The 55,211-nt window shown below is 67.8% G+C and carries 54 protein-coding genes (2 of these 54 running past the window's edge); 26 read left to right on the top strand and 28 right to left on the bottom strand.

Annotated features, from left to right (window positions below):
• On the bottom strand, positions 1-530 hold the 5' portion of the coding sequence (locus BRO63_RS11135) for an AraC family transcriptional regulator (protein WP_256943283.1). Its footprint begins 373 nt before the window's first position; only the first 530 of its 903 coding nucleotides appear in the window; the start codon lies at positions 528-530; the stop codon falls past the left edge of the window.
• Between the two features lie 343 nt (positions 531-873).
• Between BRO63_RS11135 and BRO63_RS11140 the strand changes: the two genes are divergently transcribed.
• Together BRO63_RS11140 and BRO63_RS11145 are read left to right on the top strand one after the other, a co-directional pair.
• Complete coding sequence (locus tag BRO63_RS11140) at positions 874-1,341, top strand: MarR family winged helix-turn-helix transcriptional regulator (protein WP_088139858.1); 468 nt, start codon at positions 874-876, stop codon at positions 1,339-1,341.
• Positions 1,331-1,789: a hypothetical protein gene (locus tag BRO63_RS11145; RefSeq protein ID WP_256943284.1), complete on the top strand. Its 459-nt coding sequence runs from the start codon at positions 1,331-1,333 to the stop codon at positions 1,787-1,789. Before BRO63_RS11140 ends, BRO63_RS11145 begins: the two co-directional genes overlap by 11 nt.
• 47 nt (positions 1,790-1,836) lie before the next feature.
• On the opposite strand, the gene BRO63_RS11150 is transcribed toward BRO63_RS11145, so the two are convergent.
• Positions 1,837-2,700, bottom strand: a complete 864-nt coding sequence (locus tag BRO63_RS11150; protein ID WP_088139860.1) for a pirin family protein — start codon at positions 2,698-2,700, stop codon at positions 1,837-1,839.
• Between the two features lie 168 nt (positions 2,701-2,868).
• On the opposite strand from BRO63_RS11150, the gene BRO63_RS11155 reads away from it, so the two are divergent.
• From BRO63_RS11155 to BRO63_RS11170, 4 genes are all read left to right on the top strand, one after another.
• A complete protein-coding gene (locus BRO63_RS11155; RefSeq protein ID WP_088139927.1) occupies positions 2,869-3,399 on the top strand; it encodes a DNA-deoxyinosine glycosylase in 531 nt (176 codons plus the stop codon).
• A 149-nt stretch (positions 3,400-3,548) separates the two neighbouring features.
• Complete coding sequence (dsrO, locus tag BRO63_RS11160; protein ID WP_088139861.1) at positions 3,549-4,319, top strand: sulfate reduction electron transfer complex DsrMKJOP subunit DsrO; 771 nt, start codon at positions 3,549-3,551, stop codon at positions 4,317-4,319.
• A gap of 19 nt (positions 4,320-4,338) precedes the next feature.
• Positions 4,339-5,373 carry an NrfD/PsrC family molybdoenzyme membrane anchor subunit gene (gene nrfD / locus BRO63_RS11165; RefSeq protein WP_088139928.1) on the top strand — a complete coding sequence of 345 codons (1,035 nt, stop codon included), beginning with the start codon at positions 4,339-4,341 and terminating at the stop codon, positions 5,371-5,373.
• Positions 5,374-5,432: 59 nt separating this feature from the next.
• Positions 5,433-8,633: a tetrathionate reductase subunit A gene (locus tag BRO63_RS11170; RefSeq protein ID WP_179215073.1), complete on the top strand. Its 3,201-nt coding sequence runs from the start codon at positions 5,433-5,435 to the stop codon at positions 8,631-8,633.
• Positions 8,634-8,656: 23 nt separating this feature from the next.
• Here the strand turns inward: BRO63_RS11170 and ccmI are convergent, their stop codons facing one another.
• The 15 genes from ccmI to BRO63_RS11245 all read right to left on the bottom strand — a co-directional run bounded on the left by ccmI (position 8,657) and on the right by BRO63_RS11245 (position 20,831).
• Positions 8,657-9,931 (bottom strand): c-type cytochrome biogenesis protein CcmI, encoded by a 1,275-nt coding sequence (gene ccmI / locus BRO63_RS11175; RefSeq protein ID WP_088139862.1) that lies wholly within the window; start codon positions 9,929-9,931, stop codon positions 8,657-8,659.
• Positions 9,928-10,422, bottom strand: a complete 495-nt coding sequence (locus BRO63_RS11180) for a cytochrome c-type biogenesis protein (protein WP_088139863.1) — start codon at positions 10,420-10,422, stop codon at positions 9,928-9,930. The genes ccmI and BRO63_RS11180 overlap by 4 nt, the downstream gene beginning before the upstream one ends.
• On the bottom strand, positions 10,419-10,940 hold the full coding sequence (locus BRO63_RS11185; protein ID WP_088139864.1) for a DsbE family thiol:disulfide interchange protein: 522 nt from the start codon (positions 10,938-10,940) through the stop codon (positions 10,419-10,421). The genes BRO63_RS11180 and BRO63_RS11185 overlap by 4 nt, the downstream gene beginning before the upstream one ends.
• Positions 10,940-12,946 (bottom strand): heme lyase CcmF/NrfE family subunit, encoded by a 2,007-nt coding sequence (locus BRO63_RS11190; RefSeq protein ID WP_088139865.1) that lies wholly within the window; start codon positions 12,944-12,946, stop codon positions 10,940-10,942. The genes BRO63_RS11185 and BRO63_RS11190 overlap by 1 nt, the downstream gene beginning before the upstream one ends.
• Complete coding sequence (gene ccmE / locus BRO63_RS11195; RefSeq protein WP_088139866.1) at positions 12,943-13,398, bottom strand: cytochrome c maturation protein CcmE; 456 nt, start codon at positions 13,396-13,398, stop codon at positions 12,943-12,945. Before ccmE ends, BRO63_RS11190 begins: the two co-directional genes overlap by 4 nt.
• The gene (gene ccmD, locus BRO63_RS11200) at positions 13,395-13,562 is read right to left on the bottom strand and encodes a heme exporter protein CcmD (RefSeq protein WP_088139867.1); all 168 of its coding nucleotides are present in this window, start codon (positions 13,560-13,562) and stop codon (positions 13,395-13,397) included. The genes ccmE and ccmD overlap by 4 nt, the downstream gene beginning before the upstream one ends.
• On the bottom strand, positions 13,559-14,347 hold the full coding sequence (gene ccmC, locus BRO63_RS11205) for a heme ABC transporter permease CcmC (protein WP_088139868.1): 789 nt from the start codon (positions 14,345-14,347) through the stop codon (positions 13,559-13,561). Before ccmC ends, ccmD begins: the two co-directional genes overlap by 4 nt.
• Positions 14,348-14,354: 7 nt before the next feature.
• The gene (gene ccmB, locus BRO63_RS11210) at positions 14,355-15,020 is read right to left on the bottom strand and encodes a heme exporter protein CcmB (RefSeq protein ID WP_088139869.1); all 666 of its coding nucleotides are present in this window, start codon (positions 15,018-15,020) and stop codon (positions 14,355-14,357) included.
• Positions 14,986-15,660 carry a heme ABC exporter ATP-binding protein CcmA gene (ccmA, locus tag BRO63_RS11215; protein WP_088139870.1) on the bottom strand — a complete coding sequence of 225 codons (675 nt, stop codon included), beginning with the start codon at positions 15,658-15,660 and terminating at the stop codon, positions 14,986-14,988. The genes ccmB and ccmA overlap by 35 nt, the downstream gene beginning before the upstream one ends.
• Positions 15,647-16,285 carry a cytochrome c3 family protein gene (locus BRO63_RS11220; protein ID WP_013393091.1) on the bottom strand — a complete coding sequence of 213 codons (639 nt, stop codon included), beginning with the start codon at positions 16,283-16,285 and terminating at the stop codon, positions 15,647-15,649. Before BRO63_RS11220 ends, ccmA begins: the two co-directional genes overlap by 14 nt.
• A 16-nt stretch (positions 16,286-16,301) precedes the next feature.
• Positions 16,302-16,778, bottom strand: a complete 477-nt coding sequence (locus BRO63_RS11225) for a nitrate reductase cytochrome c-type subunit (RefSeq protein WP_088139871.1) — start codon at positions 16,776-16,778, stop codon at positions 16,302-16,304.
• A 20-nt stretch (positions 16,779-16,798) separates the two neighbouring features.
• The gene (napA, locus tag BRO63_RS11230) at positions 16,799-19,294 is read right to left on the bottom strand and encodes a periplasmic nitrate reductase subunit alpha (protein ID WP_088139872.1); all 2,496 of its coding nucleotides are present in this window, start codon (positions 19,292-19,294) and stop codon (positions 16,799-16,801) included.
• Complete coding sequence (locus tag BRO63_RS11235; protein WP_088139873.1) at positions 19,278-19,595, bottom strand: chaperone NapD; 318 nt, start codon at positions 19,593-19,595, stop codon at positions 19,278-19,280. Before BRO63_RS11235 ends, napA begins: the two co-directional genes overlap by 17 nt.
• A 23-nt stretch (positions 19,596-19,618) precedes the next feature.
• Complete coding sequence (napE, locus tag BRO63_RS11240; protein WP_088139874.1) at positions 19,619-19,777, bottom strand: periplasmic nitrate reductase, NapE protein; 159 nt, start codon at positions 19,775-19,777, stop codon at positions 19,619-19,621.
• Between the two features lie 145 nt (positions 19,778-19,922).
• On the bottom strand, positions 19,923-20,831 hold the full coding sequence (locus BRO63_RS11245; protein WP_088139875.1) for a LysR family transcriptional regulator: 909 nt from the start codon (positions 20,829-20,831) through the stop codon (positions 19,923-19,925).
• 457 nt (positions 20,832-21,288) lie between these two features.
• Between BRO63_RS11245 and BRO63_RS33940 the strand changes: the two genes are divergently transcribed.
• From BRO63_RS33940 to BRO63_RS11260, 3 genes are all read left to right on the top strand, one after another.
• Positions 21,289-23,130, top strand: a complete 1,842-nt coding sequence (locus BRO63_RS33940) for a hypothetical protein (protein WP_143219464.1) — start codon at positions 21,289-21,291, stop codon at positions 23,128-23,130.
• Positions 23,123-25,768, top strand: a complete 2,646-nt coding sequence (locus BRO63_RS11255) for a YadA family autotransporter adhesin (RefSeq protein ID WP_256943285.1) — start codon at positions 23,123-23,125, stop codon at positions 25,766-25,768. Before BRO63_RS33940 ends, BRO63_RS11255 begins: the two co-directional genes overlap by 8 nt.
• 71 nt (positions 25,769-25,839) lie before the next feature.
• Positions 25,840-26,370 carry a SecDF P1 head subdomain-containing protein gene (locus BRO63_RS11260; protein WP_088139877.1) on the top strand — a complete coding sequence of 177 codons (531 nt, stop codon included), beginning with the start codon at positions 25,840-25,842 and terminating at the stop codon, positions 26,368-26,370.
• A gap of 16 nt (positions 26,371-26,386) precedes the next feature.
• On the opposite strand, the gene BRO63_RS11265 is transcribed toward BRO63_RS11260, so the two are convergent.
• Complete coding sequence (locus tag BRO63_RS11265; RefSeq protein ID WP_088139878.1) at positions 26,387-27,241, bottom strand: 3-keto-5-aminohexanoate cleavage protein; 855 nt, start codon at positions 27,239-27,241, stop codon at positions 26,387-26,389.
• Entirely contained in the window at positions 27,238-28,200 is a 963-nt protein-coding gene (locus BRO63_RS11270) for a 3-hydroxyacyl-CoA dehydrogenase family protein (protein WP_088139879.1), read from the bottom strand. Before BRO63_RS11270 ends, BRO63_RS11265 begins: the two co-directional genes overlap by 4 nt.
• Positions 28,201-28,321: 121 nt before the next feature.
• Between BRO63_RS11270 and BRO63_RS11275 the strand changes: the two genes are divergently transcribed.
• Both BRO63_RS11275 and BRO63_RS11280 read left to right on the top strand, forming a co-directional pair.
• Positions 28,322-29,230 (top strand): LysR family transcriptional regulator, encoded by a 909-nt coding sequence (locus tag BRO63_RS11275; protein ID WP_088139880.1) that lies wholly within the window; start codon positions 28,322-28,324, stop codon positions 29,228-29,230.
• A 198-nt stretch (positions 29,231-29,428) separates the two neighbouring features.
• Positions 29,429-29,896: a MarR family winged helix-turn-helix transcriptional regulator gene (locus BRO63_RS11280; protein WP_371818898.1), complete on the top strand. Its 468-nt coding sequence runs from the start codon at positions 29,429-29,431 to the stop codon at positions 29,894-29,896.
• A 21-nt stretch (positions 29,897-29,917) separates the two neighbouring features.
• On the opposite strand, the gene BRO63_RS11285 is transcribed toward BRO63_RS11280, so the two are convergent.
• Complete coding sequence (locus BRO63_RS11285) at positions 29,918-30,907, bottom strand: XdhC family protein (RefSeq protein WP_088139882.1); 990 nt, start codon at positions 30,905-30,907, stop codon at positions 29,918-29,920.
• Between the two features lie 61 nt (positions 30,908-30,968).
• Between BRO63_RS11285 and BRO63_RS11290 the strand changes: the two genes are divergently transcribed.
• From BRO63_RS11290 to BRO63_RS11310, 5 genes are all read left to right on the top strand, one after another.
• Complete coding sequence (locus BRO63_RS11290) at positions 30,969-31,595, top strand: nucleotidyltransferase family protein (RefSeq protein ID WP_088139883.1); 627 nt, start codon at positions 30,969-30,971, stop codon at positions 31,593-31,595.
• A gap of 249 nt (positions 31,596-31,844) precedes the next feature.
• Positions 31,845-32,807 (top strand): amidohydrolase family protein, encoded by a 963-nt coding sequence (locus tag BRO63_RS11295; protein ID WP_088139884.1) that lies wholly within the window; start codon positions 31,845-31,847, stop codon positions 32,805-32,807.
• A gap of 20 nt (positions 32,808-32,827) precedes the next feature.
• The gene (locus BRO63_RS11300; protein WP_088139885.1) at positions 32,828-33,652 is read left to right on the top strand and encodes an alpha/beta fold hydrolase; all 825 of its coding nucleotides are present in this window, start codon (positions 32,828-32,830) and stop codon (positions 33,650-33,652) included.
• Positions 33,653-33,682: 30 nt separating this feature from the next.
• Entirely contained in the window at positions 33,683-34,732 is a 1,050-nt protein-coding gene (locus BRO63_RS11305) for a 2,5-dihydroxypyridine 5,6-dioxygenase (RefSeq protein ID WP_088139886.1), read from the top strand.
• Between the two features lie 30 nt (positions 34,733-34,762).
• On the top strand, positions 34,763-35,383 hold the full coding sequence (locus tag BRO63_RS11310) for an N-carbamoylsarcosine amidohydrolase (RefSeq protein ID WP_088139887.1): 621 nt from the start codon (positions 34,763-34,765) through the stop codon (positions 35,381-35,383).
• Positions 35,384-35,458: 75 nt separating this feature from the next.
• Here the strand turns inward: BRO63_RS11310 and BRO63_RS11315 are convergent, their stop codons facing one another.
• From BRO63_RS11315 to BRO63_RS11330, 4 genes are read right to left on the bottom strand one after another with little or no spacing between them, the layout of a single operon-like run.
• A complete protein-coding gene (locus tag BRO63_RS11315; RefSeq protein WP_088139888.1) occupies positions 35,459-35,977 on the bottom strand; it encodes an aromatic-ring-hydroxylating dioxygenase subunit beta in 519 nt (172 codons plus the stop codon).
• Positions 35,978-35,994: 17 nt separating this feature from the next.
• Entirely contained in the window at positions 35,995-37,284 is a 1,290-nt protein-coding gene (locus tag BRO63_RS11320; RefSeq protein ID WP_088139889.1) for an aromatic ring-hydroxylating dioxygenase subunit alpha, read from the bottom strand.
• A 39-nt stretch (positions 37,285-37,323) separates the two neighbouring features.
• Complete coding sequence (locus tag BRO63_RS11325; protein ID WP_088139890.1) at positions 37,324-38,622, bottom strand: NAD(P)/FAD-dependent oxidoreductase; 1,299 nt, start codon at positions 38,620-38,622, stop codon at positions 37,324-37,326.
• A gap of 2 nt (positions 38,623-38,624) precedes the next feature.
• Entirely contained in the window at positions 38,625-38,939 is a 315-nt protein-coding gene (locus tag BRO63_RS11330) for a non-heme iron oxygenase ferredoxin subunit (RefSeq protein ID WP_088139891.1), read from the bottom strand.
• Positions 38,940-39,342: 403 nt separating this feature from the next.
• On the opposite strand from BRO63_RS11330, the gene BRO63_RS11335 reads away from it, so the two are divergent.
• From BRO63_RS11335 to BRO63_RS11375, 9 genes are all read left to right on the top strand, one after another.
• On the top strand, positions 39,343-40,446 hold the full coding sequence (locus BRO63_RS11335; RefSeq protein ID WP_088139892.1) for a TRAP transporter substrate-binding protein: 1,104 nt from the start codon (positions 39,343-39,345) through the stop codon (positions 40,444-40,446).
• A gap of 23 nt (positions 40,447-40,469) precedes the next feature.
• A complete protein-coding gene (locus BRO63_RS11340) occupies positions 40,470-42,872 on the top strand; it encodes a xanthine dehydrogenase family protein molybdopterin-binding subunit (RefSeq protein ID WP_088139893.1) in 2,403 nt (800 codons plus the stop codon).
• Positions 42,869-43,696, top strand: coding sequence for an FAD binding domain-containing protein (locus tag BRO63_RS11345; protein ID WP_088139894.1), 828 nt, complete (start codon positions 42,869-42,871; stop codon positions 43,694-43,696). The genes BRO63_RS11340 and BRO63_RS11345 overlap by 4 nt, the downstream gene beginning before the upstream one ends.
• A 5-nt stretch (positions 43,697-43,701) precedes the next feature.
• Positions 43,702-44,922, top strand: a complete 1,221-nt coding sequence (locus BRO63_RS11350; protein WP_088139895.1) for a xanthine dehydrogenase family Fe-S subunit — start codon at positions 43,702-43,704, stop codon at positions 44,920-44,922.
• 64 nt (positions 44,923-44,986) lie between these two features.
• A complete protein-coding gene (locus BRO63_RS11355) occupies positions 44,987-46,012 on the top strand; it encodes an ABC transporter substrate-binding protein (RefSeq protein WP_088139896.1) in 1,026 nt (341 codons plus the stop codon).
• Positions 46,009-46,818 (top strand): ABC transporter ATP-binding protein, encoded by an 810-nt coding sequence (locus BRO63_RS11360; protein ID WP_088139897.1) that lies wholly within the window; start codon positions 46,009-46,011, stop codon positions 46,816-46,818. The genes BRO63_RS11355 and BRO63_RS11360 overlap by 4 nt, the downstream gene beginning before the upstream one ends.
• A complete protein-coding gene (locus tag BRO63_RS11365; RefSeq protein WP_088139898.1) occupies positions 46,815-47,591 on the top strand; it encodes an ABC transporter permease in 777 nt (258 codons plus the stop codon). Before BRO63_RS11360 ends, BRO63_RS11365 begins: the two co-directional genes overlap by 4 nt.
• Before the next feature lie 75 nt (positions 47,592-47,666).
• Positions 47,667-48,293, top strand: a complete 627-nt coding sequence (locus tag BRO63_RS11370) for a TRAP transporter small permease subunit (protein WP_088139899.1) — start codon at positions 47,667-47,669, stop codon at positions 48,291-48,293.
• A 2-nt stretch (positions 48,294-48,295) separates the two neighbouring features.
• Positions 48,296-49,954 (top strand): TRAP transporter large permease, encoded by a 1,659-nt coding sequence (locus BRO63_RS11375; RefSeq protein ID WP_088139900.1) that lies wholly within the window; start codon positions 48,296-48,298, stop codon positions 49,952-49,954.
• Positions 49,955-50,094: 140 nt separating this feature from the next.
• On the opposite strand, the gene BRO63_RS11380 is transcribed toward BRO63_RS11375, so the two are convergent.
• The 4 genes from BRO63_RS11380 to BRO63_RS11395 all read right to left on the bottom strand — a co-directional run bounded on the left by BRO63_RS11380 (position 50,095) and on the right by BRO63_RS11395 (position 54,612).
• A complete protein-coding gene (locus BRO63_RS11380; protein WP_088139901.1) occupies positions 50,095-50,892 on the bottom strand; it encodes a class I SAM-dependent methyltransferase in 798 nt (265 codons plus the stop codon).
• 302 nt (positions 50,893-51,194) lie between these two features.
• The gene (locus tag BRO63_RS11385; RefSeq protein WP_088139902.1) at positions 51,195-52,019 is read right to left on the bottom strand and encodes a class I SAM-dependent methyltransferase; all 825 of its coding nucleotides are present in this window, start codon (positions 52,017-52,019) and stop codon (positions 51,195-51,197) included.
• 125 nt (positions 52,020-52,144) lie between these two features.
• Positions 52,145-52,828, bottom strand: a complete 684-nt coding sequence (locus BRO63_RS11390; RefSeq protein ID WP_088139903.1) for a GntR family transcriptional regulator — start codon at positions 52,826-52,828, stop codon at positions 52,145-52,147.
• Between the two features lie 8 nt (positions 52,829-52,836).
• Positions 52,837-54,612, bottom strand: a complete 1,776-nt coding sequence (locus tag BRO63_RS11395) for an IlvD/Edd family dehydratase (protein ID WP_179215074.1) — start codon at positions 54,610-54,612, stop codon at positions 52,837-52,839.
• Between the two features lie 220 nt (positions 54,613-54,832).
• On the opposite strand from BRO63_RS11395, the gene BRO63_RS11400 reads away from it, so the two are divergent.
• Positions 54,833-55,211, top strand: partial view of a Bug family tripartite tricarboxylate transporter substrate binding protein gene (locus tag BRO63_RS11400; RefSeq protein ID WP_088139904.1) — the start only. Its footprint extends 617 nt past the window's final position; only the first 379 of its 996 coding nucleotides appear in the window; its start codon is at positions 54,833-54,835; the stop codon falls past the right edge of the window.

Raw genomic sequence — 55,211 nt, forward strand, 5'->3', positions numbered from 1 at the left:
GCCGCCAGCAAGGTGGCGGCGACCAGTTGTTCCATCTGATGCACGATGAGCTTGTGCTCGGCCAGGTTCGCGTGCTGGGTGGAGCAGTCCAGCAGATAGCTCATCAGGCAGCGCCAGGTCGGGCATTCGCGCCAGCGGAACCCCAGCTGGAAGCGCAGCGGCCGATCCAGCGCACAGCCCAGATGGCCCACCAGGGTGCGTTCCAGCAGCGAGCGGCCCACGCGCAGCATGAACTGGTCGTTGTCGTCGGCCCAGCGCATGGCCAGGTCGTCGTCCGGGCTGACGACCGAGGCGACCTCGGGCGTCGAATCCAGCTGCTGGGGGCCGCTGCTGATGCGGGCGCAGCCCGACAGCGGCATCTGCACCAGGAAGAAATCCTCCAGCGGGCCGGGCTGGATCTCGACGTTGGCGCCGTAGCGCAGGCGGTTCAAGGAGACCTCGCCGAGCGGCTGGTGGTGCATGCGCGCGTCCAGGCGCTGCAGCGCGCCGACCACGCCCAGGTGGTGCGGGCGCATCACGCGGCCGACCATGGAGCGGGCTTCGTCCAGGTCGCCGGAGGCGAACAGCTGCTGCGCCGGCAGGCCCAGGACCGACTCGATCCGCGGCGCGGCTGGCGGTCAAGTGGTGCTGGTGGCGGACTGCGTCGTGTCGAGCATGGGGGGACTCCACTGCCGGGGCCTTGAAGGCTTTGATAGTAAAGCTGCGCCGGACCGGGCGGACTGGTGGAAAACCCGTCCAGGGGCGGGGGGTTCTATCCGCTATTTGCAGCGGCTGTCCGCGGAGTGCAGAAAAGCGGTGCAAATGCATATTGACAACTGGTTTCCAATAATGGAAACTGGTTGTCAATTAAATCGAAAGACCAGGAGGGCAACCATGAATCCGACCAAGGAAGAACGGCTCACCGGGGTGATCCTGACCTTGTTCCAGTTGAACGGCGCGCTGCTCGATTGGGGCGATGCCTTCGTCGCGCCCGATGCGCTGACCAGCGCCCGCTGGCAGATGCTGGGCGCCCTGGCGCTGGCGGGACAGCCTTTGAGCGCGCCGCGGGTCGCCGCCGCCATGGGCGTGACGCGCCAGGGCGCGCAGAAGCAGCTCAATCTGCTGGCCGAGGCGCAACTGGTGGAAGTCCGCCCCAATCCGCAGCACAAGCGCTCGCCGCTGTACCGGCTGACCGATGAGGGCCGGCGCGTCTATGGCGCCATCGACGCGCGCTGGAAGGAGCGCGCGCGCCAGTTGGCCGGCGGCTTCAGCGCGGCCGAACTGGAAACGGCGGGGAGGGTGCTGGCGGGACTGCTGGCCGCGCACGTCCCCGCGCAACCGGAGCAAGATCATGAAACATAGAATCCATGCCGCCGCCGCGATGTTGACGCTGCTGTTTCTGGCAGCCTTCTGGATATCGACGGTTGTGTCCGAATTGTTCCTGACCGCGTCCGCGGTGGCGCAGGTCAAGCTTGCCATTGCCTATGCCCTGCTGGGTTTCGTGCCCGTCATGATGCTGACCGCCGCCAGCGGCTTCATGATGGGCGGCAAGGGCAGGCATCCGTTGCTATTGGCCAAGCGCAGGCGCATGCCCTTCATCGCGGCCAATGGACTGCTGATTCTCGTGCCTGCGGCGCAGTTCCTGGCGCTGCGCGCGCAGGCGGGGCAACTGGATGGCGTGTTCTACGGCGTGCAGGCGCTGGAGTTGGCGGCAGGCGCCGCCAACCTGACGCTGATCGGCTTGAACATCCGCGACGGCATCAGGCTGGGCCGCTTGCGGCGGCGCCCGCAGGCGCTGGGCCGGGCCTAGCGTCCCGTCCCGCTGTGCGGGACGGGAGACCAGCCAGCCCTGGCGCCTCAGTGCATCTTGCCGTAGCGTCCGGCGTTGAAGTCCTGGATGGCTTCGACGATTTCCGCCTGCGTGTTCATCACGAAGGGGCCGTAGCCGACCACCGGCTCGTCGATGGGCTCGCCGCTGAGCACCAGGAACACCGCGTCGTTGTTGGCTTCGACGGTGATGTCCTCGCCTTCCAGGGAGAACAGCGCCAGTTGCGCGTCGCGCGCCACGGTTTCGCCATTGACCAGCACCGTGCCGCGCAGCACCACCAGCATGCTGTTGCGGCCTTCGGCGACGGGGAAGGTCGCCGACTTGCCGGCGGCCAGCCTCACGTCCCACACGTCCATCGGCGTGAAGGTGCGCGCCGGTCCCGAGTGGCCCGCGTAGTTGCCCGCGATCACGCGCAGCGTGCCCGCGCCATCCGGCAGGTCCACCGCCGGGATGTCCGCGTCGAGGATGCCCTGGTAGCCGGCCGGCGCCATCTTGTCCTTGGCGGGCAGGTTGACCCAGAGCTGCACCATTTCCAGCTCGCCGCCCTTGCGGGTGAAGGCGTGGGAATGGAACTCCTCATGCAGGATGCCCGAGGCCGCCGTCATCCATTGCACGTCGCCAGGACCGATGACGCCGCCGTTGCCGGTGGAATCGCGGTGCTCGACTTCGCCGCTGTAGACGATGGTCACGGTTTCAAAGCCGCGGTGCGGATGCTGCCCGACGCCGCGCGGATGCTCGGCCGGCTCGAACTGGGCCGGGCCGGCGTAATCCAGCAGCAGGAACGGGCTGGTGTTCTTGCCTTTGTCGTTGTAGGAGAACATGGAGCGCACCGGGAAGCCGTCGCCCACCCAGTGGGGACGGGGGCTGGCATGCAATCCGAGGATCTTCTTCATGGTCGTATTTCCTGTTGCGCGGCCCCAGCGGGGCCGTTCGTCATGCTTACTAAGATAAGGGCGCAACCCCTTCGGCGGTAGTCCCTGGCATTGATAAGCACTGTTCCATGCATCGGACAGTGGGGGCGGAACCTGCGGCTGGCGTATCCTTTGGGGATGGAACACGGCATGCGCACGGCCCAGGCGGGCGGCAACAACGATCAGGTCCAGGGCTTCGCCCCGGTGGCGGGGGCGGGCGCGCGCGTGCTGGTGCTGGGTTCGATGCCCGGGGTGGCGTCGCTGCGGCAGGGCCGTTATTACGCCCATCCGCGCAATGCCTTCTGGCCCATCGCGGCCAGCGTTTTCGGCTTCGCCCCCGGCCTGGACTACGCGCAGCGTTTGCAGGCCGTGCAGGCGGCCGGGGTAGCCTTGTGGGACGTCCTGCAAGCCTGCGAACGTCCCGGCAGCCTGGACGCCGACATTCGCGGCGACACCCTGGTGGCCAACGATTTCGCCGCATTCCTGGAACGCCACCCGGCCATCGTCCGGGTCTGCTTCAATGGCGCCAAGGCCGCGGCGCTGTACCGCCGCCATGTGCTGCCGGGGCTGGCCGTGCCGTTGGAATACATGGATTTGCCGTCGACCAGCCCGGCGCATGCGGCGGCGTCGTTTGAACGCAAGCTGGCGGCCTGGAGCCAGGCGCTCAAGATCGAAGATTGACGGTTCCTGAGCCTAGTCAGGGACGGGACGCGCATATTACGTCCCCGGTTTTTCTCTTATCCGTCCCCGGTTTGATTCTTATCAAGCCTCTATATAACTCCAAGTGATAAGTTAATTCCCGTAACAGAATTAACGCTTGGAGAAGCACTATGAGTACCCCCGCCAGCCCCCCGGAACCGCCGCTACCGGGTAAACGAGGCTTCTTGAAGGGCTTATTGGGGTTGGGGGCCGCGGCCACCGTCATACCCATCCGCGCCGAGGCCGCCGGCATGAACAGCCAGCCGCCGCGCCGCCCCGGCATGGCGGGCAAGCGCTACGGCATGGTCGTGGACATGCGCAAGTGCATCGGCTGCCAGTCCTGTACGGTCAGCTGTTCCATGGAGAACCTGCCTCCCATCGGGCAGTTCCGCACCACCGTCCTGCAATACGAAGTCCTGCCTGACGCCGGCGGCCCCGCCGCCATGGTGATGCTGCCGCGCCTGTGCAACCACTGCGACAACCCGCCTTGCGTGCCGGTCTGTCCGGTGCAGGCCACCTTCCAGCGCGAAGACGGCATCGTGCTGGTCGACAACGAGCGCTGCGTGGGCTGCGCCTATTGCGTGCAGGCCTGTCCCTACGACGCCCGCTTCATCAACCACGAAACGCAGACCGCCGACAAATGCACCTTCTGCGAGCACCGCCTGGAAGCGGGGCTGTTGCCGGCCTGCGTGGAAAGCTGCGTGGGCGGCGCGCGCGTCATCGGCGACATGAACGATCCCGACAGCGCCATTTCCAAGCTGCTGGTCGAGCACAAGCAAGACATCAAGGTGCTCAAGCCCGAAATGAAGACCGATCCCCACGTCTATTACATCGGCCTGCCCGATGCGTTCGTCCATCAGGTCGACGGCCAGGCCGGCGTGCGGCTGGCTGGCGGCCATTGAGCCATCGAAGGGGATGACCATGCAGATCTCTGAATTGTTGACGCCGGTCTACGACGCCGCCTGGCTGCCGTGGGCCGTGCAGTACTTCTTCCTCATCGGCATCAGCGCCACCACCGCGCTGACCGCCGCCTTCGCGGCTTTCGGCGGCGCCGGCTCGTCCGCGCGCCGCCTGCTGCCCGCCGCCGTGACGGTGCTGCTGGTCAGCGCCATCGCCGCGCCCGTGTCGCTGTTGGCGGACCTGCACCAGCCGGGCCGCTTCTGGCATTTCTACGCGCATCTCACGCCCTGGTCGTGGATGTGGCTGGGCGCCTTGCTGCTGCCGGTGTTCGTGACCCTGGCGCTGCTGTTCTGCGCCGCCTGGTGGTGGGGCCGCATCGGCTGGGTGCGCGCGCTGGGCATGGCGCTGGCGGTGTCGGCGCTGTCCATCCTGGTCTATACCGGCGCCGAAGTGATGGTGATGCGTTCGCGGCCGCTGTGGCACACGGTGTTCCTGCCGGTGAACTTCGCGCTGACCGCCTGGCTGGGCGCGCTCGGGGCCATGTTCCTGGTGGGCCGCTGGCTGCGCGGCGGCACGCGGGCCATGCCGGTGGAGCTCTTGCGCAGCTTGAGCCTGACGGCGGTGGTGATGATGGCGCTGGGCGCCGGCGCCTGGATGCTGCTGGGCATGCTGGGCATGGATCCCTCGTTCGACGCGGCGCTGCGCCTGTTCGCGGAGTTTCCGATCTGGCGCGTCAGCCTGGCGGGCGCGGTGGCGACTGGATTCTGCATGATCGCGCTGCTGCAGCGTCCGGCGCGCACGCTGGCCGCACCGCTGCCCTCGGCCGTGCTGGCCCTGACCATGTTGGCTGCGGCGTGGATCTTCCGCTGGGTGGTCTTCATGAGCGTGCAAGGCGTGCCGAAGTACGGCGCCGGCCTCTACCTGTACGAGATGCCCTGGGGCAGCGACGGGCTGCTCGGCATGGTGGGCGTGCTGGGCCTGTGCGTGGCGCTGATCGCCGCCGTGACGTATGCCCTGGAGCTGTTCCCGGCGCGCACGCGGGGCCTGGCGGCCTGAGCGCCGCCGCCTGGGCCTGTGTGTACAGGCCCTAGACGAAAGAACATGGAATGAAAGCAATGGACAAGCAACACGAAGACGACAAGCGCGGCGCCCCGCCGGACGAGGCCGCCGACCAGCCGCGCGACGAGGCGCGGCGCAAGCTGATGGTGCGCGGCGGCGTGGTCGCCGGCGGCATGGCGGCGTTCGCGGCCGGCTACGGCGAAACCGTGGTCCGGGCCGTGAAGGGCCTGGCGCAAGGCACGGCGGGCGTGCCCACGGCGCATGCCGTGCGCGGCAACTCGCTGACGCCGGAATTCCGCATCGATCCCTTGACCGGCGTGCTCAGCGCTCAGCCGGGCCAGACGGTCAGCCCCTCCAGCTGCCTGGGCTGCTGGACCCAGTGCGGCGTGCGCCTGCGCGTGGACACGAAGGAAAACCGCATCCTGCGCGTGGCCGGCAACCCCTACCACCCGCTGGCCACGACCCGGCCGGCCGCCATGGAGGCGCCGGTGCGCGAGGTCTATGCGCAATTGGGCGGCGACAACGGCCTGGAAGGACGCGCCACGTCCTGTGCGCGCGGCTCGGCCATGCTGGAACAGATGAACAGCCCGTTCCGCGTGTTGCAGCCGCTCAAGCGCGTGGGCAAGCGCGGCGAGGGCAAGTGGCAGACCATCTCGTTCGAACAGCTGGTGCAGGAGGTCTGCGAAGGCGGCGACCTGTTCGGCGAAGGCCAGGTGGATGGGCTGCGCGCCATCTTCGACCGCGAAACGCCGCTGGACCCGCAGAACCCCGAGTACGGCGCCAAGGTCAACCAGTTCCTGTTCACTGACGCGTCCAACGAAGGGCGCACGCCGCTGATCCAGCGCTTTGCCGGGCAATCGTTCGGCACGGTCAACTTCAGCAACCACGGTTCCTATTGCGGCCAGAGCTTCCGCGTGGGCGCAGGCGCCGCGCTGGGCGACCTGAAAGGCATGCCGCATGGCAAGCCGGACTGGGACAACGCGCGCTTTGGCCTGTTCATCGGCGCAGCGCCGGCGCAAGCCGGCAACCCGTTCCAGCGCCAGGCCCGTCAACTGGCCGAGGCCCGTGTGCGGCCGCAAGAGACCGGCTTCACGTATGTGGTCGTGTCGCCCATGCTGCCGGCCTCGTCCAGCCTGTCGGCCGGATCGGGCAATGAATGGGTGCCGGTCAATCCGGCCGGCGACCTGGGCCTGGCCATGGGCCTGATCCGCTGGATCCTGGACCACGAACGCTACGATGCCCGCGCGCTGGCGCAGCCCGGCCCGGAGGCGATGAAGTCCGCGGGCGAGGCTGCCTGGACCAACGCCACCCATCTGGTGGTGGCCGAGCCCGGCCATCCGCGCTTGGGCAGCTTCCTGCGCGGCGCCGACCTGGGCTGGGCGCGCCCGGCCGATGCCGGCGAGAAGTGGGAAGATGTGTACGTCGTGCGCCTGGAAGACGGCACGCTGGCGCCGCACACCACGGCCGCGCCCGCCACGCTGTTCGTGGACGACACGGTGGCCGCGCCCGGCATGGACGGTGCGCCGGAAGCGCTGCGCGTGCGCAGTTCGCTGTCGCTGCTGCGCGAGGAAGCGCGCCGCAAGACGCTGGACGAATACGCGGAACTGAGCGGCGTGCCCGCCGCCAAGATCGCGTCGCTGGCCGAGCGCTTCACCAGCTACGGCAAGCGCGCCGTGGCCGACGCGCATGGCGGCACCATGAGCGGCTCGGGCTTCTATACGGCCTATGCCATCGCCATGCTGAACACGCTGGTGGGCAACCTCAACGTCGAGGGCGGCCTGGTGCTGGATGCCGGTCCGTTCCCGCCCTACGGGCAAGGGCCGCGCTACAACATCGCGGGCTTTGCCAACCGCGCCACGCCCAAGGGCGTGGGCCTGTCGCGCAACCGCTTTCCGTACGAGAAGTCCAGCGAGTTCAAGCGCAAGAAAGCCGCCGGTCAGCCGGCCTATCCGGCCGCCGCACCCTGGTATCCGGCCACCGGTGGGCTCAGCTCGGAAATGCTGGCGTCCGCGCTGGCGGGCTATCCCTACCATGCCAAGGTCTGGTTCAACCACATGAGCAACCCGATCTACGGCATCGCCGGCTTGAAGAGCGTCATCATCGACAAGATGAAGGATCCGCGCCTCCTGCCGCTGTCGGTATCGATCAACCCCTTCATCAACGAGACCAACGCGCTGGCCGACTACATCGTGCCGGACACGGTGACCTACGAAAGCTGGGGCGTCTCGGCGCCCTGGGCGGACGTGGTCGCCAAGGCGTCCACCGTGCGCTGGCCGGCCGTGCAGCCGCGCGTGGCGCGAACCGCCACGGACGAGCCGGTCTGCCTGGAAACCTTCCTGATCGCTTGCGCCAAGCGGCTGGGCATGCCGGGCTTCGGCGCGGGCGCCATCACGGACAAGGACGGCGCCAAGTACGCGCTGGACACGCCGGAGGACTTCTTCCTGCGCGGCATGGCCAACATCGCCTTCGCGGCCGGCAAGCCCGTGCCGGAGGCCAGCGACGACGACATGGTGCTCACCGGCGTGGACCGCTACGGCGCGCTGTTGCAGCAGAAACTCAAGCCGGGCGAATGGCGCCAGGTCGCCATGGTGATGAGCCGTGGCGGGCGCTTCGACAAGATGCAGGACGCCTGGGTGGAAGGCGGCGGGAGGCGCCAGACGCGCGCCGCCTATGCCAAGCCGCTGCAGGTCTGGAGCGAGGAACTGGCGGGCTTTCGCCATTCCATGACGGGCGAGCGCTACAGCGGCTGTCCGACCTGGTACCCGACGCGGCTGGCCGACGGCAGCGACATGCGGGCGCAATACACGCGGCAGGACTGGCCCTTCCTGCTCAGCTCATTCAAGTCGAACCTGATGAGCTCCATGTCCATCGGTGTGAACCGTTTGCGCCAGGTGCATCCGCACAACCCCGTGTCGATCAACCGCCAGGACGGCGAGCGCCTGGGCATCCGCAACGGCGACGCGGTGCGCATCGTGACGCCGGGTGGCGCGGTGACCGGGTTGGCGCTGCTGCGCGACGGCATCCAGCCGGGCGCGGTGGGCATCGAGCACGGCTACGGCCATACCGAGCTGGGCGCGCGCGCCCACGCGGTGGATGGCAAGCCCATGCCGCACGACCCGGCGCTGGCCGCGGGCGTGAACCTGAACGACCTGGGGTTCGGCGACGCCACGCGCGGCGAGCATGCCAACGTCTGGATCGATTGGGTGTCCGGCGCGGCGGTGCGCCAGGGGCTGCCGGCGCGGATCGAGCGGGTTTGAACGCGGGGCCGGTACCTTGCGCCTCAGGGCACGACGGTATCGGCCACCAGCTCCAGTCCGTCGGCGTGGATGCCGATGCCGGGCAGCGCGCCGCCCAGGTCGCCTGGCCGGGCGGCCGCCGTGCCGGACTTGCTGACGCGGATTTCCACCCGCACTTTGCTGGCGCGCGACAAGGTCGCGTCCGGCGACATGGCGCTGCTGTCGTCCAGCACGAAATCCCGCGGCAGGTCGGAGACCTGCATGCGCAGGATGGCCAGCGGCATGCGCGAACCTTCCTCGGGACGCGCCAGGATGAACACGGTATCGGAGGGCTGGACCCGGCCGCGCAGCGCATCGGCGATGCTGGCGCGTCCGCTGATGCGGGCGGCGGAAGCGGCGGCCGCGGGCGCCGCGCCAGTGGCGGGGGGCGAGGATGCCGCAGAGGGCGCCGCTGCGGGGGGCGCGGGCGTGGCCGCCATGTTGCGCGCCTGCGCGATGTTGGACTGGATCTGCCGCGCGGCTTCCGAGTCCGGCGGCAACAGGGCTTGCAGGCGCTCCCAATGCGCCAGCGCCTCCGCCGCGTCGCCGCGGCGCAAGGCCATCATGCCGGCCAGGGCCAGGGCCTTGGGCTGGTCCGGCTGCGCGGCCAGGGCCTGCGCCACCGCCGCGATGGAGGCGGCGTCGGGCGTGCCCTGGTTGGCCGATAGCAATGCGTCGGCCAGATCGGCCAGCACCGTGGGTTGACCCGGCACTAGCCGCAATACCTGCTGATAAGCGGCCACCGCATCGGCATAGCGCCCCAGGGTTTCGTACGAACGCGCCAGCATGTACCAGCCGTCGGCATCGTCTGGCGCCGCGCGCAGCCGCTGGGCCAGCGCATTGATGGCCAGCGTCATGTCATTGCCGGTGTCGGCCGCGTGCGGTTCGGCGGGCTGGCCCGCGTTGGCGGTGGCCGCCGCGCGCGGGTTGCCCAGCTGGCCGTAGAGCAGCACGGCCGCCACCGGGATCAGCACGGTCAGCAGGCAGGCGGCCATGATCCCCGCGCGCTGCCCGGCCCAGGGCGCGCCGCGGCCGCGCCGCAAATCCAGGTCCTGCAGCAGGTCGCGCTGCAACTCTTCTTCCGCGCGCATGCCTGCGGCGGCGGTCAGGCTGCCGTTGTCCAGGTCGCGGCGTAATTGTTCGCGCTGCGCCAGATAAAAGGCGCGCACATTGGCCTCGGACGCGGGCGGTTCGGTGGGCGCGCGCCGCAGCAGGGGCGGGATCAGGCAGAGCAGCGTCGCCAGCAGCAGGAGCACCACGATGATCCAGAGAGTGGTCATGAGCCGGTATCCAGGAAGCGCGCCGCGCGCGCGCGTTCGTCGGCGGTCAGGGGCGCGCGCGCGCCGGCGCGGCGCTTCAAGGTGCGCACCAGCACCACGAAGCCCAGCGCCAGCAGCGCGAACGGTCCCAGCCACAGCAGCCAGGTGATGGGCTTGAAGGGCGGGTCGTAGCGCACGAAGTCGCCATAGCGCTCTTCGAAGAAGCGCATGATCTGCGCATCGCTGCGGCCTTCGGTCAACTGGTCTCGGATCAGCTTGCGCATGTCCTGGGCCAATGGCGCGTTCGACTCGGCCAGGGTCTGGTTCTGGCACACCAGGCAGCGCAGTCCATGGGCCAGCTTGTCGGCGCGTTGTTCCAGGACAGGCGGCAAGGGTTGCGCGGGGCCGGCATGAACCTGGGCGCGCGCGGCTGCCGTCAAGGCCAGCGCCAGCAGCAGGGCGCGCAGGCCGGCCCACGCCAGGCCGCGAGGCAGGGTAGGCAGCCGCTTCATCGCAGTGCCTCGATGGCGGGCTGGATCCGGTTGCGCCAGATCTCGGGCGTGATCAGGCCCAACTGCTTGTAGCGGATGCGGCCGTCGCGGTCGATCACGAAGGTCTCGGGCACGCCGTACACGCCATATTCGATGCCGACGCGGCCGTCGATGTCGCTGGCGGACGCGATGTAGGGATTGCCGTTGCGCGCCAGCCAGGCTTCGGCCTCTTCGGGCTTGTCCTTGTAGTTCAAGCCGTACAGCGGAATGCCGTGGCGCTGGGCTGCCTCGCGCAAGACGGGCAGTTCTTCTTTGCACGGTCCGCACCAGGATGCCCAGACGTTCAGCAGCCAGACCTGGCCGCGCAGCGATTGCACTTCCAGCTTCTTGCCGGGGGCCAGCAGCACTGGCAGGCCGATGGCGGGCGCGGGCTTGTCTATCATGGCCGATGGGACTGCGCGCGGATCGCGCGACAGGCCCATCGCCAGGAACACGGCCATCGCCAGGAAGGCCGCCAGCGGCACCAGGTAGCGCAGCATCAGGCGCCCTCCCGCGTGGCGCGCGCGGCGCCGGGCATGGCCGGCTGCGGCGCACGCGCGGGTTCCTGCGCGCGGCGGTAGCGTTTGTCGCCGGCCGCCAGCAGGCCGCCCAGCGCCATCAGGATGCAGCCCGTCCAGATCCAGGTCATGAAGGGCTTGACCTGCAGGCGCACCGTCCACGCCTTGTCGCCCACCGGTTCGCCCAGCGCCACGAACAGGTCGCGGGTGAAGCCGCTGTCGATGTCGGCCTGGCTCAGCGCCATGTCCTGCACCGTGTAGAGGCGCTTTTCCGGATACAGCGTAAGCACCGGCTTGCCGTCGCGGGTTACCGGGAACACGGCGCGCTGTGCGCTGTAGTTCGGCCCGGCGGCGGGGGCGATGCTGGCGAAGGTGAAGGCGTAGCCGCCGGCTTCCTGGGTCGCGCCCAGTTCCATCCGCAGCTCCTGTTTGACCTCATAGCCATTGGCCAGCGTGACCCCGGCGATGAAGACACCCATGCCTGCGTGCGCCAGCAGCATGCCGTACCAGGAGCGCGGCTGACGGCCCAGCCGGCGCAGCCACTGGCCGTCGCCATCCGTTAGGCGCTGCCATGCGTGCGTCACGGCGCTGGCGACCGACCACGCCGCCAGCCACAGGCCCAGCATCACCATGGGCGAGCCCAGCCGCGCCGGACCCGGCATGGCCAGCGGCAGCAGCACGGCCGTGGCCACGCTGACCGCGAAGGCGATGCGCAGGCGGCGGCCCAGGTCGGGCAGCTCGGCCTGCTTCCAGCGCGCCACCGGACCGACGCCCATCAGGAAGATGGCCGGCGTCATCAGCGGCACGAACACGGCTTCGAAATAGGGCGGGCCGATGGAGATCTTGCCCCACTCCAGCACGTCGAGCACCACCGGGTAGAGCGTGCCCAGCAGCACCGAGCCCGCCGCCACCGTCAGCACCACATTGTTGGACAGCAGCAGGGACTCGCGCGACAGCAGCGAAAAGCCTCCGCCCAGCCCCACTGTGGGCGCGCGCCACGCATACAGGGCCAGCGATCCGCCCACGATCACCAGCATGAATGCCAGTATGTACAGGCCGCGCCCCGGATCCACCGCGAAGGCGTGGACGGAAGTCAGCACACCCGATCGCACCAGGAACGTGCCCAGGATGCTGAGCGAAAACGTGCAGATCGCCAGCAGCACCGTCCAGCTGCGGAAGGCGCCGCGCCTCTCGGTCACGATCAGGGAATGGATCAGCGCGGTGCCCGCCAGCCAGGGCATGAAGGAGGCGTTCTCGACCGGGTCCCAGAACCACCAGCCGCCCCAGCCCAGCACGTAATAGGCCCAAGCGCTGCCCAAGAGGATGCCTATGGTCAGGAAGGTCCAGGCCGCCAGCGTCCAGGGGCGCACCCAGCGCGCCCACATGGCGTCCAGTTCGCCCGACAGCAGCGCCGCGATGGCGAAGGCGAAGGCCACCGAAAAGCCTACGTAGCCCATATACAGCATGGGCGGATGCACGATCATGCCCGGATCCTGCAACAGCGGATTCAGGTCGCGCCCGGCCATGGCCGGCGGCATCAGGCGCTCGAAGGGATTGGACAGGAACAGCAGGAACAGCAGGAAGCCCACGCTGATCCAGCCCATTACCGCGAGCACGCGGCCGACGAAGGGCAGGGGCAGGCGGCGGCTGCACAGCGCCACGGCCAGCGTCCACGCAGTCAACAGATACAGCCACAGCAGCAGCGACCCTTCATGTCCGCCCCAGACCGCCGCAAAGCGGTAGGCGGCGGGCAGGTCCGCATGCGAATTGGCGGCCACGTACAGCACGGAAAAATCGTTGTCCACGAAGGCCCACGCCAGGCAGCTGATGGCCACGGTGGTCAGGGCGAACTGGCCGAAGGCGGCGGGCCGCGCCACCCGCAGGCCGGCCTGCCAGCCGGTGGCGGCGCCCACCAGCGGCAGCACGCCCTGCGCCAGCGCCACCAGCAGCGCCAGGATCAGGCTGAACAAGCCTATCTCGGGAATCATTGCGCCTCCGCGCGCATGGTGTTGGCCCCGGCGCCCGCGCGCTTGAGCGCGTCGGCGGCCTCGGGCGGCATGTAGTTTTCGTCGTGCTTGGCCAGCACCTCGGTGGCGCGGAACACGCCGTCCGGTCCCAGCTTGCCGGCGACCACCACGCCCTTGCCCTCGCGGAACAGGTCGGGCAGCAGGCCCTGGTAGGTCACCGGCACGGTGTGCGCGGTGTCCGTCACCACGAAGCGCAGCGTCAGGCCGTCGGGCTCGCGGCGCAGCGACCCTTGCTCCACCAGGCCGCCGACGCGGAAGCTGCCGTTGGCGGGCGCTTCCTTGGCGACAACCTGCGTGGGACTGAAGAAGAACACCAGGTTGGATTGCAGGGCGTTGAGCACCAGCGCGGCGGCCGCGGCCAGCAGGCCCAGGCCGCCAACGATGGCCAGCGCGCGGCGCTTGCGCGGGCTCATGGCGCAGTCCCGTCCACGCGAGCGGCATCCTGCGCCGCGCGCCGGGCGCGGCTACGCCGCCATAACACCAACGTTTCCAGGCCGATCAGCGCCAGCGTCACGCCATACGCGCCCAGCAGGTAGGGGCTGTGGCCTTGCAGCGAGAACAGCGCTTGCCAGCTCATGCCGCCTCCCGCCGCGTCCGGTCCGTCCGGACCGCGCCCGGCTCGCGTTCGGCAATGATGCCGCGCACACGCGCCAGCGCAGCCGCCGCGCTGTAGAGCCAGAACGCCGCCACCATCAGCAGCATCGCGGTCACCATGATGTGGGCCATGCTGGGCGCGGTGGTGAGGTTGATCGACGCGCCCTGATGCAGCGTGCTCCACCAGCGCACCGAGAAATAGATGATGGGCACGTTGATCACGCCCGCCAGCACCAGGATGGCGCCGCCGCGGTCGGCCCGCTGCGCATCATCGTCGGCGGCCGCCTGCAAGGCCATGAAGCCCAGGTACAGGAACAGCAGTATCAGTTCGGAGGTGAGCCTGGCGTCCCATACCCACCAGGCGCCCCAGGTCGGCTTGCCCCACAGTGCGCCGGTCCACAGGGTCAGGAAGGTGAAGAGCGCGCCGGTGGGGGCCAGCGCCCGCATCATCATGAACGACAGGCGGGTATTGAAGATCAGCCCCAGCGCGGCGTACAGCGCCATGACCAGGTACAGGAACATCGACATCCAGGCCGCGCCGACGTGGATGAAGAGGATGCGGTAGACCTCGCCCTGCTGGCTGTCGGTGGGGGCGACCGCCAGCCCAACGTACAGGCCCGCGGCCGCGAACAGCGCGGCGCCCAACGCCAGCCACGGAATCATGCGGCCGGCCAGCGGATAGAAGGCGGCGGGCGAGGCGTACCGCAGCCAGCCCGCGCCCGTTGCGGCGGCGGAGGGATACGCGTTGAGGGCAGGGTGCTTGTGCATGGCGTCCTCAGTCCAGCGCCACGCGCAGCGCCGCCGAGGCGCTCCAGGGGCATAACAGGATGGCCAGACACAGGCATGCGCCCAGCAGCGACAATTGCGGTCCGGCGCCCATGCCGGCATGCGAGGCCGACACCGCGCCCGCGCCAAAGATCAGCACCGGCACGTACAGCGGCAGCACCAGCAGCGGCAGCAGGGCGCCGCCGCGCAGGCCCAGCGTCAGCGCCGCGCCCAGCCCGCCCACCAGCGCCAGCGTGGGCGTGCCCAGCAGCAGCGACAGGACCAGGATGCCGATGGCCTGCGGCGACAGGCCGAACTGCAGCGCCAGCACCGGACTGGCCAGAATCAGGGGCAGGCAGCTGCTGAACCAGTGCGCCGCCAGCTTGGCGCCCACCAGCAGCGGCAGCGGATACGGCGACACCAGCAGCTGTTCCAGCGCGCCGTTGTCGTAGTCCTGGGCGAAGGGCCGGTTCAGCGTCAGCAGGATGCCCAAGAGGGCGCAGACCCACAGCACGCCCGGTCCGATGGCCAGAAGCAGCGCGGGGTCGGGGCCGACCGCCAGGGGGAACAGCGTGCCGGCCACGATGAAGAACAAGGTGGCGCCCAGCGTGTCCGCGGGCCGTCTCCAGGCCAGGCGGATTTCACGCAATGCCAACTGCGACAGCGTAGCCAGCATCCGCGTAGTCATCCATGTTCAGGGTTTGGGTATGAGCGGCAGCGGTGCCGGGTTCGCGGTGCGAGGCGAGCACGGCGCCGCCGCCGGCCGCGAGGTGGGCTTCCAGCGCCAGGCGCAGCTGCTCCAGGCTGGGCGCGTCCAGGCCGGCGTCGGGTTCATCCAGCAGCCACAGCGGCTTGGCGCCGAGCACGACCGCCGCCAACGCCAGCCGCCTGCCCTGTCCCTGGGACAGGCGCTGGGCAGGCATGTCGGCGCAGGATTCCAGGCGCCATGCGCGCAAGGTGTCCGATAAGCGCGCTTCCGCCTGCGGCGTGCCGGCGACGTGCAGGGCGTAGCGCAGGTTCTCGGCGGCGCTTAGTTCGCCGCACAGGCCGTTGCCGTGTCCCAGGTAGGCCATGCAGGCGCGGTAGCCGGCGGCGTCGCGGCGCGCATCGCCGCCGCGCCACAGCACGCTGCCGGCCAGCGGCCGAAGCAGGCCGGCCAACATGCGCAGCAGGCTGGTCTTGCCGCTGCCGTTGGCGCCGCGCACGTGCAGCAGCTGACCGCCATGCAGCTCGAAATCCACTGGCGCGCCATAGCCGCGGCGGCTGGCCAGGCCGCGCGCGCAAAGCATGGGCGGCGGCGCGTCAGCGGGCCGCATGCGCCACTTCCTTGGCCGGGCCTGCCGGCTCCGGCGCCATGGAGGTCGGACCCGGCCCCATGTTGGGCAGCTTGTGGGCGATGCCCTTGTGGCAGTCGATGCAGGTCTTGCTCTTGTCGGCCAGATAGGTGGAATGCATGTTCTGCGCGCGCGGGCTCTGGCGCGTGAAGTCCATGTACTCGTAGTTGTGGCAGTTGCGGCATTCCAGCGAATCGTTGGCCTTGAAGCGCGCCCATTCGTGCTGGGCCAGCTCCAGGCGCTTTTCCACGAACTTCTCGCGCGTGTCGATGGTGCCGAAGATCTTGCCCCACACTTCCTTGGACGCCTGCATCTTGCGCGCGATCTTGTCGGTCCAGTTGTGCGGCACGTGGCAGTCCGAGCACAGCGCCCGCACGCCGGAGCGGTTGGTGAAGTGGATGGTGCCTTTCAACTCGGCGTACACGTTGTCGCGCATTTCGTGGCAGCCGGTGCAGAACTTCTCGGTATTGGTGAGTTCCATGGCGGTGTTGAAGGCGCCCCAGAACAGGATGCCGCCGATGAACCCGCCGACCGTCAGGAAGCCCAGGCTGAAATGCACGCTGGGCCGTCGGATGATGTTCCAGTAGCGCTTGATGAGTCCGAGCATGGCTGCCTCCGGTCGCTTACTTCTTGGCGGGCGCCGGGGCGGTCAGGCGCTTGAGGATCACATCGATGTCCTGATAGTTATTGGACACCAGAGGCTTGGCCTCGGTCTGCGGCACGTGGCACTGCACACAGAAATAGCGGCGCGGCGAGACTTCCGCCAGCACGTTGCTGTCGCGGTCCATGTAGTGGGTCACGCTCAGCGGCGGGGCCTGGGTTTCCTCGGTGTTCACTCGGGCATGACAGGCCAGGCAGCGGTTGAAGTCCTTGTCGACCTGGTAGCCGTCGATCTTGTGCGGAATGGTGGGCGGCTGCATGGAATACGTGCGCATGCGCCGGATGTCCTTGTTTTCGACGGGGCTGATGAGCGGCGGATCGGCTTCCTGCGCGATCGGGGTGGGGCCGCGCATCGGGTCTTCGACCTCCAGCGGCGGCGCCGCCCAGGCGGCCGAACCGAGGATAACGCATGTCGCGAGAGTCAGGGCGCGTAGGTTCATGGCTGTCTCCGGTTCGCCTTTCAGACCTTGACGATCTTGACCGCGCACTTCTTGAAGTCGGTCTGGAACGAGATCGGGTCGGTGGCGTCCAGCGTGACCTTGTTGATCAACTGGCCAGCGTCGAACCAGGGCACGAAGACCAGGCCGCGCGGCGGTTTGTCGCGGCCGCGGGTTTCCAGGCGCGTGCGCATCTTGCCGCGCCGCGACACGACCTCCACCTCGACGCCGCGTCGCAGGCCCATTTCCTGGGCGTCATCGGGGTGCATGAAACAGACCGCGTTGGGGAAGGCCCGGTATAGCTCCGGCACCCGCCGCGTCATCGAGCCGGAATGCCAGTGCTCCAGCACGCGTCCGGTGGACAGCCAGAACGGGTATTCCTTGTCCGGCGATTCGGCGGGCGGTTCATAGGGCAGGGCGTAGATCACCGCGCGGCCGTCCGCATTGCCGTAGAACTCGAAGCCGGCTCCTGGTTTGACGTAGGGGTCGCTGCCTTCGCGGTAGCGCCACAGCGTTTCCTTGCCCTTGACCACGGGCCAGCGCAGGCCGCGCACTTCATGGTAAGTGTCGAACGGCGCCAGGTCGTGTCCATGGCCGCGCCCGAACTCGGCGTATTCCTCGAACAGTCCCTTCTGCGCATAAAAGCCGAAAGCCTCGGCTTCCTGGTTGGCGTAGTCCTTGTCGCGTTCCGTGTTCGGATAGCGGTTGACCTTGCCGTTGGCGAACAGCACGTCGAACAGCGTCTTGCCCCGGTATTCGGGTTTCTTGGCCAGCAGGTCGGCGGGCCAGACGTCCTCGACCTTGAAGCGTTTGGAGAACTCCATCAGCTGCCACAGATCGGAGCGCGCGTCGCCCGGCGCGTTGACCAGCTGGTGCCAGAACTGGGTGCGGCGTTCCGCGTTGCCGTAGGCGCCTTCCTTTTCGACCCACATGGCGGCCGGCAGGATCAGGTCGGCCGAAATGGTGGTGACGGTGGGGTAGGCGTCCGACACCACGATGAAGTTGTCGGGGTTGCGGTAGCCGGGCAGGCCTTCGTTCATCAGGTTGGCCGCGGCCTGCATGTTGTTGTTGACCATCACCCAGTAGGCGTTGATCTTGCCGTCCTTGAGCATGCGGTTCTGCAGGACCGCATGCGCGCCCACCTTGCTGGGGATGGTGCCGTCGGGCAGCTGCCAGATTTCCTCGGCGTGCGCGCGGTGCTTGGGATTGGTCACGACCAGGTCGGCCGGCAGGCGGTGCGAAAAGGTGCCCACCTCGCGGGCGGTGCCACAGGCCGAGGGCTGTCCGGTCAGCGAGAACGGGCTGTTGCCCGGCGTGGAGATCTTGCCGGTCAGCAGATGGATGTTGTAGACCATGTTGTTGGCCCACACGCCGCGGGTGTGCTGATTGAAACCCATGGTCCAGAAGGACGTTACGCGCACCTTCGGGTCGGCATAGAGTTCGGCCAGCTCTTCCAGCTGCTTCTTGGGCAGGCCGCTCAGCTTGGCGGTGTAGTCCAGGTCGTACTTGGAGACGAACTTGGCGAAATCGTCGAACGTGATGGGCTTGGAACCGCCGGCGTCGCCCGCGTTCTTGGCCGCCTTCTGCAGGGGATGGTCGGGCCGCAAGCCATAGCCGATGTCGGCATTGCCTTCGCGGAAGGTCGTGTGCTTGTCCACGAAATCCCGGTTCACGCGCTTGGTCTGGATGATGTGGTTGGCGATGTAGTTCAGGATCGCCAGGTCCGTCTGCGGCGTGAAGGTCAGCGCAATGTCGGCCAGCTCGTACGAGCGGTGCTCGAAGGTGGACAGCACGACCACACGGGTCTTGGGCGCGGACAGACGGCGGTCGGTCACGCGGGTCCACAGGATGGGGTGCATCTCCGCCATGTTGGAGCCCCACAGCACGAAGGCATCGGCGTTCTCGATGTCGTCGTAACAGCCCATGGGCTCGTCGGCGCCGAAGGTGCGCATGAAGCCCACCGCGGCCGAGGCCATGCAGTGGCGCGCGTTCGGGTCCAGGTTATTGCTGCGAAAGCCCGCCTTCATGAGCTTGAGCGCGGCGTAGCCTTCCCAGACCGTCCATTGGCCGGAGCCGAACATGCCCACGGCCTCCGGTCCCTTGTCCTTCAGTACCCGCTTGAACTGCTCGGCCATGACGTCGAAGGCCTGGTCCCAGGACACCGGCGCAAATTCGCCGTCCTTGGCGTATTTGCCGTCCTTCATGCGCAAGAGCGGCGTGGTCAGCCGGTCGTTGCCGTACATGATCTTGGACAGGAAATAGCCCTTGACGCAGTTCAGGCCCTTGTTCACCTCGGCGTTGAAATCGCCGTGCGTGGCCACGACCTGGTTGTCCTTCACGGCGACGTTCACGCCGCAGCCGGTCCCGCAGAACCTACAGGGCGCCTTGGACCACTTGAGCTTGGCGGCCTCGGATTCGGTGACGATGTTCTGCGTATAGCCGACGATGGGGATGCCGGCCACCGTCGCGGCCGCGGCAGCGGCGGATTGCTTGATGAAGTCTCTACGAGCCATTGCCATCGTCAATCTCCTCGTTCATCGCGTCCAGCGTATCGGCGTGCTGGTAGACCAGCGCCGAAGCCAGCACGCCATCCAGGCGCTGGATCTCGGAGATCCGGGCCATCATGTCGTCGGTGGAGGGGGCTTCCAGGGTGACCACCAGTTTGCCGGTGTCGGAAGCGCCATGGATTTCCGCCCCGGCAATTGCAAGAATCGCCTGGCGGACGTCGGGCAAGCGGCGCGGGGCGGCGTGCACCACCATGCTGGCGATGTGCAGCTCTGGCGGCGCCGCAGGCGGCGCGGAGTGGGGGAGCGCGGACATGGGAGGGGTTCCGTCGCGTTGCATCAGCTGCCGGGAGGGCCGGCGAGCAGCTGATAGAACCAGACGAGGAAACCGTAGCCCGCCACGATGATGACCGACAGGACGGGGGCCATGACAGCCGTCAGGAACAGGAAACTTCGTAGCTCCTGAGGCTTGGTGTAGCCATCGGACTCGTTTTGCACACAGCACCTCACTACGACAGTTGGGGCATTGCGTTTAACGTGCGGATATCGAAGCTTTTAGCAGATGGTTTTGAAGGGCGTCAATGTTGCACCACGGCGTAACAATGTACGCATGGCGCTGTATAGCGAAATGCAAAACGGCGATTCAAGCCGCGGGCGAAAGCAGCGCCGGGATGTCCCGCTTCAACAGTTCGAGAACCGCCCGCACGCGCAACGGCAACGGCCGTAGAGGCGGAATCAGAGCGTTGAGCGGAAGAGGCGGAACGTGATAGCCATCCAGCACTTCCACCAGGTGTCCTTGCGCCAGAGCCCGGGCGCAAGCAGGATGTTGCAGGATGCCGACGCCGGCGCCCGAGAGGATCAGGTCGTACATGGGGCGCCAGTGACTGACCGTCATAACGGTATTGATGCGCGTCTGGACCGCCGGCCCATTCTCATGCATCAGCGGCACCTGATCGTTCGCGAAAACGGCCTTCAAGCGGATGAACGCATGGCGGGCCAGCTCCATCGGGGTTGCCAGCGGACCGTGGGCCGCCAGATAAGAGGGGGCGACGACCAGCTTGCGGCCCACCCAGCCGAGCGGGAAAGCGATATAACCCCCGTTTTCGTTGAGGCGGCCCAACCGCAGCGAAATGTCGACGCCTTCGATGACCGGGTCGACAATGGCGTCGCTCAGCGTGAAATCTATGTGCAGATCAGGATGGGCGGTGCGCACATTCATCAGCGCTTTCGGAACGACGATCTCCCCCAGACATTGCGGCGCCGCCAGCCTGAGGCTTCCTTGTATCTTCTGATTGCTTAATGTTACTAAATTTATTGTTGTTTCGGCCGTGTCCAGCAAGTGCTTGCCCTGTTCGTAGAAAGTGCGCCCCTCAGCGGTACAGGTCAATTTGCGTGAACTACGCACCAGCAGGCGGGCGCTGAGGAAACGCTCCAGCTTGTCGATGCGTTCGCTTACCGCCGGCTGGCTCATGTCGAGATCGCGCGCCGCGCCGGAGATCGTTCCGCGTTCCACCACGCGGAGAAAAATGCGTATTGTCGCCAGCAAATCCATCGAACCGCTCCTCATGAAACCCATGCCGACCCTAGGACGGATGAGCGGTCCATTTGTTTAGCAGCACTGCACCGGGCATCTGAACCCCTGTTTGTTACATGTTTGTGACGGGTTGGCATAGGTGGTCCGGCCGATACGTCGCATAGGCTCGAGTGCAATTTGCGATTGCAATCGCGCGCCGTAGCCTTGGTCCCAATGCATCACCCGATGCAGTCGCTGCGGGACTCCTCCGCCGGCAAGCGAGGCGTCCCGCGTTAGTCACGGCGCGTTTCCTTTTCCATCTCCATCAACAGATCGACCGCTTGCATGGCGCAGTTGAGAGCCTGGCTTCGGCCAGAGCGCCTGCGTAGCGGGGTGGCGAAAGTCGCTGCAGCGTGTTCCCGGTGCCATCAGAGTCGCAGGGAATGGTTGCGCAGACGAGAAGTTCCCTAGAGTTTTTGAACTGGAGCACCCATTCATGAACAAGATACTCAGGAACGTTTGGATCGATGCGGACGAAGACACGGCGGGAGGCCGGCAACCCATTCGGAAGCGCCTGAAGCTGAACATGCGGCTGGATATCGCAGCGGGGCTCGCGATACTTGCCGGTTTGGCGGGTACGGGTCCGCAGGTTCATGCATCAACGTACAACCCGAATGGTTGCGCTTCTCCCAAAGGGACGGGGCCCGACGGCATAGCCTATCCTGCAGGTAAGAATCCGAACGATGGGTCCGGCCTGTGGTCCAACGTGATCGGATGCGATGCCGATGGCGGCAAATACACCGGCGTGCAGGTCCTGGGCTTTCAAGCGACCGCGACGGGCAATGCCGCAACTGCCCTGGGGTTTGCGGCTACGGCGGCAATCCGCAGCACCGCAGTAGGCATGCAGGCCGGAGCCCTTGCCCTGGGTTCGACCGCTCTTGGTCAATGGGCGCGCGCCACGGCCGTCGGCAGCGTCGCCATCGGCGGTAATGACTCATCCAATACGGCGGCGGCGGGCGCGCAGGCTTCGGGGCTCAACGCCGTCGCGGTCGCAGGAGAGTCGCGTGCCCTGGGAGCGGATTCCGTTGCGATAGGCACGCGTGCGCAGGCGCGGCGCGATGGCGATGTGGCCCTCGGCATCGGCAGCGTGGCTGACGGCTCCACGGGGAACTTCTCCGCGGTGGCTATCGGCCGCGACAGTTCGGCGATCGGTGAAAACTCGGTGGCGTTGGGCAACGCCAATCGAGCCTCGGGACCTGGAGCCGTCGCGCTGGGCAATAGCTCGGCGGCTGCGGGTGTTGCGGCGTTAGCCGTAGGCAACGATGCCAACGCGCTGGCGGCGCAGAGCATGGCGCTGGGATTCGATTCGGTCGCAACCAACTCGGGCGATGTCGCGCTGGGGGCGGGATCCGCGACTGCGGCCGCCGTCGGCACGTCGAGCGCCGCGATCGCGGGGAGATCCTATTCGTTCGCCGGGTCGACGCCCACCAGCGTGGTCAGCGTGGGCAGTACCGGTGCGGAGCGCTCCATCACGAACGTTGCGGCAGGGAGGCTCGGCGCCCTCAGCACGGATGCCGTCAACGGCTCGCAGCTCAATGCGACGAATCAGGCGGTGAATGCCCTGGGCGACCGCGCGGTGACCTATGACGGCAATGAGGGCGAGCCCAGGAGCCTGGTCACGCTGGAGGGTTCCGCGTCCACGGACGGCGGCGTGACAGGCGGCACCAAGCTTACCAACCTTGCGCGAGGGGCGTTGTCGACTACCAGCACCGATGCGGTGAACGGTGCGCAACTGCACGAGACGAACCAGGATGTGCAGCGCGTGGGCGACCGGGTGACGACCATGGGCGATACGGTGACCAGCATGGGCAATACCATGACGACTCTGGGCGACACGGTGACGAATCTCGGCGATACGGTCACGACCATGGGAGGTACCGTCACGACCTTGGGCGATACGCTCACCAGCCTCGGCGGCTCGTTGGCGAATCTCACCGGGGACACGAGCGCGACGCACACGGATGCCAACGGCCTGGGCATCCGCTATGCGCGGACCAACGAACGCGGGCTGACGCCCAGCGATGCCTACGCGCTGAATCCAGGCAGCACGGCGCTGGGCTACAACGCGCGAGCGACGGCCGACAACGCGCTGGCGTTGGGACGCGAGGCCCAGACCAGCCATGCGGGCAGCGTGGCGCTGGGCGCCAACGCGGTCGCCAACGGCGCCACGCTGGGCGCGGCGGCGTATCGGTCAGGTACAGCGGCGGTGGCGGGCGCATCGCCGGTGGGCGAGGTCAGCGTAGGCTCGGCGGGCGCCGAGAAAAAAAAAAGTGGCTGACAATGTAGGCAGCCTGGGCGACCGCGCGGTGGCCTACGACGGCAAGGCGGGCGACCCCAAGACCCTGATCACCTTGGCCGGCCCTATGTCGACGGACGGCGGTGCGACGGGCGGCACTAGGCTCACCAACCTGGCGCGCGGGGCGGTGTCGGCCACCAGCACCGATGCGGTGAATGGGTCGCAGCTCCACGAAACGAATCAGGATGTGTTGCGGATGGGCGATACGGTGACGAACATGGGCGACACCCTGACGAGTTTGGGCGGTACCGTGACGAGCATGGGTGACACCGTAACCAACCTGGGCGACACGCTCGCGAACCTGGGCGGCTCACTGACGCACCTGACCGGAGACACCAGCCAGACGAACACGGACGCCAATGGCCTGGGCATCCGCTATGCGCGGACCAACGAGCGGGGACTGGCGCCCATCGATGCCTACGCGCAGGGCGTGGGCAGCACGGCGCTGGGCTACAACGCGCGGGCCACGGCCGACAACGCGCTGGCGCTGGGACGCGATGCCGTGGCGAGTCAGGCGGGGAGCGTGGCGCTGGGTTCTGGCTCCGTGTCCGCCCGGGCGTTGGCGCCGATCACGGGCAGTCTTGCGATAGGCAGCGGCGGCGCGCTGGTGCCGTTCAACACTGCGGATCTCACCTTGCTGGGCGAGGTGTCTGTAGGCCGCGAGGGTGCGTATCGCCAGATCACCAACGTGGCGGACGGCACCGACCAGCACGATGCCGTGACCTTGCGCCAGTTGACCGGCGCGATCGGATCCTTGACGGCCACGGGCACCCTGTACTTTCACGCCAATTCGGCGGCGACCGACTCACTGGCCACGGGTATGGAGGCAATCGCCATCGGGCCGCAGACGGTGGTCAACGGCGACCGCGGCCTGGGGATCGGTGAGCGGGCCGTGGTGGATCAGGGCGCGCCTGGCGGCATCGCCCTGGGACAGCAGGCGCGCGCGACGTCGGCGGATGGCATCGCGATGGGGACGCAAGCGTTGGCCAACGCAGTCCAGGGAGTGGCCCTGGGCGCGGGCAGCAAGGTCATCGCGGGCGGCGGCGTGGCGCTGGGCGCTGGATCGATCGCCAAGGTGGTGGGCGGGGCGGCGGGGTACTTGCCACAAGGAGCCGACGGCGCGGCCGTGAACGCCACGCGCAGCAAACTGGCGGCGCTGTCGGTGGGCGATGTCGATGCCGGCAACTTCCGGCAAATCACCGGAGTGGCTGCGGGCACGGTGGATTCCGACGCGGTGAACGTCAGCCAGTTGAAGGCGCTGGCCTCGAACGTGAGCGGACTCGACGCAGGCGGCGTGAAGTACGACCGCAATCCGGACGGCGGCATCAACTACGGCATGGTGACCTTGAACCCGGGCGGCTCCGCCACCGTGCTGAGGAACGTGGCGCGGGGCGGACTGTCGGCGGACAGCACGGACGCCGTCAACGGCTCGCAGCTGTTCGAGACCAATCAGTACGTCAAGTCGCTAGGTGATACGGTCGATAACTACACCAAGGGCGGCGCCGGGATCAAGTACTTCCATGCCAATGGCGGGGCGTCGGCGATGCTGCCGGACTCGCAGGCCAAGGGCCTTGGAAGTATCGCAATCGGACCGGGCGCGGCGGCCAATGGCGGCAACTCGGTGGCCTTGGGCAACGGCGCGGCGGCGGGCAAGGATGGCGATGTGGCGCTGGGCGCAGGCGCCGTGGCGGACAGGGGCGCGGAGAGCTACGCCGGCAAGTACTCGGATGCGCAAAACAGGTCGGCGGGCACGGTGTCGGTGGGTGCGTCGGGCGCGGAACGCACGCTCAGCAACCTGGCCGACGGCCGCGACGCCACGGATGCCGTGAACCTGCGGCAGCTGGATGGCGCGCTCAAGCAGGCCAACGACTACACCGACAAGCGCCTGCAGGAGGTGGCAGGCAATGTGCTCCAGGTCGGTGACCAGCTCATCGCGCTGGATGAGCGTTTGGCCAGCGTCGAAGGCGATGTGACGAACATCGGCAATGGCGCCGCGGGCATGTTCCAGACCAGCCAGGAGGAAAAGGCGGCCAAGCCCCCCAAGGCCAGCGGCGCCAACTCGGCGGCGGGCGGCGCGGGCGCCGTGGCTTCGGGCAAGAACAGCACCGCGATCGGCAACGGCGCGCAGGCGTCGGGAGCGGGGGCGACGGCGCTGGGCAATGGCAGCAAGGCATCGGGCAGCAATGCCGTGGCCCTGGGCGCGGGCTCGGTCGCCGACCGCGACAACACGGTCTCGGTCGGCGCTGCGGGGGCCGAACGCCAGATCGCGCATGTGGCCCGCGGCACCGCGGGAACCGACGCGGTCAACGTCAGCCAGCTGCGGGAAATCGAGAGCGGCATGAACAACCAGGTGGCGGGCTTGCGCAAGGACGTGCAAGGGTTGGACAACCGCTTGAGCGCGGGCGTCGCCTCCGCCATGGCGATGTCCGCGTTGCCTCAGGCCTATCTGCCCGGCAGGAGCATGTTCAGCATGGGCGGCGGCGCGTGGCGCGGTGAAAGCGGCTTCGCGATGGGGCTGTCCACCGTGTCCGACAACGGCAGGTGGGTGGTGAAAGGCCTGGCCAGCAGCACTTCGCGCGGTGATTACGGCGCGAGCGTGGGAGTGGGGTATCAATGGTGAGCACATGCAGCACGAATGCAGGCTTGCGGCCAGCCGCCGCATCCTCAACGATTCATGAGAGGTATACAGCCATGACACGTCGCATCATTCTTCCTGCCTTGATCGCATCGAGCGCCTTGCTGGCCGCCTGCCAGCCCATGGCGGCCCAGAAGGGCGCCGCTGCCGCGCCACGCGCGGCCCAGCCCGCGCAGGTGGCGCAAGGGACCGCCGCGCAGGCGCCAAGCGCGGCGCCGACGGTCGAGTTCCGGCTGGCGCAAGATAAGCCGGGCACCGATCTGCGCGAACTGCGCATGCCTGACAAGACCTACTACTTCTTGCTGGCGCCCGCGCTTACCCGGGCCGACCTGAACGCCGCTACGCCGATGAAGACCAGGGAGGGGCAGCCTTTCGTGAGTCTGCGTTTCACGCCTCCCGGCGCGCAGAAGCTGGCGCAGATCGGCCGCCAGTTTTCAGGCAAGTGGCTGGTCTTCACCATAGACGGCAAGCTGGTGGGCGTGCCGCGCATCGCCGGCCCCATGGACGAGGGCATCCTGAACCTCACGATGAACTCGGAGGAACAGGCGATCAGCGTGGCGCACGCCATCTTGGGAACGGCGCAGTAGCGCCGCCAGGGCCGCGTTAGCCGACCGCCCCGTAGATGCGGCGCGCGTCGGAGGCCGTGGCCAACGGGCGGCCCAGCGCCTGCGCGCCTTGCGCGGCCTGCAGCACCAGCGCCGAATTGCCCGGCGCGGTGCTGCCGTCGCGCAGCTTCAGGTTGTTCTCGAAACCCACGCGCATGTGCCCGCCGAACGCCGCGGCCGTGGTGACGCAGGCGTTTTCCTCGGGGCCGAAGGCGCAGACGGCCCAGGGCAGTGACTGGTCGTAGGCGGCCAGGAAGGGCAGCAGGTCATAGGCCGAAGAGGTCTGGCCCGCGTTGTAGCGGCCCAGCACGAACAGCACCGACCACGCTCCCGGCGGCACCAGGCCGCGCGCGCGCAGCGCCAGCCAGCGGCGCACGTCGGCTTCGTCGTACAGGATGATCTGCGTCATGATGCGGCGTTCGGCGATCCAGGCCAGGAATGCCGCCAGCTCGGATTCCGCGATGTCCGGCACGGCGATTTCGCGCAGGCCGATGGATACGGCCTCGGGCTGCAATTCGCGCACCAGGGCGATCTGCTCGGCCGCCTTGTAGACGCCGGCGGCTTCGCTGGTCACCTGCACCAGCAGTTCGTCGCCCACGGCGCCGCGCACCGCGGCCAGGGCGTCGCGGTAGGCCTGGGCGTCCAGCAGGTGGCTGCCGTCGGGCTTGCGCACATGCATGTGCATCATGGCGGCGCCGGCGTCCAGGCAGGCGCGCGCTTCGCGCGCCAGGGCCTCGGCGGTGAGCGGCACGGCCGGGTGATCGGCGGCCTTTTTGTAGGCGCCGTTGGGCGCCACCGTGATGATGACGGGCGAGTCGGCCAGCGCGGCGCGCGGCAGAGGGGTGTTGCTCACGGCTTGATCTCCGGCAGTTCGGGTGAAATCAGGTCCAGGCCGGCGCGCAACAGGCGGTCGTAGCGCGCGCGTTCGGCAGCAATGGTTTCGGGCGTCCAGGCGTAGAAGCCCTCGCCGGTCTTCATGCCGTGGCGGCCGTCCCGGGCGCGTTCGGTCAGGCAGCGCGCCGGCTCGCTGGCGTTGCAGAACGTGGGGTACATGGTGGCGCCGGCAGCGGCATGCACGTCGATGCCGGCATGGTCGCGCTGCATCACGGGGCCGGCCGCCAGGAAGCGGAAGCCGAAGCCGAAACGCACCGCCGCGTCCACGTCTTCCGGCGAGGCGATGCCGCGGTCGATCAGGTCGAAGGCCTCGCGCGACAGCGCGTGCTGCAGGCGGTTGGCCAGAAAGCCCGGCAGGTCCTGGCGCACCTTCACCGGCACGCTGCCGCAGCGCCGCATGAATTCGATCAGCGTGTCGGCGCAGGCGTTGTCGCTGGCTGCGCCCAGCACCACTTCCACCAGCGGCACCAGATGCGCGGGCATGAAGAAGTGCAGGCCCAGCATGCGGCCGCGCGTATCCAGGCCCTGGCTGATGGCGCTGATCGGGAAGCTGGAACTGTTGCTGGCCAGGATGGCGTCGGGCCGGGCGCGTCGCGCCAGGTCCGCGAACAGCGCCTGCTTGATGTCCAGGCGTTCGGGGATGCACTCGATGACCAGGTCCACGCTGGACCAGTCGACCTCGTCCAGGCCGGCGGCCGTGGACAGCAGGGCGGCGTTCGCCTCCCGGCCTATGGTCTTGAGGTTTTCCGCGACTCGGGCGGGCAGGTCCGCCGCGCGTTCGGGGTTCGATTCGATCACCGTCGTGCGGCAGGCCGCGCGGGTCAATACCACGGCCACGTCGGCTCCCATGGTGCCGCCGCCCACCACCACCGCGTGCGCCGCGCCCGGATTGGGCAGCGCGATCGCTTCCGTCTGCATGGTTTGCTCCTTCGTCTGAAACTACGCTGGAGGCGAGTGTAGAGAAGCCGATTTGATTGATGAATCAGATTTTTTGGATAGAATGATCTGATATGTAGATCAATAGGGGGCTGGGCCCGGCATGCAGATCAATCTCTCGATGCGCGATATCGATACCACGCTGGTGCTGGGCCGCACGCTCAACTTTCGCCAGGCGGCCGCGCAGCTGCACCTGTCGCAATCGGCCCTGTCCACGCAGATCCAGCGCATCGAAGACGCGCTGGGCGTGCGCCTGTTCGACCGCACCACGCGCACCGTGCGCCTCACGGCCGCCGGCGAGGTCTTCATGCAGCAGGCCGCCAGCCTGCAAGCGGCCTTCCGCGACGCCATCGCCGCCGTCAGCGGCATCGTCAACGCGGAACAGGGGCAGGTGTCGGTGGCCGCCTTGCCCTCGATCGCCGCCCGCCTGCTGCCGCGCGTGCTCATGGCCTATCGCCAGGCGCATCCGCTGGTCGCCCTGAAGGTGCGCGATACCCTGTCGGGGCCGGCCTTCGACCTGGTGCGCGCGGGCGAGGTCGATTTCGCCCTGACCGCCGCCGACCCGCAACATGCCGACCTGCACTACGTGCCGCTGATGTCCGACAGCTTCCTGCTGCTGATCCCGCAAGCCCATCCGCTGGCGCGCGCCCGCGGTCCGCTGCGCTGGGCCGATACGGCGGATGCGGCGCACGTGTCCATGGTGCAGCCCAGCAGCGTGCGGCAGTACACGGAATGGGCCTTCCTGCAGAACCGCATCCGCTTCACGCCCGTGTTTGAAGCCGTGCACCTGACCACCATCGTCGCCATGGTCGAATGCGGATTCGGCGTTGCCGCGCTGCCCGAGATCGCCGCCGGCGCGGTGGCGCAAAACGGCATCGTGCAGCGGCCGTTGATCGGCCCCGTGGCCGAGCGCTCCATCGGGCTGGTGACCGCGCGCAACCGCAGCCTGTCGCCGGCCGCGGCGGCCCTGGTGCAGACTTTGAAGGAGTATTTGGCGGAGCAGGCGCGCTAGCTTGCGCGGTCCTCCGCCCGGTTCCGCGCGGGGCGGTTTTGATTTCACGCAACCACCCGCAGCGCACCGCTCGACAGGCGGCGGCCGGTGGTATTATCCTCAGTGCACTAACTAAATTGGAGCTGCCCCAACGTGCCGGATGTACAGAAAAAGACGACGTCCCAGAAGCGCGTCGCAACTCATAAGACAGACAGCATGATCTTCGATCCGGCCAAGCAGGTGCTTTGGTCGCGCCCCGGATATCTGGTGCGGCGCCTGAACCAGATCCACTACGCCATGTTCTACGAGGAATGCAAGACGCAGAACGTGACGCCGGTGCAGTATGGCGTGCTGACCGCGCTGTCGCTCAGCCCCTGGCTGGACCAGACCGCCATCGGCATGGAACTGGGACTGGACCGCACCACCACCGCGGACGTGGTCAAGCGGCTGCAGGAGCGCGGCCTGGTGGAACGGCGCGTCAATCCCAACGACAAGCGCTCGCGCCAGGCCGTGATCACCCAGGAAGGCCTGCGCATCATGGGCATTCTGCAGGAAGGCATGGCCCGCGCCCAGCAGCGCCTGCTGGAGCCGCTGTCCACGCGCAACCAGGAAATCTTCATGAAGCTGCTTTCCACCCTGGTGGAAGCCAACAACCAGTACAGCCGCACCACCCTCAAGCCCATGTAGGGCAGGGGCCGGCGGCCGGTCTCAGCCTTGCAGCGCGCTGGCCTGCGGCGCGCTGCGGGTGGCCTCGGCGTCCCCCAGCGTGTTGCGGACCCAGATCAGTTCGGCGGCGATCGCAACCGCGATTTCGGCTGGCGTCTTGCTGGCGATGCGCAGGCCCACCGGGCCGTGCAGGCGCGCGATCTGGCTGTCGTCCAGGTCGAACAGCCGCAGCCGTTCGCGGCGTTTTTGCTGGTTGGCGCGCGAACCCAGCGCGCCCACGTAGAAGGCCCGCGATTTCAGCGCCTCCAGCAAGGCCATGTCGTCGAGCTTGGGGTCGTGGGTGACCGCCACGATGGCGGTGCGTTCGTCGGTGCCGATCTCCAGCACCGCGTCATCCGGCATGCTGGTGATCAACGTAGTCCGGGACAAACTCCAGTCGCCGTGGAATTCCTCGCGCGGGTCGCAGACCGTGACGTGGAAATCCAGCGTGGCGGCGACGTTGGCCAGGACCTGCGCGGTCTGGTTTGCGCCGATGATGAGCAGCCGCCAGCGCGGGCCGTACACGCTGCGGAAGACGCGGCCGTCGAAGTCCGGGCCATCGGCCGGACCGGCGGCAGACACCGAGCTGCTGCCGTCCTGCAGGTCCACCGTGCGTTGGATCAGGCGATGGCCGCGGATGGATTCAAGGACCAGGTCCAGCCATTGCGTGTCGCGCAGCGGTTCGCTGATCAGGCGCAACGTGCCGCCGCAAGGCAGGCCGAAGCGCGCGGCTTCGTCGCGGGTGACCCCATAGGTCAGGCGCGCGGGGGCGTCCTCGAGCGTGCCTTCGCGGGCGCGGCATATCAGGTCGTCCTCGATGCAGCCGCCGGAAACCGAACCGACCATGCGGCCGTCCTCGCGCAGGGCCAGCATGGCGCCGGCCTGGCGCGGGGCCGAGCCCCAGGTCCGCACCACGGTCACCAGGTGCACGCGGCTGCCCGCGGCCACCCAGTCCCGCGCATGTTGCAATACGTCCAGATCCAGAGCGTTCATCGGCTTCTCACAGTGAAAGGCCGCGGCGCCGCCACGGCTTATATTCACTATACTGATCATTATGTCGAAAGTCTCTAGTGTGTATCCCTACCCGAACCCCGTGCGCGTCGGCATCCTGCTGGCGGCGGGGCAGGGCTCGCGCTACGCCGCGCAACGGCCGGGCGCAGACAAGCTGCTGGCGCCCTTGCCGCAGGGCGTGTGCGTGGCAGCGGCCAGCGCCCGGACGCTGCGCGCGGCGGTGGACATGGTCGTCGCCGTGGTGCGCCCGGGTAGCGCCGCCCTGGCCGGATTGTTGCGGGCGGAAGATTGCCGGGTGCTGGAGACGGACCGGGCGGGCGAGGGCATGGGCGCCAGCCTGGCCGCCGCGGCGCAGTATCTGCAGGGCCTGCCCGCCACGCCGGAAACCGTGCTGGTGGCCTTGGCCGACATGCCCTGGATCCGCCGCGCCAGCCTGGACGGCGTGCTGGGCGCGTTGCTTCACGCACCGATGGCCGCGCCCTCGTACCAGGGGCAGCGCGGCCACCCCGTGGGATTCCGCGCCGAATTGCTGCCGCAACTGGCGGCTCTGGGCGGGGATGAGGGCGCGCGGCGGTTGCTCAGGCAACCCGGCCTGCATCTGGTTGCGACCGATGATCCTGGCGTGTTGCGTGATGTCGACACGCCTGCCGACCTGGGCGAAGCGGGCTGAACGGCGCCCGCTGGCAAGGCCGCCGCGGCGGCCTTTTTCTTGCGCTCCGGGATTTCCCTAATTTGTCAGTACGCTGACTATAAAGTCAGTATACTGACGTAAATTCGGAAACCGTCGCAGGACTTTTCCCAATGGGAAAGCGGCTGCGCGCGATTCCGGTAGTTCCGATGTAATAGTCAGTGTACTGATAAATGATGCTGACGCGCCGTGGCAGGACAGGGTCCGCGCCATCAAACTGGGAGTAGGGGAATGAGCAAAGTACGCAAGATCGCGTTTGAGGAGCACTACACCGCGGTCGGATTCAAGGACTATTCGAAGAGCTTCGCGCAGCACATCGATCCCGCCGTGCTGGCCGACCTGGCCGCGCGCCTGGTGGATTTCGACGAAGTCCGGCTGGGCGAAATGGACCGCGGCGGCATCGACTACGTCATCCTGTCGCAGACCGGACCGGGCGTGCAGGCCGAAGCCGACGCCGCGGTGGCGCTGCGCCGCGCCAAGGAGAACAACGACTTCCTGGTCGAACAGGTGGCCCGTCACCCGACGCGCTACGGTGCCTTCGCCACCGTGCCCATGCACGATCCGCTGGTCGCCGCCGCCGAGCTGGAGCGCTGCGTCAAGCAGCTGGGCTTCAAGGGCGCGCTGATCAACGGCCACACCAATGGCGTGTACTACGACGGCCGCGCCTACGACCCGTTCTGGGAAAAGGTGCAGGAACTGGACGTGCCCGTCTACCTGCACCCGTCCGACCCCTACGTCATTCCGCAGGCCTATTCGGGCCACCCGGAACTGGTGGGCGCGTGCTGGGGCTGGGGCGTCGAAACCGCCACCCATGCGCTGCGCCTGCTGTTTGGCGGCGTGTTCGACCGCTACCCCGGCGTCAAGCTGATCCTGGGGCACATGGGCGAAGGCCTGCCGTTCCTGCGCTGGCGCTTCGACAGCCGCTTCGCGGTGTATTCGCACGGCATCAAGCTGGCGCGCGCGCCCTCCGAATACCTGGGCAGCAACATTCTTATCACCACGTCGGGCGTCTGTTCGCCTCCCACGCTGATGGCCGCCATCGCCGAAATGGGTCGCGAGGCGGTGATGTTTTCGGTCGACTATCCCTACGAATCGACCGCGCTGGCCGTGGAATTCATCGAGCAGACGCCGATGGACGACGCGACCCGCGAACTGATCTGCAGCGGCAACGCGCGGCGCCTGTTCAAACTCTAAGCCTGGCCTGGGAGACTGACATGAGCAACTTCCTGTACGGCGGCAATGTCCATGCCAATGGCATCCGTCAGCATTACCTGCGCTACGGGGGCGAACGCGGCGCGGGGCGCGATCCGGTCATCATCGTGCCGGGCATCACCAGCCCCGCGGTCACCTGGGGCTTCGTCGGCGAGCGCTTCGGCGCCGCTTTCGATACCTACGTGCTGGACGTGCGCGGCCGCGGCCTGTCAGAAGCCGGCGCGACGCTGGACTACAGCCTGGACGCGCAGGCCGCCGACGTGCTGGCCTTCGCCCAGGCGCTGGGCCTGGCGCGCTACAGCGTGGTCGGCCATTCGATGGGCGGACGCATCGGCGTGCGCGCCGGGCGCGGCAAGCCGGCAGGGCTGAGCCGCCTGGTCCTGGTGGACCCGCCGGTGTCCGGTCCCGGCCGCCGGCCGTATCCCGCCAAGCTGCCCTGGTATGTCGATTCCATGGCGCAGGCGCGCCACGGCATGGACGCCGAGGCCATGCGCGCGTTCTGCCCGACCTGGACCGAGGAACAGCGCCAGCTGCGCGCCGAATGGCTGCACACCTGCGACGAGCGCGCCATCATCCAGAGTTTCGAGGCCTTCCAGAGCGACGACATCCACGCCGACCTGCCGCTGCTGGACGTGCCGGTGCTGCTGATCACGGCGGAGCGGGGCGACGTGGTGCTGGACGCCGACGTGGCCGAGATCCAAGGTCTGGCGCCCGGTACGCAGCATCACCGCGTGCCTGCCGCCGGCCACATGATTCCGTGGGACAACGAGGAAGGCTTCTATGCCGCCTTCGGCGATTTCCTGGGCGCGCCGCTGGCGCGCGGCTGAAGCGCGCGACCGTCAAGCAAGGAGGGCATCATGCCTATAAGCGACTATGAAATGGTGAAGGCCTGGCAGCAGGTGCTGACCTTGTCCAAGCTGCAAGCGGGGCAGACCGTCACGGTGCTGACCAGCGCGGCGACCCATCCGCAAACCCTGTCCACGGCGCTGATCGCGACGCAAGCCATGGGCGCCATCGTGAACCGCCTGGACCTGCCGCCCATCAACGGCGAGCGGGCGCTGAGCCGGGACTCGCTGGCCTACCTGGGCACCACGCCGCTGACCGGCAACAAGGCCGCGATCGCGGCCTTGAAGGAAAGCGACCTGGTGCTGGACCTGATGACGTTGCTGTTCTCCCCGGAACAGCACGAGATCCTGGCGGCCGGCACCAAGATCCTGCTGGCGGTGGAGCCGCCGGAAGTGCTGGCGCGGCTGGTGCCGACCGAGGCCGACCGTGCGCGGGTCAAGGCGGCGGCCGCGCGCATCGGCGCGGCGCGCGAGATGAGCGTGGTGTCCGAGGCGGGCACGGACCTGCGCTGCCCGCTGGGCGAGTTCCCGGCCATCAGCGAGTACGGCTTCGTCGACGAACCCGGGCGCTGGGACCATTGGCCCAGCGGCTTCGTGCTGACCTGGCCGAACGAAGGCGGCGCCAACGGCAAGATCGTGATCGACGTGGGCGACATCCTGCTGCCGCAGAAGCTCTACGTGCGCTCGGCGATCGAGCTGACGGTCGAGAACGGCTACGCCACGCGCATCGACGGCGGCGTGGACGCGGAACTGCTGCGCGAATACGTGGCCTCGTTCAGGGATCCCGAAGCCTACGCGATTTCGCACATAGGCTGGGGCCTGCAGCCGCGCGCGCACTGGACCACGCTGGGCCTGTACGACCGCGAAGCCACCATAGGCATGGACGCGCGGGCCTACGAGGGCAATTTCCTGTTCTCGCTGGGTCCCAACAACGAGGCCGGCGGCAACCGCACCACCACCTGCCACATCGACATCCCCCTGCGCGCCTGCACGGTGCGGCTGGACGGGGAAGACGTGGTGCGCCAGGGCAGGGTGCTGGACGGCGCCGGTCCCCAGGCATAGCACGCAATCACCGTACCAGGAGTTTCCTACATGAATGACGATATCTCGGCCTACGCGCGCCAGGGTTTCGGCACGGCGATGGCGCCCAAGGCGCCCTACGGCCTGCTGATCGTGGATCTGGTCAACGGCTTTGCCGATCCGGCGGTGTTCGGCGGCGGCAACATTCCCCAGGCCATCGAGCAGACGGTGGGCTTGCTGGCGCATGCGCGCAAGCAGGGCTGGCCGGTGGCGCACAGCCGCATCGTGTTCGCCGACGACGACGCGGACCACAACATCTTCACCCTGAAGGTGCCTGGGATGCTGACCCTGAAGGAAGCGGACCACAACAGCGCCATCGTGCCGCAGCTTGCCCCCGTGGCCGGTGAGCTGGTGGTGCGCAAGACGGTCCCCTCCGCATTCTTCGGCACCAGCCTGGCGGCCTGGCTGTCGCAGCGCGGGGTGCAGACCCTGCTGGTGGCGGGCGCGGTCACCAGCGGCTGCGTGCGGGCCAGCGTGGTGGACGCCATGCAGTACGGCTTCAGGCCGCTGGTGGTGTCGGATTGCGTGGGCGACCGCGCCATCGGCCCGCATGACGCCAACCTGTTCGACATGCAGCAGAAGTACGCCACCGTGCTGACGCGGGACGAAGCCGTGCGCGCCACGCAGGGCTGAACCGGCGCCGCAGACCGGTATAAAAAAGGGTTGCGCCTCGCGGCGCAACCCTTTTTTACGTTGGTCTTCCGTGTTTTAGACGGGATAGACCAGGTCGTTGGCCAGGATGGTGGTGTCATACACCACCTGCCGTTCCTTCAGCTTGAGCACGCCGTCCTGGCGCGTATGGCGGTCGTAGTAGGTGCCGGCCAGGTGCAGCGTGGTGGGGCCTTCCACCAGCGTCTGCATCAGCATGAACGCGGCCTGGGACTCAATCTCGCCGTCGGCGGACTCGCTGATGACGCGGGTGTTGCTGACCAGGTGCAGCATGTAGCGCGGAGCGAACATCTGGGTGCGCGAGATGGCCACGGCGCGGTCGTGCATCATGGCGCGGCCCTCGGAGTACACCAGGCCGACGGGCAAGCCCAGTTCGGCGTTCTCGCGCGCGGTGACGCGGTACAGGCCGTCCTCGGTGAAGAAGTCCGGCCAGGCCTCGACCTGGCCCGCGTCCAGGGCGGCGCAGTAGTCGGCGTGGAATTCCTCGATCTCCAGTCGCAGCGCGATGGCGCGCGCGGGATCGATCTTGCGGGGGGAGTATTCGAATCGGGTTCTCATGTTTCCTGGTTCCTGCCTCAGAAGCCCATCACGCCGCGGTAATAGCTGTACATGGAGCGGATCGCGGCTTCCGAGATCAGCGTGTTGGAGGTGCCTTGCTTGCCGGATTCCAGCTTCAGCACGTTGACGTCGGTGCTGGCGCGGCGCACGCCTTCCTGCACGAACTTCATGGCTTCGTTGTCTTCCAGGCCGAGGAATCCGGCCGGGCCCATCAGGTTGCCCTGGCGCAGGCGGTGGCGCTCCATCTCGGGCGTGTCGTCCTCGTAGCCGAACATGGTCCATTGCATGATCATGCTGTCGGGCCCGTTGGGCACGATCTGGCGCACGCCCAGCGTGTTCATTTCACGTTGCACGATCAGGTTGGGCCACACCGTCTGCATGGTGACCGACCAGGGCGAATCGAATTCCTTGACGAACTCCAGGAAGCGGTCGTCCTGCAGGTGCAGGCCGTCGTGGAAGGAGCGCATTTCCTTCTTGTTCTCTTCGCTGACGTTGGCGTACTTGTCCTCGCTCTTGGCCGAGGCCATGGTGCCGTGGCGGCCGTGCACCGGGTCGACCAGCATGGCCGACTTGTTGCCCGCCACCAGCAGGCCGAACACCACCAGGAACGAGTGCAGCAGCGTCGCGTGGTACGGATCCTTCAGGTTCTCGTGGTACATCTTCCAGTTGCACGGCAGCTCGTTGCGGTAGTAGCCGTGGATCTTGAGCTTCTTGCCCGGGAAGACGGTGTCGAAATCGGCCAGGATCTCGGGCGTCAGATATTCCTCGATGGGTTCGACCTCGTCGCTGTAGGAGGCGAAGATGACGCCGTTGCGCGTGGTGACGCGCAGCTTGCGCAGGCCGTGGTCTTCGTTCTTGAAGTCCTTGGGCATGCCGCCCTCGCGGTTCACGCCGCGCTTGAACGGGATGCCCTGCAGATTGCCCTTCAGGTCATAGGACCACTGGTGGTAGGGGCAGACGAATTCCTTGGCATTGCCCTGGCTGTGGCGGCAGAACTCCGCGCCGCGGTGGGCGCAGCGGTTCTCGAAGACATTGACCGAGCCGTCCTCGGCGCGCGACACCACTACCGGCGTCGGGCCGACGTAGGACCGCTTGTAGTCGCCCGCGTTCGGGAGCTCGGCTTCCAGGGCCACGTAGTTCCAGGTCTTGCCGTGGAAGATCTTCTCCACTTCCTGGTCGTAGACGGCGCGGCTGGTGTAGACCCAGTCCGGGATGTAGTGCAGCGCGTCTTCCGGCCAGACACAGTCGGCCAGGGCGGCGTCCTTGGACGCCACCGTAAGGCCGATGACGGTTTGCGATTGATACATGAAAAGCTCCTGTCTATGCGGGGGCGGTAATGGTGGGATTCAGGAAGCGGCGGCGTTCTGCTGGCAGGCTTTCACCAGCGGCTTGAGCGCCACGGTCTCGTCGGCATAGCGCGCCGGGTCGATGGCGATGCCCTGCTCGAACAGCACGCGCAGCTGGCGCAGATCGCCGCCGGCGTTGATGGCGATGGCATGCACCGGTACGCCGTCGCGGTGGCCCAGCCAGATGAATTTCGGCGCGTCGGCCTGCGCTTGCGGCACGCCGCGGCAGGCGTAGACCAGGTCAGGCTGGGGCAGGCCCAGCATCTGCACATTGCAGCCGTACTGGTCTGTCCAGAACCAGGGATAGGGTTCGGCGGGCGCCGGCATGCCCAGCATGCCGGCCGCGGCGGCGCGCGCCTGTTCATTGGCGTTCTGCCAGGATTCCAGCCGCAGCGCCATGTTCAGGTGGCGGCGGTGCTGGCTGGCGCAATCGCCGGCCGCATATATATAGGGATCGTTGCTGCGGCAGGCGCCATCCACCGCGATGCCGCCGTTGGCGGGATCGAGCGCCAGGCCGGCCTGCGCGGCCAGCGATACGTCGGGCACCAGGCCGATGGCCACCACCACGACGTCGGCCTCCACCGTGGAGGTGTCCTGCAGCGCTATCGTGAAGCGCGCCTGATGCCTGATCGCGGCGTCCGCATGGGGCTGCCAGTCGCTGCGCGCGATACGCGCGCCCAGCCGCAGGTCCACGCCGGCATGGCGGGCGCGTTCGGCCAGCCAATCCGACAGGGCAGGGGGCAGCACGCGTTCCAGCAGGCGCGGCGCGCTTTCCAGCACGGTGACTGCGGCGCCCAGCGCGCGCGCGGTGGAGGCCACTTCCAGGCCCAGGAAGCCGCCGCCGATGACGGCGACGCGCGCCTGCGGCGCGAGGCCGGCGCGCAGCGCGGCGGCGTCGTCCAGCGTCCTGATGTAGTGCACGCCTGGCGTGCCGCGCGGCAGGCTGGGCAATTCGCGCGCGCGTCCGCCGGTGGCGAGCAGGCAGCGGCTGTACGGGAATTCGCGGCCATCGGCCAACTGGACCATGCGGCGGGCGGCGTCGATCCGCACTGCCTCGGTGCCGGTCAGCAGCGTGACACGCTGCCGTTCGTAGAAGTCCTCGGGGTGCACCGCCGTCTGGCCGTGCGCGCCGGCCGTCTGCAACGCGTCCTTGGACAGGGGCGGGCGTTCGTAGGGCGCATGCGCTTCCTGGCCGATCAGCGTGATGGGGCCGTCGTGCCCCAGGTCGCGCAGCGTGGCCGCCGCCACCGCGCCGGTCTGGCCGGCGCCGATGATGAGGATTGGGTCTGCGTCAGCCATGGTCAGCCCTGCAGGTTGGCGTAGATGTCCTGGCCTTCGACCTTGACCGGATAGACGCGGATGCCGCTGGTGGCGGGCGCGCACATGGCCTGGCCCGTGCGGATGTCGAACCTGGCTTGGTGCAGCGGGCATTCGATGCAGCCGTCTTCCAGATAGCCGTCGGACAGCAGCGCGTAGGCGTGGGTACAGACATTGTCGGAGGCGTAGAACTCGCCTTCGCTGCGGTACAGCGCCAGCTGTTTTTCGCCGGCGGCGACGGGGATCACCTCGTCGTCTTCGGTCAGTTGGTCGGTAGAGGCAATGCGGATCCAGTTCATATCAACTCGCTCGTCAGTATGCTGAGTAATTGTCGTCAGTGTACTGCTTAAAAAAACAAGTCAGGAGCTAGGGATTTCCCCGACAGGCGGCGGGGCGAAGGGCGGCGGCGCGGGCCTATTATGCACGGCGTTCGCGGCGCGCAATCACAGCGGTCCGCTATATGTAAGGAGTACCCGCAAATAGCGTTCGGACCCGTGCAAAAAATCCGCCGGAATGAGTGGAAACCCAGGCGTTTCGCGGGTGCCAGCAGTGGGGATTTACCTTGTTGACACTCAAAATTACTGTCAGTATGCTGATCAACAATTCAGTGTGCTAACGTTTTTTTCGGATGTACGCGAGTGGCGTTGGCATGAGTTGTGGCGGGTCCAAGGGGACTCAATCGAACCAGATCGGGAGCAATGAATGCAACGACGCCGTTTCCTCGCACAAGCCGCCGGCGCAGCCGGCGCGGGCCTCGCCGCCGTCGGCATGCCTGCCGTCGCGCAATCCGCGCCGTCAGTGCGCTGGCGCATGTCCACCAGCTGGCCCAAGAGCCTGGACACCATCTACGGCTCGGCCGAAGACCTGTGCAAACGCGTGGCGCAGCTGACTGAAGGCAAGTTCGAGATCCGCGCGTTTCCGGGCGGCGAACTGGTGCCGGCCGCGCAGAACATGGACGCGGTCAGCAACGGCACGGTGGAATGCAACCACGTGCTGAGCACGGCCTACATCGGCAAGAACACGGCGCTGACCTTCGACACGGGCTTGTCCTTCGGCCTGAGCGCCCGCCAGCACAACGCCTGGATCGCCTACGGCGGCGGCCTGAAGATGCTGCGCGCGCTCTATAAGAAATACAACATCGTCAATCACGTCTGTGGCAACGTGGGCGTGCAGATGGGCGGCTGGTACCGCAAGGAGATCAGGTCGGTCGCCGACCTGAAGGGCTTGAACATGCGCATCGGCGGCATCGGCGGCATGGTGCTGTCCAAGCTGGGCGCGGTGCCGCAGCAGATCCCGCCGGGCGATATCTATCCCGCGCTGGAAAAGGGCACCATCGACGCGGCCGAGTGGATCGGCCCCTACGACGACGAGAAGCTCGGCTTCAACAAGGTGGCGCCTTACTACTACTCGCCGGGCTGGTTCGAAGGCAGCGCCTCGATCACCAGCATGGTGCACGACAAGGCCTGGGAAGCCTTGCCGCCCGCCTATCAGGCCGCGTTCGAGGCGGCCGCGGGCGAGCAGACCATGCGCATGCTGGCGCACTACGATGCGCGCAATCCGCTGGCGCTGCGCAAGCTGATCGCCGGCGGCGCCAAGGTCAGCTTCTTCCCCAAGGAAGTGATGGACGCGGCCTACAACGCCTCGCAGGAACTGTGGACCGAGCTCTCGGCCAAGAACCCGGACTTCGCCGCGATCTTTCCCGATTGGAAGAAATTCCAGGCCGAACAGGCTGGCTGGTTCCGGGTGGCGGAAAGCCCGCTGGACAACTACACCTTCGCCGCCGTGGCGAAGGCCCAGGCCAAATAACAAGCAGGAGATAAAGGGTAGTCATGACGACAGCAAACGCCGATACGCACGGCCGGCCAGGCAAGCCGCAGGGAGTGGGCGCGCGGGTGCCGCGCAAGGAGGACGCACGCCATCTGCACGGCAAGGGCAATTTCGTGGCCGACATGGCCATGCCCGGGCTTTGCGAGGTGGCCTTCCTGCGCAGTCCGCTGGCGCATGCGCGCATCGCTTCGGTGCGCGTGGCCGAGCAGATCGCGGACAAGGCGTTTGTGCGTCAGGCCATGGCCGACGCGCGCGACATCGTGGCGGATTCCACGCTGCCCAGCTACCAGGTCTCGGCCCAGCCGCCGCTGGCCTCGGGCAAGGTGCGCTTCGTGGGCGAGCCCGTGGCCATGGTGTTCGCGCCGACCCGCGCCGAAGCCGAGGACTATGCCGAGATGATCGAGGTCGACTACGACGATCTGCCCGTGTACGCGGACGTGGTCAGCGCCCAGGCCGCTCAGGGCGATTTCGTGCACGAGCAGTGGCGCGACAACGTCTTCGTCACGCTCAATGTGGACAAGCAGTTCGACGAGCTGGCGGCGCAGGCGGACGTGGTCGTGCGCCGCAAGATCGACCTGTCGCGGCAATGCATGGTGCCCATGGAAGGAAAGGCGGTGCTGGCCTATTGGGACCACCAGGCCGACCAGCTGGTGGTGGTCAGCGCCACCCAGGTGCCCCATATGATCCGCAGCGTGCTGGCCCAGTGCCTGGACCTGGAGCAGGGCCGGGTGCGGGTGGTGTCGCCGGACGTAGGCGGCGCCTTCGGCTACAAGTGCGTGCTGCAGCAGGAAGAGCTGTGCGTGGCCTGGCTGGCCAAGACCTTCAAGAAGCCGTTCCGCTTCATCGAGGACCGCCGCGAACACCTGACCGCGGGCGCCAATTCGCGCGAGCACCATTATGAAATGGTGGCCTACGCCGACCGCCGCGGCAAGCTGCTGGCGTTGGACGCCAAGATCACCATCGACGGCGGCGCCTATTCGGTCTGGCCGTTCACCATCGGCCTGGAACCGGGCCAGGCCATCGGCAACCTGCCGGGACCTTATGCATTCAAGGGCTATCGCTGCGTGACGCGGGCGGTGGCCACCAACAAGCCGGGCTTCGTGCCGTACCGCGGCGTGGCGCGCACGGGCGTGTGCTTCGCCATGGAGTTGACGATGGACGCGATCGCCCGCGAGGTCGGACGCGAGCCCTGGGAAATCCGTCAGGAAAACCTGGTGCAGGGCGAACAGATGCCCTACGTCAACGTGACCGGCAAGCACCTGGACAGCGGCGACTACCCAGCCAGCCTGCAGCAGGCCATGGACATGATAGGGGTGGACGCCATTCGCGAGCGCCAGCGCCAGGGCGAAGCCGATGACCGCCTCATCGGCGTGGGCCTGGCGACGTACACGGAGCAGGCCGCGCATGGCACGTCGGTGTTCGCGGCCTGGGGCACGCCGGTGATTCCGGGCTTCGACCAGGCCACCGCGCGGGTCACGCCGGACGGCGGGCTGGAACTGCGGGTCGGCGTGCATTCGCACGGGCAGGGCATGGAAACCACCTTTGCCCAGATCGCCAACGAGATCCTGGGCGTGGACGTGGCCAGCATCAAGCTGCTGCATGGCGACACCGGTCAGACGCCGTTCTCCACCGGCACCTACGCCTCGCGCTCGCTGGTGATGTCAGGCGGCGCGGTGTCGCAGGCCTGCAAGCGCCTGCTGCCGCGGCTCACGCATATCGGCGCGCATCTGTTGCAGGCCGATCCCGCCAGCGTGGCCTGGAACGGCGACCGGCTGGAAGCCGGCGGCAAGTCGGTGTCGGTCAAGGACGTGGCCGACGCCTGGTACCTGCGGCCGCAACTGTTGCCGCCCGACGTGGACCCCGCCGGCCTGGAAGTCACCGTGGGCTACAAGCCCAAGGTCGACACCGGCTGTTTCACCTATGCCACCCATGCCGCGGTGGTGGCGGTGGACCCGGGCACGGGCGGCGTGGAGATCCTGGATTATGTGGTGGTGGAGGACTGCGGGACCATGATCAACCCCATGGTGGTCGAAGGCCAGACCATAGGCGGCGTGGCCCAGGGCATAGGCACTGCCTTTTATGAGGAAACGCCTTACGACGACAACGGCCAGCCGTTGGCTTCAACCCTGGCGGACTACATGCTGCCTGGGGCCACCGAGGTTCCGAACATGCGCCTGCACCATTTCGAGACGCCGTCGCCGCATACCGAGTTCGGCGCCAAGGGCATGGGCGAGGGCGGCGCCATCGCGCCGCCGGCGGTGCTGTTCAACGCGGTCAACGATGCGCTGCGGCCGTTGGGCGCAGCCGAACTGCTGCGCACGCCGCTGTCTCCGACCCGGGTGCTGGCCGCCATCGCTCAGGGTAGCCGCAGGACGGCGCCCGTCGCCGCGGAGGTGACGGCATGAAGGCCGCCGCATTCGAATATACGCGTCCGGACTCGCTGCAGGACGCCTTGCGCACGCTGCGCGCGCACGAAGGCCGCGCCAAGCTGATGGCAGGCGGGCAATCGCTGGGCCCCATGCTGAACCTGCGCCTGGCGCGCCCGCCGGTCGTGATCGACATTTCCGGCCTGCCCGAATTGCGTACCGTGACGCGGCAGGACGGCAAGCTGCGCGTCGGCGCGGCCGTGACCCATGCCGAGATCGAGGACGGCGTGCACGACCTGCTGCGCGGCACGCCCCTGCAACAGGTGGCGCCGGGTATCGCCTACCGCGCCATCCGCAACCGCGGCACCTTGGGCGGCAGCCTGGCGCATGCCGATCCGGCGGCCGACTGGGTGCTGACCGTGGTCGGCCTGGGCGCGACGCTGGAGATCGCGGGACCGGACGGCGCACGCATGCTGCCGGCGGAAGACTATATGCAAGGCGCCTACACCACCGGACTGCGCGAGGACGAGCTGATCGCCGCCGTGCACGTCCCGGAAGCCGGGCCGCAGGCGCGCTGGGGCTATTACAAGTTCTGCCGCAAGACCGGCGAATTCGCCGAGGCCAGCTGCGCCGCGTGGTTCGATCCGTCCTCGAAGACGGCGCGCATCGCGGTGGGCGCCCTGGACGGCGCGCCCCGATTGCTGCCCCAACTGGCCGCGCGCATCGCGCAGCAGGGGCTGGCGGGCCTGGATGAAGCGCTGCTGGCCAGCGAGCTGGCCGGCGTCATGCAGGACAAGGATGAACACCATCGCAAGCTGCACGGGACCGCGGTGACGCGCTGCCTGGCGCAGGCCTTGGGTTGACAGGAATGAGCATGGTTCAGGTGACATTGGAAGTAAACGGCAAGCGCGTGTCGCACGAGGCGCCCGCGCGCATGCATCTGGGGGATTTCCTGCGGGATCAGGCGCGCCTGACCGGCACCCATCTCGGCTGCGAGCACGGCGTCTGCGGCGCCTGCACGGTGTTGGTGGATGGCGCGCCGGTGCGCTCCTGTATCTCGTTCGCGGTGGCCTGCGAAGGCCGGCACGTGACCACCATCGAAGGCTATGACGCCGATCCGGTGATGCAGCGGCTGCGCGCCGCCTTTACCAAGCACCACGCCCTGCAATGCGGCTACTGCACTCCGGGCATGCTGGCGACTTCGCGCGATATCGTGCTGCGTTTGCCGGATGCGGACGAAGGCCGGGTGCGGGTGGAACTGTCCGGCAATCTGTGCCGCTGCACCGGCTACATGGGCATCGTCGCCGCCGTCATGTCGGTGCTGGCCGAACTTCGGGAACAGCCCGACCCCGCCGTGCAGGCGCTGCGCGCCGCCCAGGCGCAAGGCCGTGGCGCGGCGCCGGCGGCGGAAAAGCCGGTGGCGTTCGCGGGGTTCACGCCAGCGGCGGCCAGCCAGCCGGCCGCAAGCGCCGCTGCGGCGCCGGCTCCGGCCGCCGCCCCGGCCGGTAAGAAGGAAGGCAAGAAGGAAGGCCGCGGCAGCCAGATCGACGGCGGCTTCAAGGTGCCTTTCCCGGCTGCCGAGGTCTGGGCCTTCATGGTGGATCTGCCGGCCCTGGCCAGCTGCCTGCCGGGCGCGTCCATCGAGGAACACGAGGGCGACCGGGTCAAGGGCAAGATCGCGATCAAGTTCGGCCCCATGTCCGCCGCCTTCAATGGCGCGGCCCGCCTGGAACGCGACGACGCGGCCATGCAGGCGGTGTTTCGCGGAGCAGGACAGGATTCGCTCAGCCAGTCGCGCGCCAACGGCGACATTACGTATCGCCTGGAGGCGCTGTCGGCCACGGAAACGCAGGTGCACGTGAACCTGCTGTATTCGCTGCAAGGACCGCTGGCGCAGTTTTCGCGTTCCGGCCTGGTGCAGGATTTCGTGCGCCGGATGATCGCGGACTTCGGCAACAACGTCACGGCCAGGCTGCGCCGGCCCGCCGCCGCGGGCGAAGCGCCGGCCCAGGCCAGCTTCAATCCCACGGCCATGTTCTTCAGCGTGCTGTGGGCGCGCATCAAGCGGTGGTTCGGCCGAGGCGGCTGAACACGGCGTAGTACCGGCGGCCGCGGGCGCGGCCGCCCAGTGTCGACACATAACGGGGAAAATCATGCTCGCGGTATTCGCAAGGAATTGGCGCAACGCATTGTTGGGCCTGGCTGCTGTCGCCCTGAGCGCGCCCGCCTGGTCGCAGGCCCTGGAGCCGTTGAAGGTCCGGCTGGACTGGACGCCCTGGGGCGTGCACGGCGCCTTCCACCTGGCGCAGCAGAAGGGCTGGTACAGGCAGGCCGGCCTGGACGTGACGCTGGAGGACGGCAACGGCTCGGTGACGACGGTGCAGATCGTCGGCGCCGGCGACAGCTTCGACCTGGGGCATGCGGCCCTGGCATCGGCCATGATCGCCCGCGAAAAAGGCATGCCCGTCAAGGCGGTCGCGGTATTCGCCAGGCAGAGCGATATCGGCCTGCTGGTTCCGGCCGACGCCGGCATCAGCGGCCCCGCGCAGCTCAAGGGCAAGAAGGTGGCCTATACCGCCGGGTCGCTGGAAGCGCCGTTCATCGACGCCTTCCTGGCCGCCGGCAAACTCAAGAAAAGCGATCTGGAACTGATCAACGTGGACGCCGCCAGCAAGGCGTCGACCTATGCCGTGGGGCGGGCCGACGCGGCGTTCTCCACCATCCCGTTCTTCCTGCCGGTGGTGTCGCAGAACCGGCCCTCCAGCGCGGTGCGCTTCGCCGACTTCGGCCTGAACATGCCCAGCTTCGGCCTGTTCGCCAATGAATCCAAGCTGGCGCAGCGGCGCGACGCCATTGCGCGCTTCGCCAGCGTCAGCGCGCGGGCCTGGGAGTACATCTACGCCGGCCACCAGGACGAGGCGGTCGCCGCCATCCTGGCGCAGCGGCCGCAGGCGCGGCTGGACAAGAAAGTGCTGCGCGGGCAGATCGACGCCTTGCAGCCGTACTTCGGCCAGCCGGCGGCGGGACAGCGGCTCGGCGCCATCGTGCCGCAGGATTGGACGCAGGCCGTCGTTACCTTGTCGACCGTGGGGCTGATCGGCGCCAGCGCGCAACCCGCCTCGTTCTATGCGCCCGACCTGGTGCACCCGGAACGCTACGACAGCCTGGTGCAGCCATGACGCAGTGGGCCGTGGCCGCAACGGACGTGCGCAAGCGCTATCCCGGCGCATCGGGCGTCGAGGTGCTGGCATCGGTGTCGGTCGAGGTGCCGCGCGGCCGCTTCGTCAGCATCCTGGGCCCCAGCGGCTGCGGCAAGAGCACATTCCTGCGCTGCGTGGCCGGGCTGGAGACCCTTTCCAGCGGCGACCTGCGCGTGGAGGGTGTGCCGGTGCAGGGCCCGCCGGACGGCATGGGCATGGTGTTCCAGCGCGACGCGCTGCTGGAATGGCGCAGCGTGCGCCGCAATATCCTGCTGCCGGTGGAGTTTGCGCACAAGCCGGTGGCGGCCTATGCGGACAAGGTGCGAGCCTTGCTGGCCCTGACCGGGTTGGAAAAGTTCGCCGACAGCTATCCGCGCGAATTGTCCGGCGGCATGCGCCAGCGCGCCGCGATCTGCCGGGCACTGGTGGACGATCCCAAGCTGCTGCTGATGGACGAACCCTTCGGCGCGCTGGATGCGCTGACGCGCGACCAGATGAACGTCGAGCTGCAGCGGATCTGGATGGAAACCCGTAACACGGTGTTGTTCGTGACGCACGGCATCGCCGAGGCCGTGTTCCTGGGCGACGTGGTGATGGTGTTCTCGCCGCGCCCCGGCCGCATCCTGGAGACCATAGAAATCGATCTGCCGCGGCCCCGGCCGCTGGCGCTGCGCGAAACGCCGCAGTTCGGCGAATACGTGCGGCACATCCGCGGCATGTTCCAGAGCATGGGCCTGATAGACGAGGGCGCCCGCGCCGCGTCGGGCCAGGAGGCCGTTCGATGATCGCGCTACTGAGAGGAGCGGGCCGGCGCATGGCGGGGCTGGTCTCGGTGCTGGTGTTCCTGCTGCTGTGGGAAGCCGCCGCCCGGATTTTCCACGTGCGCGCCATCATGCTGCCGCTGCCGGGCCAGGTGGCGCTGGAGCTGGCCGCGGAATGGAGCTGGTACGCCGGCCATGCCGCCTACACGCTGATGACCACGCTCGCGGGCTTCGCGCTGGCGGTGGTGGCCGGCGTGGCGATCGCCGTCATGCTGGTGGGATCGCGTTGGTTCGAGCGCTTCATCTATCCCCTGATCGTGGCGCTGAACAGCGTCCCCAAGGTTGCCATCGCGCCGCTGTTCGTGATCTGGATGGGCACGGGCGCGGAACCGAAGATCGCCATCGCCTTCCTGATCGCCGTGTTCGCGATGATCGTGGACACCGTCCACGGCCTGCGCTCGGTGCCGCAGGACGTGCTGGACCTGGGCCGCGTGCTGAAGGGCTCGCGCCGCGATTTCTTCTTCAAGGTGCGGCTGCCCAGCGCGCTGCCCTCGATCCTGGCGGGCATGAAGGTTTCGATCTCGCTGGCGCTGGTGGGCGCCATCGTCGGCGAGTTCGTCTCGTCGCAGCGCGGACTGGGCTACGTGATCATGAGCGCCCAAGGCACCTTCGACACGGTGCGGGTGTTCGCCGCGATCTTCGTGCTGGCTCTGATGGGCATGCTGCTGTTCGCCTTGCTGGTGTGGCTGGAGCAGCGGCTGACGCCGTGGCTGCGGCACCATCGCGAAGACAACTGAATCGGTTCAAGCCCGGTGCACCACGGGCTGCGTGTAGGGCAGGTGCGTGATTAGAAACAATTCTGGGGAAAACAGATGCAAGCACTACTTGCCTTGTCGCGTGGCATAGACGCGATCAATCTGCGCATGGGCCGGGCCGTCTCCTGGATCACGCTGCTGGTGGTTCTGGTCAGCGCCGGCAACGCCATCATGCGCAAGATCTTCCACGACAGCTCCAACGCCTGGCTGGAGCTGCAGTGGTACATGTTCGGCGCCATGTTCCTGCTGACCGCGGGCTACACCCTGCTGAAGAACGACCACGTCAGGGTGGACATCATTTCATCGCGGCTGTCGCGCCGCGCGCAGATCGGGATCGAGATCTTCGGCGTGCTGTTCTTCCTGCTGCCCGCCTGCCTGCTGATCATGTACCTGTCCTGGCCGGTGTTCATGGATTCCTATCTCAGCAACGAGCATTCCTCAAATTCCGGCGGGCTGATCCGCTGGCCGGTCAAGCTGCTGATTCCCGTGGGCTTCGCGCTGCTGGTGCTGGCCGGCGTGTCGCACCTGATCAAGTGCGTGGGCTTCCTGATGGGACGCTGCCGCGATCCGCGCGAACGCGAGGGCGCCAAGAGCGCGGAAGAGGAATTGGCCGAGGAAATCGCCCGCGAAGCGCAGGCGCGCGAAGCGGCCGCGCAGAACGAACTGGATAACAAGGGTCGCTGATCATGGAGTTTCTCATTGCCAATCTGGCGCCGATCATGTTCGCGACGCTGATTATTTTCCTGCTGCTGGGCTTTCCGGTGGCGTTCGCCCTGGCGGCCAACGGCATACTCTTCGGCCTGGTCGGCATGGAGCTGGGCCTGCTCAATTCCTCGCTGTTCCAGGCGCTGCCGCAGCGCGTGTTCGGCATCATTTCCAACGACACGCTGCTGGCGGTGCCGTTCTTTACGCTGATGGGCCTGGTGCTGGAACGCTCCGGCATGGCCGAGGACCTGCTGGAGACCATAGGCCAGCTGTTCGGCTCGATCCGCGGCGGCCTGGCCATCGCGGTGGTGTTCGTGGGCGCGATGCTGGCCGCGACCACGGGCGTAGTCTCGGCCTCGGTCATCTCCATGGGCCTGATCTCGCTGCCCATCATGCTGCGCAACGGCTATGACCGCAAGCTGGCCAGCGGCGTGATCGCAGCCTCCGGCACGCTGTCGCAGATCATTCCGCCTTCGCTGGTGCTGATCATCCTGGCGGACCAGCTTGGACGCTCCATCGGCGACATCTACCGCGCCGCCATGGTGCCGGGCTTCATCCTGGCCGGCCTGTACATCGTCTACGTCGTCATCATGAGCCTGCTGAAGCCGGACTCCGCGCCCGCGCTGCCCGAAGAGGCGCGCCGCTTCCAGGAGCCGAACGGCGGCCGAGGCGGACGTTCGCTGCTGGTGCTGATGACGATTTCCGCCGTGTCGGCGTACTTCCTGGGCCGCTGGGTCGAGAACCACACCGCGCCGATGGACGAGCGCATCGTGGTGGCGCTGCTGTTCTGGGGCGCGACCGCCTTCGTCATCGCGCTGGTCAACAAGGCGCTGGGCCTGGGCCTGCTGTCGGCCCTGGCCGAGCGGGTCACATTCGTGATGATCCCGCCGCTGGCGTTGATCTTCCTGGTGCTGGGCACCATCTTCATCGGCGTGGCCACGCCCACCGAGGGCGGGGCCATGGGTGCGGTCGGCGCCATCCTGATGGCGGTGGCGCGCCGCCGCCTGTCTCTGGACCTGCTCAAGCAGGCCATGGACACGACCACCAAGCTGTCCTGCTTCGTGGTGTTCATCCTGGTGGGCTCCACCGTGTTCGGCCTGACCTTCCGCGCCGTCAACGGCGATCTGTGGGTCGAGCACCTGCTGACCGGCCTGCCGGGCGGGCAGTGGGGTTTCCTGATCGTGGTCAGCATCCTGACCTTCGTGCTGGCCTTCTTCCTGGACTTCTTCGAACTGGCGTTCATCATCGTGCCGCTGCTGGGGCCGGTGGCCGACAAGCTGGGCATAGACCTGATCTGGTTCGGCGTGATCCTGGCCGTCAACATGCAGACTTCGTTCATGCACCCGCCATTCGGTTTCGCGTTGTTCTACCTGCGATCCGTGGCGCCGCGAGACCGCTACAAGGACAGGGTGACGGGCAAGATGATCGAGCCGGTCACCACCGGGCAGATCTATTGGGGTTCGGTGCCGTTCATCGTGATCCAGCTGCTGATGGTGGCCGCGGTGATGGCCTTCCCGGGCATGGTGATGCACTACAAGGGGACGGCTGCGGTGGTCGATCCGAGCTCGGTCTCGCTGGAGGTCGGGGGCAGCGGCTACGGGGGCAGCGCCTACGGCGCGGATTCCAATCCGTTCAAGTGATGCGGCAGGGGCGCCAGGCGGCGCCCCTTTTTTTTTGCCGCCGGGCCGCCCCAAGGCAAAAGGCCCCCGAAGACTGGATCACGTCCAACTTTCGGGGGGCTGTTCGAGCCGAAGGCGCAGCGTGGGGGCTTTTTCTACCTTCAGGGCTTGATCGCGTAAGTCGCCAGGAAGGTCGGCAGGAAACGGTCGATCAGGAAGCGCGGCTGGGGCTGTTCGTCTTCATAAAACCCCCGCAGCAGGAATCCGGCTTCCAGTTGACCGCCGATCTGCTCGCCCAGGCTGTGCCCGAACACTAGGGCGTCTCCCCGGGCCTGCTTTTCCGACAACTCCGCCGGCGTGAGGTCGCGCACGTCCGAGTAGGGCAGCGTGAAGCGCGGCCGGATCAGCCCTTGCTCCGCCAGCTCCGGCGCGCGGTCGCCAACGAACACGACCGGGTTGTAGAAGCTGCTGAGCAGCCTGCCGCCATGCTTCAGTACTCTGAAGCACTCCCGCCACACGGGCCGCACGTCAGGCACGTACAGGTTGGAGATCGGATGCACGATGCAGTCGAAGGACGCGTCAGCGAACGCCGAGAGATCCCGCATGTCCCCCTGCACGGCTGCGAGCGCCAAGCCGTCGCGGCGCGCGACCATGTCGTCCTGGGCCAGCTGCAGCGGCGACGCGTCGAACACGGTCACGTCCGCGCCGGCGGCGGCCAGCACGGGCGCCTGCTGCCCGCCGGCCGAGGCCAGGCACAGGATGCGCGGGGCCGGGTTCATGGCCGGCAGCCAATCCGCGGGCAGGGCGCGCGGCGTGATGTGCACCTGCCAGTCGCCACGGCGCGCGGCCTCGATCGTTTCGGGACCGACCGGCTGCGACCAGGCGCATTGCTGCGCGGCCTGGCGGTCCCAGGCGACGCGGTTGTGGTGATAGATGTCGATGGTGTCAGTCGCAGGCATTGCGTTTTCCTTCTGTTAAAGGGGGAAAACTGCCGATGGACACGCGATCCGCGAGTCTGTGCCTCAGGGGAGCAGGACGCGGCGCGCCGATAGGGGCCAGGTCCTGCAAGACATCAGAATCGAACAAGCAATGCGGCTCGCGCGCCAGGCAGCGAGGGGAGGCAAGATGCGTGGGCATCCCGGCATTTACTTGTTCACTCTGAGTGCTCCGGTGGAAGGGGAGAAGGTTGCAAGCTTAACCGGGACGGCGCGGCGGGACAAATGGCCGCCCGCCGCCGGTTCATCGCGCGGCCGTCGCGCAGCTATGCGCTGCGCGGCGCCGTGATCACATGCGCCTGGATCTTCCCCGTGATGGGCCCCGCGCCGTAGCGCGCGCGTAGCGCATCGGTCGCGGCATGGACGGCCTGCTCCAGCTTGTCCGCGCCGCGGGCTTCGATCTCGTTGCGCAGCGGCGTGCCCTGGCAATAGGCGATGGCGGCCGTCTGCGGCGTGTCGGCGCGGCTTTCGAAGGCAATGGTTTCCAGCGCCTGCCGCCCGGTGAATCCGGCGCGGGCCAGGTCGGCGCCGATGACGGCCGCGTCGTAGTACCCATGGGGAATCCGGCTCATGAACTTGGGCGGATCGCCGGGGAACAGTCGCGCCAGAGCCTGTTCGACCGTATCGGCAAACCCGTTGTCCTCGATGCGGTCCCAGACGTTGAAGAGGAAGGTTCCGCCGGGCCGCAAGACCCGGCGCGCCTCGGCGAAGGCCGCCGCCTTGTCCGGCAGGAACATGTAGCCGAACTGGCACACCACGGCATCGAAGGCCTGGTCCTCGAAAGGCAACTGCAGGGCGTCGGCCTGGCGCCAGATAACGGCGCGGCTCGCGCCCAGGGCCTGGGCTTGCTCCAGCATGGCCGGGTTCAGGTCGGTCGCGACGATGGCCGTGCTTTCGGGCAATTGGTTCGCAAGCTGGCGCGTTACCGCGCCCGTGCCTGCGGCGATTTCCAGGATGGCCGCAGGGCGCAGCGCCGCCGCTCGAGCGGCGATGTCCGCGGCATAGGGTTGGAAGACGAGGGGGACCATGTACCGCTGATAGAACTGCGGGATGGATCCGGCGAAGACGCGATCACCTGGGGAAGTGTTCATGGTGTTCGACTCCAAAGCGGCCGCGCGGGGCGGTCTTCAGATTGAACGCAGCCGCGTCCGGCGGCTGGGAAACCCTATTTTAGGCGCGGCGTGACCGCCTGGCGACTGGCTTTCAGCAGTGTGACTCATGCCCCCAGCCGCGCCTGCTCCGCCGCCAGATAAGCATCCCGCGACGGCAGCAGATGCTCCCGGCACAGCGCCATCAACGCCTCCCGGTCGCCATCGCGCAGCGCATGGATCATGGCCCAGTGTTCCTGGCGGGCGCGTTCGCGGTAGCCGGCGGCGGCCAGCGAGCCAAAGCGGATCGGGTGGGTGCGGCGGGCGTATTCCTCGATGGCCTGGCCCAGCACCGCGTTGTCCAGCAGGCCGAAGAACTCGCGGTGAAAGCGCTGATTGCTGCGGAACACGCGGCGTGCGTCGCCGTCGGCGACCGCCGCATCGTGTTCGCGTTGCACGGCTACCAGCGCCGCCAGCCGCGCCTGCGGCACGGGCAGCGGGATCTGGCTGGCGGCATGCACCTCCAGCATCTGGCGCAGCGCGTACAGTTCCATGACTTCGCGCACCGCGTAGGCGCGCACCACCGCGCCGATGTTGCGCTTTTTCTCGACCACGCCCAGCGCCTCCAGGTCGGCCAGGACCTGGCGCACCACGTGGCGCTTGAGCGAGAAGCGCGCCATGAGTTCGTCCTCGGTCAGGCGCTGGCGCGGGTGCAGCCGGCCGAAGACGATGTCTTCTTCCAGGGTGGCGACCGCCGCCTGCGCGGCGTCCGGGGCCAGTGCTGGCGCGGAGTCGGGAGTGATGGCGTCCATGCGCTTGCCTACTTTTTCGGCACGGTGTCGCGCGTGACGCCGGCGCGCAGGAAGTCGAAGTCCACGCCCTGGTCGGCCTGGGTCACGGTCTGCAGGAACAGCTTGCGGTAGCCGCGCTCGGCGACGGGGCGGACGATGGGCTGGGCCGCGGCGCGGCGCGCCAGTTCGGCGTCGTCCACCAGCAGCGCGATCTCGCGGTTGGCTACTGACAGGCGGATGCGGTCGCCGTTCTGCACGTAGGCCAGCGGGCCGCCGATGGCGGCTTCGGGTGTGACGTGCAGGACGATGGTGCCGGCCGCGGTGCCGCTCATGCGGCCGTCGGAGATGCGCACCATGTCCTTCACGCCGGCGCGCGCCAGCTTCTTGGGGATGGGCATGTAGCCGGCTTCGGGCATGCCGGGCGCGCCGGTCGGGCCGATGCGCTTGAGCACGAGGATGTCTTCGGCGGTGACGTCCAGCGCTTCGTCGTCGATGCGCCGCGCCATGTCCTCGGCGTCCTCGAACACCACGGCGCGGCCCTCGTGTTCCATCAGTTTGGGATTGGCTGCGGATTGCTTGATGATGGCGCCGCCCGGCGCCAGGTTGCCGCGCAGCACGGCCAGGCCGCCCACGGGGTAGATGGGCGAGGCCGCCGTGCGGATCACATCCTGCGGGAAGGCGGCAGGGGCGTCGTCCAGTTCCTCGCCCAGCGTGCGGCCCGACACGGTCAGCGCGTCCAGGTGCAGGTAGGGACGCAGTTCGCGCAGCAGCGCCGGCATGCCGCCAGCGTGGTGGAAGTCTTCCATGTAGTGCTGGCCGGAGGGCTTCAGGTCCACCAGCACGGGCGTGTCGCGGCTGATGCGGTCCAGGCCGGCCAGGTCGATGTCTATGCCCAGGCGGCCGGCGATGGCTGTCAGGTGCACGATGCCGTTGGTGGAGCCGCCGATGGCCAGCAGCACGCGCAGGGCGTTCTCGATGGACTTGCCGGTGAGGATGCGGTCAGGCGTCAGGCGCGAGGCGGCCATGGCGACCGCCGTGGCGCCGGTCTTCTCGGCCACGCGCACGCGGTCGGCGGTGACGGCCGGGGCCGATGCGCCGCCGGCCACCATCATGCCCAGGGCTTCGGTGATGCAGGCCATGGTGCTGGCCGTGCCCATCACCGAACAGGTGCCCACGCTGGCGACCAGCTGGTTGTTCACGTCCGAAATCTCAGCCGCGTCGATCTCTTCGGCGCGGTAGCGGCCCCAGTAGCGGCGGCAGTCGGTGCAGGCGCCCACGCGCTCGCCGCGGTGCGAGCCGGTCAGCATGGAGCCGGTGACCAGCTGGATGGCGGGCACGCCGGCGGACGCGGCGCCCATCAGCTGGGCGGGCACGGTCTTGTCGCAGCCGCCGATCAGCACCACGGCGTCCATGGGTTGGGCGCGGATCATTTCCTCGGTGTCCATGGACATGAGGTTGCGCAGGTACATGCTGGTGGGCTGCGAGAAGCTCTCGTGCACCGAAATGGTGGGGAAGTCCATGGGCAGGCCGCCCGCCAGCATGACGCCGCGCTTGACCGCTTCGATCAGTTGCGGGGCATTGCCGTGGCAGGGGTTATAGCTGCTGCCCGTGTTGACGATGCCGATGATGGGGCGCGACAGCGCGTCGTCGGTATAGCCTGCGCCCTTGATGAAGGCCTTGCGCAGGAACAGCGAAAAGCCGGTGTCGCCGTAGTTGGTGAGGCCGCGGGCCACGCCGCGCGCGGACTCGCCTTCACTGCCGAAAGGGCCCGGAGCAGGCGCCCCGTTCTTGGTCTCGTCCTTCATTCTTTATCTCGATAATATTATTGATAATCTGATCACAGCATCATAGCCAGCCTTTGAAAATGCCCGCAAGCGATTTATCAGCGCCGTTCAATTGATCTTTTTTATAGATCAGTCGATAGAAAAATTCTGATTCTTCAATCAAGTTGCCGAACCTACACTGGCGCGATTGGCGAGCCGGGCGTCCCTATCATTCCTATACCCATCCCGGCAGGAGACCTACATGTCAGACCTGCGTCTGCGGCCGCGCCGCGCCGTGTTGTTTTCCCTGCTGGCCTTGTGCGCCGGCGCATCCGCTCCCGCCCTGGCCGCCGACGCCTACCCGGACAAGCCCATCCGCATGATCGTGCCGTACCCGCCCGGGGGCGCGACCGACGTGATCGGCCGCGTGCTGGCGCAGGAACTGACCGGCGCGCTGGGCCAGTCGGTGATCGTGGAGAACCGCGCGGGCGCCGCCGGCAACATCGGCGCCGACCAGGTCGCCAAGGCGCAGCCCGACGGCTACACGCTGCTGATGGGCGCGCTGACCAGCCATTCCATCAACGCCGCCCTGTACCGCGGCCGCGTCACCTATGACGTGGAAAAGAGCTTCGCGCCGGTGT

Origin of the sequence: Achromobacter xylosoxidans (assembly GCF_002192695.1) — a bacterium.
Taxonomy (GTDB): Bacteria; Pseudomonadota; Gammaproteobacteria; order Burkholderiales; family Burkholderiaceae_B; genus Achromobacter; species Achromobacter xylosoxidans_C.

What these genes read in the sequence shown, in the direction of transcription:
- BRO63_RS11140 (WP_088139858.1), top strand. Translation starts at nt 874, where the DNA reads ATGAATCCGACCAAGGAAGAACGGCTCACCGGGGTGATCCTGACCTTG.
- BRO63_RS11145 (WP_256943284.1), top strand. Translation starts at nt 1,331, where the DNA reads ATGAAACATAGAATCCATGCCGCCGCCGCGATGTTGACGCTGCTGTTT.
- BRO63_RS11150 (WP_088139860.1), bottom strand. Translation starts at nt 2,700, where the DNA reads ATGAAGAAGATCCTCGGATTGCATGCCAGCCCCCGTCCCCACTGGGTG.
- BRO63_RS11155 (WP_088139927.1), top strand. Translation starts at nt 2,869, where the DNA reads ATGCGCACGGCCCAGGCGGGCGGCAACAACGATCAGGTCCAGGGCTTC.
- dsrO (WP_088139861.1), top strand. Translation starts at nt 3,549, where the DNA reads ATGAGTACCCCCGCCAGCCCCCCGGAACCGCCGCTACCGGGTAAACGA.
- nrfD (WP_088139928.1), top strand. Translation starts at nt 4,339, where the DNA reads ATGCAGATCTCTGAATTGTTGACGCCGGTCTACGACGCCGCCTGGCTG.
- BRO63_RS11170 (WP_179215073.1), top strand. Translation starts at nt 5,433, where the DNA reads ATGGACAAGCAACACGAAGACGACAAGCGCGGCGCCCCGCCGGACGAG.
- ccmI (WP_088139862.1), bottom strand. Translation starts at nt 9,931, where the DNA reads ATGACCACTCTCTGGATCATCGTGGTGCTCCTGCTGCTGGCGACGCTG.
- BRO63_RS11180 (WP_088139863.1), bottom strand. Translation starts at nt 10,422, where the DNA reads ATGAAGCGGCTGCCTACCCTGCCTCGCGGCCTGGCGTGGGCCGGCCTG.
- BRO63_RS11185 (WP_088139864.1), bottom strand. Translation starts at nt 10,940, where the DNA reads ATGCTGCGCTACCTGGTGCCGCTGGCGGCCTTCCTGGCGATGGCCGTG.
- BRO63_RS11190 (WP_088139865.1), bottom strand. Translation starts at nt 12,946, where the DNA reads ATGATTCCCGAGATAGGCTTGTTCAGCCTGATCCTGGCGCTGCTGGTG.
- ccmE (WP_088139866.1), bottom strand. Translation starts at nt 13,398, where the DNA reads ATGAGCCCGCGCAAGCGCCGCGCGCTGGCCATCGTTGGCGGCCTGGGC.
- ccmD (WP_088139867.1), bottom strand. Translation starts at nt 13,562, where the DNA reads ATGAGCTGGCAAGCGCTGTTCTCGCTGCAAGGCCACAGCCCCTACCTG.
- ccmC (WP_088139868.1), bottom strand. Translation starts at nt 14,347, where the DNA reads ATGCACAAGCACCCTGCCCTCAACGCGTATCCCTCCGCCGCCGCAACG.
- ccmB (WP_088139869.1), bottom strand. Translation starts at nt 15,020, where the DNA reads ATGCTGGCTACGCTGTCGCAGTTGGCATTGCGTGAAATCCGCCTGGCC.
- ccmA (WP_088139870.1), bottom strand. Translation starts at nt 15,660, where the DNA reads ATGCGGCCCGCTGACGCGCCGCCGCCCATGCTTTGCGCGCGCGGCCTG.
- BRO63_RS11220 (WP_013393091.1), bottom strand. Translation starts at nt 16,285, where the DNA reads ATGCTCGGACTCATCAAGCGCTACTGGAACATCATCCGACGGCCCAGC.
- BRO63_RS11225 (WP_088139871.1), bottom strand. Translation starts at nt 16,778, where the DNA reads ATGAACCTACGCGCCCTGACTCTCGCGACATGCGTTATCCTCGGTTCG.
- napA (WP_088139872.1), bottom strand. Translation starts at nt 19,294, where the DNA reads ATGGCAATGGCTCGTAGAGACTTCATCAAGCAATCCGCCGCTGCCGCG.
- BRO63_RS11235 (WP_088139873.1), bottom strand. Translation starts at nt 19,595, where the DNA reads ATGTCCGCGCTCCCCCACTCCGCGCCGCCTGCGGCGCCGCCAGAGCTG.
- BRO63_RS11245 (WP_088139875.1), bottom strand. Translation starts at nt 20,831, where the DNA reads ATGGATTTGCTGGCGACAATACGCATTTTTCTCCGCGTGGTGGAACGC.
- BRO63_RS33940 (WP_143219464.1), top strand. Translation starts at nt 21,289, where the DNA reads ATGAACAAGATACTCAGGAACGTTTGGATCGATGCGGACGAAGACACG.
- BRO63_RS11260 (WP_088139877.1), top strand. Translation starts at nt 25,840, where the DNA reads ATGACACGTCGCATCATTCTTCCTGCCTTGATCGCATCGAGCGCCTTG.
- BRO63_RS11270 (WP_088139879.1), bottom strand. Translation starts at nt 28,200, where the DNA reads ATGCAGACGGAAGCGATCGCGCTGCCCAATCCGGGCGCGGCGCACGCG.
- BRO63_RS11275 (WP_088139880.1), top strand. Translation starts at nt 28,322, where the DNA reads ATGCAGATCAATCTCTCGATGCGCGATATCGATACCACGCTGGTGCTG.
- BRO63_RS11285 (WP_088139882.1), bottom strand. Translation starts at nt 30,907, where the DNA reads ATGAACGCTCTGGATCTGGACGTATTGCAACATGCGCGGGACTGGGTG.
- BRO63_RS11290 (WP_088139883.1), top strand. Translation starts at nt 30,969, where the DNA reads ATGTCGAAAGTCTCTAGTGTGTATCCCTACCCGAACCCCGTGCGCGTC.
- BRO63_RS11295 (WP_088139884.1), top strand. Translation starts at nt 31,845, where the DNA reads ATGAGCAAAGTACGCAAGATCGCGTTTGAGGAGCACTACACCGCGGTC.
- BRO63_RS11300 (WP_088139885.1), top strand. Translation starts at nt 32,828, where the DNA reads ATGAGCAACTTCCTGTACGGCGGCAATGTCCATGCCAATGGCATCCGT.
- BRO63_RS11305 (WP_088139886.1), top strand. Translation starts at nt 33,683, where the DNA reads ATGCCTATAAGCGACTATGAAATGGTGAAGGCCTGGCAGCAGGTGCTG.
- BRO63_RS11310 (WP_088139887.1), top strand. Translation starts at nt 34,763, where the DNA reads ATGAATGACGATATCTCGGCCTACGCGCGCCAGGGTTTCGGCACGGCG.
- BRO63_RS11315 (WP_088139888.1), bottom strand. Translation starts at nt 35,977, where the DNA reads ATGAGAACCCGATTCGAATACTCCCCCCGCAAGATCGATCCCGCGCGC.
- BRO63_RS11320 (WP_088139889.1), bottom strand. Translation starts at nt 37,284, where the DNA reads ATGTATCAATCGCAAACCGTCATCGGCCTTACGGTGGCGTCCAAGGAC.
- BRO63_RS11325 (WP_088139890.1), bottom strand. Translation starts at nt 38,622, where the DNA reads ATGGCTGACGCAGACCCAATCCTCATCATCGGCGCCGGCCAGACCGGC.
- BRO63_RS11330 (WP_088139891.1), bottom strand. Translation starts at nt 38,939, where the DNA reads ATGAACTGGATCCGCATTGCCTCTACCGACCAACTGACCGAAGACGAC.
- BRO63_RS11335 (WP_088139892.1), top strand. Translation starts at nt 39,343, where the DNA reads ATGCAACGACGCCGTTTCCTCGCACAAGCCGCCGGCGCAGCCGGCGCG.
- BRO63_RS11340 (WP_088139893.1), top strand. Translation starts at nt 40,470, where the DNA reads ATGACGACAGCAAACGCCGATACGCACGGCCGGCCAGGCAAGCCGCAG.
- BRO63_RS11345 (WP_088139894.1), top strand. Translation starts at nt 42,869, where the DNA reads ATGAAGGCCGCCGCATTCGAATATACGCGTCCGGACTCGCTGCAGGAC.
- BRO63_RS11350 (WP_088139895.1), top strand. Translation starts at nt 43,702, where the DNA reads ATGAGCATGGTTCAGGTGACATTGGAAGTAAACGGCAAGCGCGTGTCG.
- BRO63_RS11355 (WP_088139896.1), top strand. Translation starts at nt 44,987, where the DNA reads ATGCTCGCGGTATTCGCAAGGAATTGGCGCAACGCATTGTTGGGCCTG.
- BRO63_RS11360 (WP_088139897.1), top strand. Translation starts at nt 46,009, where the DNA reads ATGACGCAGTGGGCCGTGGCCGCAACGGACGTGCGCAAGCGCTATCCC.
- BRO63_RS11365 (WP_088139898.1), top strand. Translation starts at nt 46,815, where the DNA reads ATGATCGCGCTACTGAGAGGAGCGGGCCGGCGCATGGCGGGGCTGGTC.
- BRO63_RS11370 (WP_088139899.1), top strand. Translation starts at nt 47,667, where the DNA reads ATGCAAGCACTACTTGCCTTGTCGCGTGGCATAGACGCGATCAATCTG.
- BRO63_RS11375 (WP_088139900.1), top strand. Translation starts at nt 48,296, where the DNA reads ATGGAGTTTCTCATTGCCAATCTGGCGCCGATCATGTTCGCGACGCTG.
- BRO63_RS11380 (WP_088139901.1), bottom strand. Translation starts at nt 50,892, where the DNA reads ATGCCTGCGACTGACACCATCGACATCTATCACCACAACCGCGTCGCC.
- BRO63_RS11385 (WP_088139902.1), bottom strand. Translation starts at nt 52,019, where the DNA reads ATGAACACTTCCCCAGGTGATCGCGTCTTCGCCGGATCCATCCCGCAG.
- BRO63_RS11390 (WP_088139903.1), bottom strand. Translation starts at nt 52,828, where the DNA reads ATGGACGCCATCACTCCCGACTCCGCGCCAGCACTGGCCCCGGACGCC.
- BRO63_RS11395 (WP_179215074.1), bottom strand. Translation starts at nt 54,612, where the DNA reads ATGAAGGACGAGACCAAGAACGGGGCGCCTGCTCCGGGCCCTTTCGGC.